At 57.9% G+C, this 57,671-nt stretch carries 35 protein-coding genes (1 of these 35 only partly in view); 19 read left to right on the top strand and 16 right to left on the bottom strand.

Going from position 1 to position 57,671, the window contains the following annotated elements; all coding sequences use genetic code 11:
- From J3U88_RS24935 to J3U88_RS24945, 3 genes are all read left to right on the top strand, one after another.
- Positions 1-547, top strand: the end of a protein-coding gene (locus J3U88_RS24935; RefSeq protein WP_207861719.1) for a M4 family metallopeptidase. The gene continues 1,232 nt to the left of window position 1, outside the view; only the last 547 of its 1,779 coding nucleotides appear in the window; the start codon falls outside the window, past its left edge; it ends in the stop codon at positions 545-547.
- A gap of 1,708 nt (positions 548-2,255) precedes the next feature.
- On the top strand, positions 2,256-2,849 hold the full coding sequence (locus tag J3U88_RS24940; protein ID WP_207861720.1) for a TetR/AcrR family transcriptional regulator: 594 nt from the start codon (positions 2,256-2,258) through the stop codon (positions 2,847-2,849).
- 263 nt (positions 2,850-3,112) lie between these two features.
- Positions 3,113-3,256: a hypothetical protein gene (locus J3U88_RS24945; RefSeq protein WP_207861721.1), complete on the top strand. Its 144-nt coding sequence runs from the start codon at positions 3,113-3,115 to the stop codon at positions 3,254-3,256.
- Positions 3,257-3,363: 107 nt separating this feature from the next.
- On the opposite strand, the gene J3U88_RS24950 is transcribed toward J3U88_RS24945, so the two are convergent.
- The 6 genes from J3U88_RS24950 to serS all read right to left on the bottom strand — a co-directional run bounded on the left by J3U88_RS24950 (position 3,364) and on the right by serS (position 9,065).
- Positions 3,364-3,600 (bottom strand): hypothetical protein, encoded by a 237-nt coding sequence (locus tag J3U88_RS24950; protein ID WP_207861722.1) that lies wholly within the window; start codon positions 3,598-3,600, stop codon positions 3,364-3,366.
- A gap of 59 nt (positions 3,601-3,659) precedes the next feature.
- Positions 3,660-4,127, bottom strand: coding sequence for a GNAT family N-acetyltransferase (locus J3U88_RS24955; RefSeq protein WP_207861723.1), 468 nt, complete (start codon positions 4,125-4,127; stop codon positions 3,660-3,662).
- A gap of 135 nt (positions 4,128-4,262) precedes the next feature.
- Complete coding sequence (locus tag J3U88_RS24960; RefSeq protein WP_207861724.1) at positions 4,263-4,820, bottom strand: HD domain-containing protein; 558 nt, start codon at positions 4,818-4,820, stop codon at positions 4,263-4,265.
- A 211-nt stretch (positions 4,821-5,031) separates the two neighbouring features.
- On the bottom strand, positions 5,032-6,288 hold the full coding sequence (purD, locus tag J3U88_RS24965; RefSeq protein WP_207861725.1) for a phosphoribosylamine--glycine ligase: 1,257 nt from the start codon (positions 6,286-6,288) through the stop codon (positions 5,032-5,034).
- Between the two features lie 149 nt (positions 6,289-6,437).
- Positions 6,438-7,622 carry an acetyl-CoA C-acetyltransferase gene (locus tag J3U88_RS24970; protein ID WP_207861726.1) on the bottom strand — a complete coding sequence of 395 codons (1,185 nt, stop codon included), beginning with the start codon at positions 7,620-7,622 and terminating at the stop codon, positions 6,438-6,440.
- Between the two features lie 168 nt (positions 7,623-7,790).
- A complete protein-coding gene (serS, locus tag J3U88_RS24975; protein ID WP_207861727.1) occupies positions 7,791-9,065 on the bottom strand; it encodes a serine--tRNA ligase in 1,275 nt (424 codons plus the stop codon).
- 239 nt (positions 9,066-9,304) lie between these two features.
- On the opposite strand from serS, the gene proB reads away from it, so the two are divergent.
- From proB to J3U88_RS24995, 4 genes are all read left to right on the top strand, one after another.
- Positions 9,305-10,489, top strand: coding sequence for a glutamate 5-kinase (gene proB / locus J3U88_RS24980; RefSeq protein ID WP_207861728.1), 1,185 nt, complete (start codon positions 9,305-9,307; stop codon positions 10,487-10,489).
- Entirely contained in the window at positions 10,486-11,757 is a 1,272-nt protein-coding gene (locus J3U88_RS24985; RefSeq protein WP_207861729.1) for a glutamate-5-semialdehyde dehydrogenase, read from the top strand. Before proB ends, J3U88_RS24985 begins: the two co-directional genes overlap by 4 nt.
- Positions 11,758-12,067: 310 nt before the next feature.
- Positions 12,068-13,888, top strand: coding sequence for a glycoside hydrolase family 15 protein (locus J3U88_RS24990; protein ID WP_207861730.1), 1,821 nt, complete (start codon positions 12,068-12,070; stop codon positions 13,886-13,888).
- 114 nt (positions 13,889-14,002) lie between these two features.
- Positions 14,003-16,306, top strand: coding sequence for a bifunctional alpha,alpha-trehalose-phosphate synthase (UDP-forming)/trehalose-phosphatase (locus J3U88_RS24995; protein WP_207861731.1), 2,304 nt, complete (start codon positions 14,003-14,005; stop codon positions 16,304-16,306).
- Positions 16,307-16,367: 61 nt separating this feature from the next.
- On the opposite strand, the gene J3U88_RS25000 is transcribed toward J3U88_RS24995, so the two are convergent.
- Together J3U88_RS25000 and J3U88_RS25005 are read right to left on the bottom strand one after the other, a co-directional pair.
- On the bottom strand, positions 16,368-17,600 hold the full coding sequence (locus J3U88_RS25000) for a PQQ-binding-like beta-propeller repeat protein (RefSeq protein WP_243436146.1): 1,233 nt from the start codon (positions 17,598-17,600) through the stop codon (positions 16,368-16,370).
- A gap of 233 nt (positions 17,601-17,833) precedes the next feature.
- Positions 17,834-18,724 (bottom strand): alpha/beta fold hydrolase, encoded by an 891-nt coding sequence (locus J3U88_RS25005; protein WP_207861733.1) that lies wholly within the window; start codon positions 18,722-18,724, stop codon positions 17,834-17,836.
- Between the two features lie 488 nt (positions 18,725-19,212).
- Between J3U88_RS25005 and J3U88_RS25010 the strand changes: the two genes are divergently transcribed.
- Positions 19,213-19,992, top strand: coding sequence for a PP2C family protein-serine/threonine phosphatase (locus J3U88_RS25010; protein WP_207861734.1), 780 nt, complete (start codon positions 19,213-19,215; stop codon positions 19,990-19,992).
- A 2-nt stretch (positions 19,993-19,994) separates the two neighbouring features.
- Here the strand turns inward: J3U88_RS25010 and J3U88_RS25015 are convergent, their stop codons facing one another.
- Together J3U88_RS25015 and J3U88_RS25020 are read right to left on the bottom strand one after the other, a co-directional pair.
- Complete coding sequence (locus J3U88_RS25015) at positions 19,995-20,198, bottom strand: hypothetical protein (RefSeq protein WP_207861735.1); 204 nt, start codon at positions 20,196-20,198, stop codon at positions 19,995-19,997.
- A 15-nt stretch (positions 20,199-20,213) separates the two neighbouring features.
- Entirely contained in the window at positions 20,214-20,519 is a 306-nt protein-coding gene (locus tag J3U88_RS25020; RefSeq protein WP_207861736.1) for a hypothetical protein, read from the bottom strand.
- A 917-nt stretch (positions 20,520-21,436) separates the two neighbouring features.
- Here J3U88_RS25020 and J3U88_RS25025 point away from each other — a divergent pair.
- Positions 21,437-22,393, top strand: coding sequence for a transposase (locus J3U88_RS25025; protein WP_207861737.1), 957 nt, complete (start codon positions 21,437-21,439; stop codon positions 22,391-22,393).
- A 242-nt stretch (positions 22,394-22,635) separates the two neighbouring features.
- Here the strand turns inward: J3U88_RS25025 and J3U88_RS25030 are convergent, their stop codons facing one another.
- From J3U88_RS25030 to J3U88_RS25040, 3 genes are read right to left on the bottom strand one after another with little or no spacing between them, the layout of a single operon-like run.
- Positions 22,636-23,778 carry a sensor histidine kinase gene (locus tag J3U88_RS25030; protein WP_207861738.1) on the bottom strand — a complete coding sequence of 381 codons (1,143 nt, stop codon included), beginning with the start codon at positions 23,776-23,778 and terminating at the stop codon, positions 22,636-22,638.
- Positions 23,765-25,162 (bottom strand): ATP-binding protein, encoded by a 1,398-nt coding sequence (locus tag J3U88_RS25035; RefSeq protein ID WP_207861739.1) that lies wholly within the window; start codon positions 25,160-25,162, stop codon positions 23,765-23,767. The genes J3U88_RS25030 and J3U88_RS25035 overlap by 14 nt, the downstream gene beginning before the upstream one ends.
- A 26-nt stretch (positions 25,163-25,188) precedes the next feature.
- Positions 25,189-25,644, bottom strand: coding sequence for a response regulator (locus tag J3U88_RS25040; RefSeq protein WP_207861740.1), 456 nt, complete (start codon positions 25,642-25,644; stop codon positions 25,189-25,191).
- A gap of 1,229 nt (positions 25,645-26,873) precedes the next feature.
- Between J3U88_RS25040 and J3U88_RS25045 the strand changes: the two genes are divergently transcribed.
- From J3U88_RS25045 to J3U88_RS25080, 8 genes are all read left to right on the top strand, one after another.
- A complete protein-coding gene (locus J3U88_RS25045) occupies positions 26,874-33,365 on the top strand; it encodes an NHL domain-containing protein (protein WP_207861741.1) in 6,492 nt (2,163 codons plus the stop codon).
- 9 nt (positions 33,366-33,374) lie between these two features.
- Complete coding sequence (locus J3U88_RS25050) at positions 33,375-33,899, top strand: hypothetical protein (RefSeq protein WP_207861742.1); 525 nt, start codon at positions 33,375-33,377, stop codon at positions 33,897-33,899.
- Positions 33,896-43,813, top strand: coding sequence for a PKD domain-containing protein (locus J3U88_RS25055; RefSeq protein WP_207861743.1), 9,918 nt, complete (start codon positions 33,896-33,898; stop codon positions 43,811-43,813). The genes J3U88_RS25050 and J3U88_RS25055 overlap by 4 nt, the downstream gene beginning before the upstream one ends.
- Positions 43,814-44,606: 793 nt before the next feature.
- On the top strand, positions 44,607-46,172 hold the full coding sequence (locus tag J3U88_RS25060; protein WP_207861744.1) for a response regulator: 1,566 nt from the start codon (positions 44,607-44,609) through the stop codon (positions 46,170-46,172).
- A 182-nt stretch (positions 46,173-46,354) separates the two neighbouring features.
- Positions 46,355-48,472, top strand: coding sequence for a hypothetical protein (locus tag J3U88_RS25065; protein ID WP_207861745.1), 2,118 nt, complete (start codon positions 46,355-46,357; stop codon positions 48,470-48,472).
- An 82-nt stretch (positions 48,473-48,554) separates the two neighbouring features.
- Positions 48,555-49,424, top strand: coding sequence for a hypothetical protein (locus tag J3U88_RS25070; protein ID WP_207861746.1), 870 nt, complete (start codon positions 48,555-48,557; stop codon positions 49,422-49,424).
- A gap of 191 nt (positions 49,425-49,615) precedes the next feature.
- Positions 49,616-50,380 carry a type III pantothenate kinase gene (locus tag J3U88_RS25075; protein WP_207861747.1) on the top strand — a complete coding sequence of 255 codons (765 nt, stop codon included), beginning with the start codon at positions 49,616-49,618 and terminating at the stop codon, positions 50,378-50,380.
- A gap of 12 nt (positions 50,381-50,392) precedes the next feature.
- Positions 50,393-51,085: a lysophospholipid acyltransferase family protein gene (locus J3U88_RS25080; RefSeq protein WP_207861748.1), complete on the top strand. Its 693-nt coding sequence runs from the start codon at positions 50,393-50,395 to the stop codon at positions 51,083-51,085.
- A 259-nt stretch (positions 51,086-51,344) separates the two neighbouring features.
- On the opposite strand, the gene J3U88_RS25085 is transcribed toward J3U88_RS25080, so the two are convergent.
- Both J3U88_RS25085 and J3U88_RS25090 read right to left on the bottom strand, forming a co-directional pair.
- Entirely contained in the window at positions 51,345-51,839 is a 495-nt protein-coding gene (locus tag J3U88_RS25085; protein WP_207861749.1) for a MarR family winged helix-turn-helix transcriptional regulator, read from the bottom strand.
- A 107-nt stretch (positions 51,840-51,946) separates the two neighbouring features.
- Complete coding sequence (locus tag J3U88_RS25090) at positions 51,947-52,393, bottom strand: helix-turn-helix domain-containing protein (RefSeq protein ID WP_207861750.1); 447 nt, start codon at positions 52,391-52,393, stop codon at positions 51,947-51,949.
- A gap of 341 nt (positions 52,394-52,734) precedes the next feature.
- Here J3U88_RS25090 and J3U88_RS25095 point away from each other — a divergent pair, with 341 nt between their 5' ends.
- Positions 52,735-53,784 carry an RpnC/YadD family protein gene (locus J3U88_RS25095; protein WP_207861751.1) on the top strand — a complete coding sequence of 350 codons (1,050 nt, stop codon included), beginning with the start codon at positions 52,735-52,737 and terminating at the stop codon, positions 53,782-53,784.
- A gap of 44 nt (positions 53,785-53,828) precedes the next feature.
- Positions 53,829-54,128, top strand: a complete 300-nt coding sequence (locus J3U88_RS25100; protein ID WP_207861752.1) for an RpnC/YadD family protein — start codon at positions 53,829-53,831, stop codon at positions 54,126-54,128.
- 45 nt (positions 54,129-54,173) lie between these two features.
- Here J3U88_RS25100 and J3U88_RS25105 read toward each other — a convergent pair whose 3' ends face one another.
- A complete protein-coding gene (locus J3U88_RS25105; protein WP_243436141.1) occupies positions 54,174-57,629 on the bottom strand; it encodes a pyruvate carboxylase in 3,456 nt (1,151 codons plus the stop codon).
- Between the last annotated feature and the right edge of the window lie 42 nt (positions 57,630-57,671).

The raw sequence follows: 57,671 nt of genomic DNA on the forward strand, positions 1-57,671 counted from the left end.
CGCGTTCTACCTGATGTCACAGGGTGGCAGCCACCCGCGCGGTAAAACGTCCACGGTTGTTTCCGCCATCGGCAACGCCCGTGCCCAACAAATCTTCTACCGCGCTCAGGTTCAAGGTTACTTGACCGCCAACGCCACCTTTGCCGACATGCGCGCCGCCAGCATTCGCGCTGCTGAAGACCTCTACGGTTCCTCCATCTCCGCTTCCGTGGCCGACGCCTGGACCGCGGTTGGCGTCGGAACAAGCGACAACGGCGGCGGCGATGACTGCGCCACCGGCACCTTGTCTTCTTCCAACACGGAAGACTTCTACACCATCTCCGGCTCCGGCAGCACTACCGTCAACCTCTCCGGTCCGTCCGGCACCGATTTCGACCTGTACCTGCAACGTTCCACCAACGGTGGCCGCTCATGGCGCAACATCGCTTCCAGCACCAGTTACACTTCTGACGAAAGCGTTACCGCCACGCTGTCTTCTTCTTTCAGCTACCGTATCCGCGTCGCTCGCTACAGCGGCTCCGGCGAGTACACCGTCTGCCTCCAGTAAGCGAGGATTAACAGTTCCTATCCAACATTCCCTCAACGGAAAATAGGAAAACCAAGGTTCGGCAGTCGCCCTCGGGTGGCTGCCGTTTTTTGTGTTTGGGTGGGTGCCCGGATGGCTCACCATGAGCTACCTTGGACCTAACCCGCATTTCTCACAAGGAATTCTGCTACGAAGCCGAAAGCCATGCGATTACGAGGGGGCGGCCTTCCGCGTTACTCGGTCGAGCCGCCTTCGCCGTAGCGCTGCTACGCCGAAAGGTCGGACCCCTGCGCCGTCTCTCGGTCGTATTCTTCGTACTCACAAGGCTTTCTGCTTCTCGCGACGAATCCTTGTGAGAAATGCGGGCTAATTTTCCCCGGCGAATCGCACCATGCTCCGGCTGGAATTGGCACCGTGAACCCCGAAGGTTGTGGGGCCGACGCCTTCAGCGTCTACACGACGTGAACTCCCGGGGACCCAGAACAAACGGTTGTTTCACAACTCTTTGATCAGACCGGAACGCCCTCTTTGGACCATTGCCGACCCGGCGCGCCCCGGAGCGGGCCGCACCACCTCATCCACGGACCATGCTCCGGCTGGAATTGGCACCGTGAACCCCGAAGGTTGTGGGGCCGACGCCTTCAGCGTCTACACAACGCACCCCCCTGGTACCCAGAACAAACGGTTGTTTCACAACTCTTTGATCAGACCGGAACGCCCTCTTTGGACCATTGCCGACCCGGCGCGCCCCGGAGCGGGCCGCACCACCTCATCCACGGACCATGCTTTGAATGAATGCGAGGCTCCGCCTCGCCACCCTGGACGCCCTCTGAAGGAGGGCAATAGGTCAGCCCCGGGTACGACCATTGAAAATGGTCGTACCCTGGGTCTCGGGGGTTCACGAAGCGGAAAACGCTGAAGGCGTTGACACCAGAGGCGCCTGGGGTTCAAGCCCGCGGCGTTTCATGGCGTCAGGGTCGGTTTTGGGGTGGTGTTGGTTTGTTGGGTTTGGTTGGGTGTGGATGGTGTTGATTTGTTGGGTTTGGTTGGGTGTGGATGGTGTTGATTTGTTGGGTTTGGTTGGGTGTGGATGGTGTTGATTTGTTGGGTTTGGTTGGGTGTTGTTTGGCCGGCGCCTTCAGCGGCCTGCACGACGGGAACCCCCGGGGACCCAGAGCAAAGGGTTGTTTTACAACCCTTTGATCTGGGCTGAAATCACCGGCGCCCTCGGCGCCTATGCGCCTTCAGCGCAACCAGTCGAGGTTCACCTCCGGTTCACGATTTAAATTAGTTATGGTCCATGGTTCACGGTGTGCGACCCCGGTGGGGTTCGCCGGATTAAAGCCCCTACAAACATTCCGCCACATCCGCATATCAACCCGGTGGGGTTCGCCGGATCAAAGCCCCGGCAAACATTCCGCCACATTCGCATTTCAACCCGTTGGGGTTCGCCGGATCAAAGCCCCTACAATTATTCCGCCACATCCGCATATCAACCCAGTGGGGTTTGCCGGATCAAAGCCCGGACGAACATACCACCACATCCGTTTATCACCCCAATGGGGGCTCACGAACGGAAAGGCTCCGAAGGAGCCGACACCCTATCCAGGTAATTCCCAGGCGAGGATCGTCAAAAGACGATGGATCAACGCATAAATGTGCGAATAGAACGACCCACGGCCGATCACCGACCTTGACACTATGTCAACCCTTCGGTAACCTTAGCCTCATGCCGAAAACTGACCGCAACACCGCCCACAACATCCTCCAGGCGACCGCCGAACTCCTGATCCAAAGTAATGGCAAAGGCGTGCGCATGGGTGACATCGCCAAGGCCGCCGGGATTTCTCGCCAAGCGGTTTACCTGCATTACAGCTCGCGCACCGAACTACTCGAGGCGACCACCAAGTTCATCGACGAACAACTCGGCCTGCCGGAACGGCTCGCTCCGTCACGCAATGCACCCGACGGCGTTACCCGCCTCGCACGCTACATCGCCATGTGGGGCGAGTACATCCCCGAAATTTATCCCACCGCCAAGGCCTTGCTGCTTGCAATGGACACCGACGAAGCCGCCGCCGACGCCTGGCGCGACCGGATGCAGGACATGCGCGAGGGTTGCGAGGCCGCCATTCGCCACGTCGAAGCCGACGGACGCCTCGCCGCGCCCTGGACCGTCGACACCGCCACCGACATGCTGTGGACCTTACTCTCCGTGCGCAATTGGGAACTGCTTGTGCAGGAGCGCGGCTGGGAGCACGCGGCCTACACCCAACACCTGCAAGATGTCGCCAAAAAAACTTTTGTCGAAACCCTTGGGTAAAACCGCGCGTTCATCCGTTTTCATCACCAACCCAACGACCGACAGAAGCATCTTTCGCTAAGTACGACCACCCCATTTTAAAAAGGCACGTTTTCGGGAAAATCTTTTGATTCGGCAAAGGATTTTGGTCTCCCCGAAACACCCACCCTTGCCCGCACTTCTCCCGCGTTTTGCGCGCCTTTTCAGGTTGTCCGCCCGGCGAGAAGACGGAACACAGCACCCGTTTTTTGGCGGTGGGGCGCCACCCAACCGGCGATGCTTGGTTGGGCTTGCCGCAACGCTACCGCCACGGTTTTTGGTCGGCGCCCATGCAGCGCAGCAACGGATGCACGGTCCAATCAACCTTCATGTCCGGCTACGGCGGCAACATGGTGGTGATGGCGGCCAACGGCATCGAAGGCATGTAACGCGTGCTGGATGAACTGGCCCCGGTCCCCTGTAACTAACCCGCATGTCTCGCAAGGCGTTCTACTACGGGGCAACCCATGCGATGACGAGGGAGCGGCCTTGCGACTTACTCGGTCGAGCCGCCTTCATCACCGTGAACCTCGAGTAGCCGAATCCCGCCCCAGCCGATGAAACCGATTCCAGCTACAAACATCATGACACCGTACCGTGAATTCAAAAACGCGGGAAACGCCAAAATGCCGATCACGAGCACCGCGCCAAACAGGATCATTCCCAGCGCGTGTCGGCGGTATTCCACCGCACCATCCACGCGCAATTCCATCTCGCCGGTACCTTCCGGCATAATCACCTCGGTTTGCTTGCGGCGCCGCCTTTCTTCAACCGGTTTGCGTTCCTCTTCCATCAGAAGCCGCCCTCGGCCGGTGCCGCCTCGTCGGTAAGACCCCAGATTTTCCTCAGGTAAAACCGTTCGTGTTGCGCCGGGAAATTCGGCAGCACCCCAAACACGGTGTAATCCAACTTCTCGTAAAAACCGCGCGCCTGAAAACTAAAGGTATCCACAAAAGCGCCGCGGCAGCCGCGTCTCGCCGCTTCTTTCTCGCCGAGCAACACCAGCTCACGGGCGTAGCCCCGACCGCGCAATTCCGGTTGAACCCATAGCGCCACAATTTCCAACCACTGCCAATAGGTGGCGCCGTAGAAACCACCCACCACCGTGCCCTCGGCGTTCTCGAGCAACAGCGTCAACGCCTGCTGCGCCACCGGCGGTAACCCCTTACGGCCCCAATCCTCGGAAATCCCCGCGTACAGGGGTTGCAACTTCTCGGGTGGAACCACTTCACCCTGAAACAACGTCAAATCATCAAACACATCGCCCTCGATCCCCAATAAAGCAAAACCAACACAAATGTCGCCTAAGCTTATCGCATATTGGGACCAAGCATAAGACCTAAGAAGCGCGATCACGCGCGGTGATTTTAGCCAAGTCTCTAGGCTACAACGACGTTACGCAAAGTCGCCGATGTGTTCTTGGTAAACGGTATCGAAGGCCGCCTCAAGATGGGCATTGGTACCACGCATGCGGTCCACCACGGCTTTGCACCAGTTGAAATACTCGGCGCAACGCGCGTCGCTCCAACCCTTGGGTGCGGCCCGCACAATATCCCGGACATTGCTAATTTTATCGCCGAGTTTGATCAAACGCGCGCCCTGGCTAATATGCGCCGCGTGTTCCAATTGCGCCGCCTTGCGCTCTTTGCGCGACAAACTGGTGTCGTCACTCACCTCATCGACGTAACCACACACCGTTTCGCCGAAAACCCGGGCGACCTCCTCCAGCGAGGTATCGGTATCTTCCACCGTATCGTGCAGCACGGCGCCAACCAAGACGGCCTCGTCACGCACACCGCCCTCAAACCACAAAATGTAGGCCACCTCGACCGGGTGGTTGATGTAGGGCGATGCGGCAGGATCCTTGCGCCGCTGATCGCGGTGTTTTTGCGAAGCAAAATAAACGGCGCGCAACAACGCACCAGACATAACGAAATCAGGCGTATTCCCCATGGTCGTCCCCAGATCAATGCCGTCACTTCAACCCCGTGCGACAGGGCATTTTTTCCCTTACCTTAACTATCGACGCCCCGTGGCGTTTTCATGAAGATTTCAGCGGAAAGGCAGGCGCGACCGACACCCGCGTGGGGTAACAGTCCCAACGTCGGGTCGGCCGCCACGGACCGGCCTAGCAAAAGAATTGGCGTCCTTCGTGCGATCTTTGTTAACGCGAGGCACCGCCGATATCGCGGCGATAATGCTTGCCGGCAAAGTCGATTTTGTCCACAAGCTGATAGGCCCGGGTACGCGCCGATTGCAGGCTTTGGTCCCATGCGGTCAGGCCCAGAACCCGGCCCCCGTTGGTAACCAAGCCGCCGTGACCGTCCCGTTTGGTACCCGCTTGAAAGACGACGCCTTGTTCGTAGGCACCGACGCCGGTAATTTTGTCGCCTTTGCGTGGTGAGCGCGGGTAACCGTCCGCGGCCAACACCACACACACCGCGTGGCCGCCGCGCCATTTTAGGGCCGGTTCCGTGCGCAAGTTGCCGGTCGCGGCTTGGTGCAGGATCGGCAGTAAATCGCTTTCCAAGAGGGGCAGTAACACCTGGGTTTCGGGATCACCGAAACGCACGTTGAATTCCAACACCTTGGGGCCGTTCCAGGTCAACATCAATCCGGCGAACAACACACCGCGAAAGGGTTGACCCTGATCGTTCATGTGCTTCATAACCGGGGCCGCGATTTCTTCCTCGATGCGGGTCATCAGCTCGGGTGTCACCATCGGGCTAGGCGCAAAGGTCCCCATCCCGCCGGTATTGGGACCTTTCCCATCCTCGTAAAGCGTTTTGTGGTCCTGGGCCGTAATCAAGGGCACAATGCGCTCGCCGTCACAAATCAGGTGAACCGAGGCCTCGGTCCCGGTCAAAAACTCCTCAACCACAACCGTGCGACCCGCGTCGCCGAAACGACCGCCTTCCAATGCCTCGCGCAAGGCTTCGCCCGCCTCTTGCTCGGTTTGGCAGATGGTCACACCTTTACCGCCGGCCAAGCCGTCGGCTTTGACCACAATCGGCAGGTTTTGCTCGGCCACATACGCCAGCGCCGGATCGAGTTCGGTAAAGGTCTGATAGGCCGCGGTGGGAATACTGGTCGCATCCATCACCTCTTTGGCAAAGGCCTTACTGCCTTCCAAACGCGCCGCCGCCGCGGAAGGTCCGAAACAGGGCACGCCCACCTCGGCAAGACGGTCGGCAATCCCGTTGACCAAGGGCAACTCGGGGCCCACCACCACCAAATCCAAGCGATGCTCACGCGCGAAATCCACCAGGGCGTCGTCGCCGTCAAGCGCCACGTTTTGGCCCAGTTCGGCGGTACCGGGGTTGCCCGGAACGAAAAATAGGTCGGTCAGCAGCGGGGACTGTTTGATTTTCCAGCCCAACGCGTGTTCACGGCCGCCTGATCCCATAATCAGCACTTTCATAAATCACCCTCAACCCTATCCAAAACACGGAGCGGGACAAAACCCGCGTTGCCAACAAGAACCAAAAAAGGCCTTCCGCCCGCGCCCATCGCGTACCAGGGGCGGTGCCTTGGCAAAGCGATGGGGACCAAGAGGAAGGCCCGCGGTTGTTAAACCAACTCGACACCGATGGCCAAACCGTTGCCGCCGCCCATACACAAGGACGCGACACCGCGTTTGAGGTCGCGCTGTTTGAGCGCGTAAATCAGCGTGGTCAGGATACGCGCGCCCGAGGCACCGATGGGGTGACCCAGGGCAACCGCGCCGCCGTTAACGTTTACCTTCTCGGGATCAACCGAGAGTTCGTCAACCACGGCACAGGCTTGAACCGCGAAAGCTTCATTGAATTCAAAGAGGTCTACGTCGCCGGGCGCCCAGCCCGTTTTCTTGAACAATTTCTGGGTGGCGGGAACCGGGGTCATCATGACCCACTCGGGCGCGAGACCGGAAGTGGTGTAGTCGACAATTTTGGCCAGCGGTTTCAAGCCCAGAGCCTCCGCTTTTTCTGCCGCCATGACGACCAACGCGGCGGCACCGTCGTTGATGCTGGAAGCGTTGCCCGCGGTGACCGTCCCGTCTTTTTTGAAGGCGGGACGCATTTTGGCGAGTTTTTCGTAGGTGGAACTTGCACGGGGTGATTCATCTGTGTCGACCACCACGGGGTCACCCTTGCGCTGGGGCACGGATACCGGCGTGATCTCTTCCTTGAAACGACCGGCTTCCACGGCGGCGACCGCTTTTTGCTGAGAAGCCAAGGCGTATTCGTCCATGCGCTCGCGACTCACGTTGTACTTTTCGCTGACCATTTCGCCGGTAATGCCCATGTGGAAATCGTTGTAAATGTCCCACAAACCGTCGTTAATCATGGAATCGACCACTTGCTGATGGCCCATGCGCATGCCTTGGCGGGCCTTGGGCAAGAGGTACGGCGCGTTGGTCATGCTTTCCATGCCGCCGGCCACGGCGCAATCGTAGTCACCGGCGCGAATCGCCTGCGCGGCCAACATCACGCTTTTCAAACCGGAGCCACAAACCTTGTTAACCGTGAACGCACCGACGGATTCGGGGAGCCCGGCGTGGATGGCAACCTGACGGGCTGGGTTCTGGCCCAAACCGGCGGGCAACACATTGCCCATGATTACCTCGTCAATTTCGGCAACGTCGACACCGGCCCGTTCAACGGCCGCTTTCACGGCGGCGGTTCCCAACTGGACCGCGCTCAAGCTGCTGTAGGCACCTTGGAAATTGGCAATCGGGGTGCGCACGGCACTGACAATGACTACTTCTCGCGTCATGATAACTCCTTGAAATGGTCTCGAGCCAGGCGCGGCACATCGCCGTGCTGCGTCCCCGCGATCCCCTGGCTCCCATGTTTGATGGGAACACCCCCCTCGGGTTGGATGCGGTTCTTCGGACGTTTCCAGCTCTGGTTGCGGTTAAAAGCGGGCACCACGGAGCGATGCCTAAATCGATTGTTTTTGGATCAGGGTTTGGTTCCCCATGTAGGGCTGCAACGCGTCGGGAATCCGAATGGTTCCGTCCGCGTTTTGGTAATTTTCGAGGACCGCCACCAGGGTGCGGCCGATGGCAAGACCACTGCCGTTAATGGTGTGGACCAGGCCTTTGCCGGACGCACCTTTGTAGCGGATCTTGGCGCGACGTGCTTGGAAATCGCCAAAATTACTGCAGCTGGAAATCTCGCGGTAGGCCTGCTGGCCGGGCAACCATACTTCCAGGTCGTAACATTTGGCGGCGGCGAAACTGACGTCCGCCGAGCAAAGCAGCATGACGCGGTAGGGCAATTCGAGACGGCGCAGAATCTCTTCCGCATCGTCGCGTAACTTCTCGTGTTCGGCCTCGCTGTTTTCCGGCAGGACGAACTTCACCATTTCTACTTTGTTGAATTGGTGCTGGCGGATCAAACCGCGCGTATCACGGCCGTAGGAACCGGCCTCGGAACGAAAACAAGGCGTAAACGCCTGGTAGTTCAAAGGTAATTGATTTTCTTTGAGGATTTCGTCGCGGTGAATGTTGGTGACCGGAACCTCGGCGGTCGGGATGAGATGGTAATCGCTGCCTGCGAGGTGGAAGCTGTCCTCTTTCATTTTGGGGAACTGGCCCGTGCCGAACATGCTGTCACCGTTGACAATGAACGGTGGCATCACCTCGAAATAACCCTGCTCTCGGTGGACGTCGCACATAAAGTTAATCAGCGCGCGTTCCAAGCGCGCGGCGTCGCCACGCAGGACACAAAAACGCGCGCCCGCGACCTTGGCGGCCCGTTCAAAATCCATCAAGCCGAGTGCGGTCCCCAGGTCGACGTGGTCCTTGGGTTTAAAATCGAATGTCGTGGGTTCGCCGTGGATCGCTACTTGGACGTTGTCGTCCTCACTGTTGCCGGCGGGCGTGCTCGCGTCGAGCATGTTGGGAATACCGGCCAGCAGTTCGTCCAGATCGCTGTTGCATTGGGACAATTCGCCGTCCCGTTCTTTGATGCGGTCGCCGATTTTGGCAACCTCGGCTTTTATGGGTTCCACGTCTTCACCGGCCTTCATCATTTGGCCGATCTTTTTGGATTGCGTCTTGCGTTCCGACTTCAGGTTGTCGGTCTCTTTAATCAGATCGCGGCGTCGTTGGTCCAGCGCGGCAAACGCGGACAGATCGATTTTTGCGTGGCGCGCCCGCAACATGGCTTCGACGGATTCGAGATCATCGCGCAACAATTTGACATCGAACATGAGGGTTTCCTTTATGAAGGTGCGGCGGTTTCCAAACCGGTTCACCCGAATACCGGGGTGGAAGCGCACCGGATTTCGCATTCGGCACCTAGCATAACGTATCTGTTCATGCGACGGTATCCCCTGTTCGCGGTTTCCCACCGCGCAAACCGGAAGGCAACACCCTGCAAGCGGTTCCTTCCGCGTCGGGACCTGGGTATAATGCGCTCTTTACCGCATTGCAGCACAAGGGGGCCGGCATGGGCGAACACGAACCGAATCACACGGGACCTTATCCGCTGCCGCCCTGGAAACGGGCCGTCATTAAAGTAGGCAGCGCCTTGTTGGCGCCCGAGGGGCAAGGCACGAGCACCCGTTACCTGTTGCCGCTGGCCCGTTTGATCGCGGAAAAGAAACGCGAGGGCAAAGAAATTGTGCTGGTCAGTTCCGGCGCCGTCGCCGCGGGCCGGTCTTTTTATCCCAAAAGTCGACCGGGGGCGCGTTCGCTCGTTGAGAAGCAGGCCTTGGCCGCCATGGGGCAAACGCGGTTGATGCAACTGTGGTCACGCTTTTTCGATTTTCCCTGTGCCCAAATTCTTTTAACCCACGACGATATTCACCACCGCAAGCGTTTTGTGAACGCCAAAAACACCCTGCTTTCGTTGCTGGGCATGGGCGCGCTGCCGATTGTGAACGAAAACGATACGGTCGCGGTCGAGGAACTGAAGGTCGGCGATAACGACAACCTCGCCGCCCATGTCGCGGTGTTAATTGAGGCCGATTTGCTGCTTATTTTCAGCGACATCGACGGCCTGTACGACGCCGATCCCCGCAAAAACCCCGAGGCCGACCTGATTCGCGAAGTTCATCAAGTGGACGGATCGATTCTGTGCCTTGCCGGCGGGAGCGGTAGCAGCGTCGGCACCGGCGGCATGATTACCAAACTCCAAGCCGCGGGCAAAGCCGCCGACCGCGGCATCAACACCGTCATTCTCAACGGCAAACGCGGCCAGGCCATCGATCATTTATTAAATGAAAAGGCCGACGGCACCTTTTTCCACCGCACCGCTCAAGCGCAAGCCGCCAAAAAACATTGGATCAGCCACGCGTTGCAGGTGCAGGGCACGGTTGAAGTCGATGCCGGCGCACGCCGCGCCTTGCTCACCGAGGGCGCCTCGCTGCTGCCTTCCGGGGTGACCGCTTGCAGCGGTTCTTTCCAGCGCGGCGACGCCGTGACAGTCGTCTATGCAGGTGAATCTGGTGAAGAGGTATTGGGCAAAGGCATTGTGCAGTACAATCATGCCGACCTTAACCAAATAAAAGGCGGCCAGAGCAGCGACATTCGCGCGCGCCTCGGTTACGCCTACACGCCGGTGATTATTCACCGCAACGATCTGGTCACCGGAATGCCGGTCGAACCGGTCGCCGAGGAGGAGTCCGAATGAGCACGCAGCAAGCTTTTCAAACCGAGGCATTGACCACCATGGCGCGCGCCTGTCGCAAAGCCGCGCGCGGCCCGGCCCGCGCCACCACCGCGCAAAAGAACCGGATGTTGCGCGACCTCGCCGACCGACTCGAGGCCGAAACCGAAGCGATCTTGGCCGCCAACCAAAGGGACCTCGACGCCGCGCCGGGTTACGGTCTCAGCGCCGCCATGGTCGACCGCCTGCGGCTGGATGCAAAACGTATCAAAAGCATCGCCGACGCCGTTCGCCAGGTGGCGACCTTGCCCGATCCCGTGGGAGCGATCAGCGATTTAAGGCCGCAAGCCAACGGGATCCAAGTGGGTAAAATGCGCATCCCGCTGGGTGTGATTTGTATGATTTACGAATCGCGACCCAACGTCACCATCGACGCCGCGGTTTTGGCGCTCAAGGCCGGCAACGGCATCATCCAGCGGGGCGGCAAGGAAGCCTTTCACTCGAACCACGCGCTGGCGGCGCAAATCGGCCATGCGCTGGAAGCCCACGGATTTGAAGCCGCGGCTGTTTCGCTGGTGCCCACCACCGACCGCGCCGCCATGAACCATCTGCTGACGCTTGAAGAAGAAATCGACCTGGTCATTCCGCGCGGCGGCGAAGGATTGATTCGTTTTGTCAGTCGCACGAGCCGCATCCCCGTCATCAAACACTACAAGGGCGTGTGCCACCTGTACGTCGACGCCGACGCCGACCTGGATCAAGCCGTCGCCTTGCTAATCAATGGCAAAACCCAACGGCCCGGCGTGTGTAACGCGCTCGAGTCCCTGTTGGTCCACGCCGACATCGCCGACGCCTTTTTGCCACGTGCGCTGGAAGCCTTGGCCGAAAAAGGCGTTGAAGTACGCGGCTGCCCGCGCACCCAGGCCTTCAGCGATCAGGTCCTCGCCGCCACAGACGACGATTACCACGCCGAATACCTCGACCTGATCATCGCCGTCAAAGTGGTGGACAGCTACGATGCCGCGCTGGACCACATCGAAACCTACGGTTCCAACCACAGTGAGGTGATTTGTAGCCAGAATCGCAGGACCACGGAACGGTTTTTACGAGACGTGGACGCCTCCGCCGTGCTGGTCAACGCCAGCTCGCGCTTCAACGACGGCGGCCAGTTGGGGCTTGGTTGCGAAATCGGCATATCCACGACAAAGCTCCACGCTTACGGCCCGATGGGGCTGGTTTCGCTGACGACGGAGAAGTTTGTGGTGCTCGGCGACGGCCACACCCGCGACTAACCCACGGCGCCGGGCAAAAAGGCAAGAGCGCCACAAAAGTTTTCATTTTCCGCTACAATAATGGCCGACTCTGCCTTTTTGCCGTACCTTTTTCCGATTCGCCGCGCGGGTGACGGGGTCACAAGATCACCCGCGATTTATCTTTGGCATCGGTGCCCTTCTTCATGGGCTCGGCAACAACGCGGGGCCGCTTACATTTTGTTTCACCACCGTCGAACCGGATCGACCACCGCGACGGCCCCCTCTTGCCTGCTCGTGCATCGCGCGACCGTGACGGTATTTTTGGTGTGACACCCCAAGGACGGACTTTATGGACTACGGCCTGGTGGGCAACTGCCAATACAACGCCTTGATCGACCCTAATGGAAACGTCGCCTGGCTCTGTTGGCCGCGTTTCGATTCCAGCTTCCTCTTCGGTGGTTTGCTGGACAGCAACCACGGCGGACGCTTCCGCATCTCGCCCGGGGACGACAGCCGCGGCGAACAAAGCTACCTGGTGAACACCAACGTGCTGCGCACCGAGTTCACCACGGATCGCGGCCGCTTCGAAATCATCGATTTCGCGCCGCGTTTTGTGCTTTTCGAGCGCTACCACAAACCCACCAAACTCTTTCGGATCGTGCGGCCGCTCAGCGGCGAACCCGTGATTCGCGTGGAAATCGAACCCAAGGGCGACTACGGCCGGGTCACGCCCACGCCCGTTTTCGGCAGCAACCACATTCGCTACAACGGACTCGACCAGGAACTTCGCCTAACCACCAACGCTTCGCTTTCCATGATCGCCGAACAACGGGACATGGTGCTGCGCGAACCGCTTTACTTCGTGCTCAGCTACGGCGAACCCCTGGAAGCCAACCTGGAACACACCTGCAAAGAGTTCCTGGAACGCACCATCCAGTACTGGCAAACCTGGGTCAAACACTGCTACCTGCCGCTGGAGTACCAAGACGCCGTGATCCGCTCCGCGCTCGTGCTCAAAATTCACCAGTTCGAGGATACCGGCGCCATCATCGCCGCCACCACCACCAGCATTCCCGAGGCCCACGGCACGGTGCGTAACTGGGATTACCGCTATTGCTGGATGCGCGACGCCATGTTCTCGCTGCTGGCACTACAACGGCTGACCCAGTTCGAGGAACTGGAAGGTTTTGTCAGCTACCTACGCAACCTCACCGAGGTGAGCCAGGACGGTGAAACACGCCTGCAACCGGTTTACGGGATTAGCGGCGAACACGCTTTGATCGAACACATCCTCGACCATCTCGAAGGTTATCGCGGGCACCAACCGGTGCGCATCGGCAACCAAGCCTACGAACACCTTCAGCACGATGTCTACGGCGAGTTGATCCTCGCTATCAGCCAGTTGTTCCTGGATCGGCGCTTTATCAATCCCGAACAGGGCATGCCGATCACCCTGATCACCCGCCTGCTCAACCACATCGAAACCTACCTGGAAGCCAAGGACGCCGGTCTGTGGGAGTTCCGCGGCATCGCCCAACTGCACACCTTTACCTTATTAATGCACTGGGCGGGCGCCTCGATGGTCCACCAAATCGGCGAAACCCACGATCTACCCGAGCTGAAAACCAAAGCCGAGGCACTTCACCGGCGCGCTTCAGCCTTAATTGAAGACCGCTGTTGGGACGAACAACTCGGCGCCTACACCATCGCCGCCGAGGTCGACGCCCTCGACGCATCCTTATTAATGATGATTAATTTGGGTTACCTCGACCGCGACAACCCGCGCGCCCATCGCCATGTGGACGCCATCGCTCGCCGCCTCGACGCCGGTAACGGCTTGATCCACCGCTACACCATGCAGGACGATTTCGGCGCTACCGAAAACGCGTTTTTGATTTGTTCCTTCTGGCTGGCCGAGGCCTACGCCCGTCTCGGACGTCGCGCGGAAGCCGAAGCCCTGTTCAACACCTTGCTCGCCAACGCGAACCCACTCGGCCTGTACAGCGAGGATCTGGACCCCAAAACGGGCGAACTCTGGGGCAACTTCCCGCAAACCTACTCTCATGTCGGCTTGATCAACGCGGCCTTCGCCCTTGCCCGTCACGACGAAGGCCACGGCTTTTTTAACCCCCGGTACTACCGCACATCAACACAAGCATCTGATCAATAATCGGTAACCCGTGTTTGTTCCGAACATTTCCTCGGCGGCCCCCTCGTCGTGCGGAGCAAACACGGCCCCCCATCAACCCCATGAAATCGTTCGTCCCTCAGGAGTGAACCAGCCATGACTAAGAAAAGACGGATATTAATTATTTCCAATCGCTTGCCCATCACCGTCAAAGAAGAAAACGGCACCTTCGACGTACGTCCCAGCGCGGGCGGTTTGGTCGCGGGCCTGCGCGGTATCCACCAAAACGACAACGACGATACCTGGTGGATCGGCCACGGCGGGGTGTTTGGCGACGACCCCTTCACCCGCCTTCGCCGCGAACTGGAACCGCGCAAATTGGTCCCCGTCCCCATCGACCAAACCACCTACGACGGCTACTACAACGGCATGGCCAACAACGTGATCTGGCCCCAGTTTCACTACTTCCCCTCGATGATGCACTACCAGCCGCGCAACTGGGAGGCCTTCGAACAGGCCAACCGCGCCTTTGCCGATACCGCGCTTGAGGTCGCCAAACCCGGCGACTGGATCTGGGTCCACGATTACCAACTCATGCTGGTTCCGCAAATGTTACGCGAACGCGCGCCCAACCTCCGTATCTCCTACTTCCACCACATCCCCTTCCCCTCCTCGGAAATTTTCCGCACCTTGCCCAACCGCGTCGCCCTCTTACGCGGCCTGCTCGGCGCCGACTTGATCGGCTTTCACACCTACGATTATGTGCGCCACTTTATTTCCAGCGCGGTCCGTTTGCTCGGCAAAGATGTGTACCTCGACGAAATTACCCACGGGGACCGCATGGTCAAAGTCGGTGCCTTCCCGCTCGGCGTCGACTGTGAATCTATCAACGCCGTTTGTGAGGAACTCGACCACTTGGCACCGCCCCAACAACCCTTCCAAGAACTCAACGCTCCCCTGGTCATGCTCGGCATCGACCGGCTCGACTACACCAAGGGCATCCCCGAACGCTTGGAAGCGTTTGGCCGTTTTCTGCGCAAGAACCCCGACTACATCGGCAAAGCCGTACTCGTCCAACTCTGTGTCCCCTCACGCCAGAAAATCCCCAGTTACGGCGAACTCCGTGCCCGCGTAGAACGGCTTGTCGGCCAACTTAACGGTGAGTTCGGCAAGCCTGGCTACACGCCTATCCATTATTTATATCAGTCTTTTAGCCAAAAAGATGTGGTGGCACTTTATCGCAAAGCGCAGATCGCGTTGGTCACCCCCCTCCGCGACGGCTTAAACCTCGTCTGCAAGGAATTTGTCGCCGCGCATACCGACGAGGACGGCGTCGTCATCCTCAGTGAACTGGCCGGCGCCGCCACCGAAATGGGCGAAGCCCTTTCCGTGAACCCCTTCGACGTCGAGGATATGGCCGCCGCCATGCTACGTGCCGCCACCATGGAACCCGCCGAACGCCAAAGTCGCATGCGCGGCCTGCGCAAGCGCATCCTCGAATTTGACAACTACGTTTGGTGCCAAACCTTTTTGGACAGTTGGGCCAACATCACCGAAACCCGCGCGGATAAGTCGGTCAAATTGGAACCTCACGCCTTCGCCGACTTCACCGAACAACTGCGCAAGGCGCGACGCGTCTTTTTGTTTCTCGACAACGACGGCACGCTCACCCCGATCGCGGCCAGGCCGGAACTCGCGATTCCGCCGCGTGAGGTCGTTGAGCTTCTCCGCCAATTCGGGCTGTTCGGAAAAATGCACGTCAATATCGTCACCGGGCGCCCACGGGAATACTGCGAAACCTACTTTGGCGATCTACCCCTCAACCTGATCACCGAACACGGCATTTTCATGCGCTCGCGCGGTGAATTCGAATGGGAATCCCTCATTGATCTTGAGGACTACACCAGCACCCGCACCGAGGTGAAACGCTTGTTCGACATGTTCGTGCGTTTTGTGCCCGGCAGCCACATTGAAGAGAAAATCGCCTGTTTGGTGCTGCACTACCGTCAGGCCGAACCGCTGTTTGCCGAATCCCAGGCCAAGCTGCTTATCGAAACCCTGCATGCCCTGCTCGGCAAAACCACCCTGTCCGTGTTCCCCGGCAAGAAAACGGTTGAAGTGCGCCCCTTGGTTGCTGACAAAGGCCAAGCCGTGGAAATGGTGTTGACCCGCCACGATTTCGACCCTGATCAAGATGTGTTCTTCACCATCGGCGACGACACCACCGACGAGTTCATGTACAAAATCCACCCGAATAACAATTTCTCGATCCACGTCGGAAAACCCAACGTCCACGCCCATTACTACGTGGAGGGCCCGGTCGAAGTCGCCCTGCTCCTGAAACACATTCACGAAACGCTGGCCTCGGATCTAGCCGGCCAATCTGCACCCGAGATCGAAGATCCTGAACCCGCCGACCCGGTCGGGGCGGCCGACTCCGTCGGGGCTACCGACGCTTAAATACCCCACGCAAAAAAGGTCGCAACGCGGTTGCGACCTTTTTTGTTGGGAGCGTCAGGTTTTAATTGGCGCGAACGTCGAAGGCGGCAAGCACTTTGCCGTGGCGTACGTACAAGGTGCCCTTGTTCACAACCGGGTGGGACCAGTGGTGACCGGAACCTTCTTTCATTTCGAAGCGACTCACCACCTCGATTTTGCCCTTGTTGGGTTTGGCCATCACGACCTCGCCTTTTTCCGTGTAACCGATGAGGCGGCCGTCGGCGTAAATCAACGCGCCTTTACCTTGGCGGCGCACCGTCTCCAAAACCTTACCGGTTTTAAGGTCCAGGCTGATCCAGTGTTTGCTGTTGGAAGCACCGTAAATAACGCCGTCGACCAGGACCGTGCCACCGTGGTGGATATCCAGCGTTTTCTCGCGCCAGGCCAGGGAAACGGATTTCCCATCGTCCGCCAGTTTGAAGCAGGAACCGCCTTGACCGTAGCCGTCGGAAACATAAATGTACCCGTCTTGCCAAACCGGGCTCACCGCGTGGATGTTGTAGGTGGCGGGGTAACTTTGCCGGAAGATTAGCGCGCCGTCCTTGGGGTTAACCGCAATCATGGACGCGGCCGTCATCGTGAGGATAAAGCGGTGACCGCCGTCCTCGTAAAGGCGCGGTGAGCAATAGGCGCTGATTTCATCGTTGCCGGGGGTGGTCCACAGCGTTTGGCCGTCCTTGAGGGACAGCGCGGCCATGACCGCTTTTTTCGTGCCCGGCGTACAAATGAGTTGGTCGTCGACCACCAGCAGGGACTCCGCGATGCCGAACTTGGGCAACAGCGATTCGGCTTTTTGGCCTTCACCGAAGCGGGCCAGCACATCCACTTTCCACTTAATTTTGCCGGTTTCGGCATCGGCGGCAACCACCGTGCCGAGGCTGGTCATGAGGTACAGGGAACCTTTGTAATAGGTGGGCGTGGTGCGCGAGCCGGGGTAGCCGGAACCGTGGAATTCATCCCCGTAATCGGTGCGCCAGAGTTGCTTGCCTTTGTTGTCAAAAGCGAATAGGGCGCCGGAATCCCCGAACTTACCGGTGGTGTAAACCTTGCCGCCAACCACGGTCACGCTGGCGTAACCTTGGCCAAGCCCCTCGGCCGTCCACATCCGTTTGGGGCCGGCCTCCGGCCATTGTTTCAACAAGCCGGTTTCGGCCGTAAAAATTCCGTTGCGGTCGGGGCCTCGGAAATCCGTACTGTCGGCGGCGATCACCGCAAAACCTAGGCAGCATACAAGAGCGATCATCGTGGCAAACATTCCTCTCACAGATTCCTCCACTGAGCTGAGGTTGGGAGCCGGCGCCGGTGGTCTGACGGGAGCAGGCGCGAAACAACAGGGTGGTCTAGGGTGACGTTACCCATCCCCGTTGATGGTTAAGGGAAGCAGCGAGCCGGCCCAACCTAAAAAGCGTGTATTCGATAACAATGGGTGCATTATACCGCGGCACGGCCGCATCCCCAAAAAAGCGCGAACCTTAGCAACTCATTCGCTTAACCCACGGCTTTTGTTTCAGCCGAAGGGGAGAAAGCGTCCACCACCGGTGCAACCGCCAGGGTTTCGCCAAGCCATGCCGCCGCCAAAGCCAGAACCTCGTTTTGCTCTGGTTCGTTGTGAAGTTCATGACGCAAGCCAGGCCATAACTTGAGGTGGCAGTTGGGCGCAACCGCCGCGAAAGATTTACTTGCGCTGACCGAGGTAATCGGATCTTGATCACCATGCATCAGTAACACCGGACAAGTCACGCGCGCGGCTTCATGGTTCGCCCACAAACCACCGGCAAGCACCTCGACAAACTTGGCCGTGATCAAGCCGTGCACCCATTCGTCTTTGAGGTAGTCGGCCACCACCTGTTCATCGCGCGACAAACCGGCAGGATCCAATTCGTTGGCGAGGGAGAGGGTCGGCCAAATGCGGTACACCGCTTTGCCTAGGAGCACCTTCCAAGTCGGGGGTTCAAAAGCCGGTTCGAAAAGCGGCCCCGACAACACCAAAGCCTCCGGTTCTTTTTGCAAGAGGCCGCGCAGGAGCACGTTGAGCACCATGTTGCCACCCATGCTGTGTCCGTAAAGCACCACGGGGAGATCGCCGACTGACTTTGCCGCCTCGGCCACCACCGCATTGATTTGGGTGGCGACGGCGGGATAGCCGTAAAAATGGCCGCGTCGTCCCACGGAGGCACCGTGACCGAGCAGGTCCAGCGCGGCCACCGCATAACCGGCGCGGTTAAAAAAGCCGGCCACATGCTGGTAACGCCCGCAGTGTTCCCCTAACCCGTGTACCAAACACACCAGCCCGCGGGGGGGCGTTTGACTGGGCCAAAACCGCATCAGCGTGCGGCTGTTTTCCCCATTGGGTTTGAGCATTTTTTCGAAATAAAGCACGGCTTACCTCCGAAAGGAAGGGACGGCGAAAATTGTATGAATCGGGAACAGCCTCCATCATAGCCCACCCTGTATCTTGCACCAACGGTCAGTTGCCGCGAAAAAACATACATCGATCATCAGGCGCGGAAGTCGATCAGCGCCATATCAACCCACCTGGGCGCGGTATACAGCCTCTTGGTTGGGGTGAAGCGGGTCGGTGAGAAATGCGAAAAGGCGGTGTTTTTGGACAACCACAAGCTAGAGAAAATAGTGTATGGTTCATAGTCAGGTGGTTCTGATCGCGTTGTGCCGCGTCACGTTGCCGACTCTGCCCGTCGGTTGGCATTACAGGCGCCGTGCCCCGAGGGTTTCGGCCCCAACACCTTTCCCGTGGCGAAACGAGGCAGCGAGGGCGCGCCGAATGGGCCGCAGAGAAGCGCCGAAACACCAAGGGTTTCCCGGAATGGGCCCCATCTTCAGCGAAGAGAAAAGGATCTCACGCACTTATGCAATTAACAGCATTCGGAAGAACGGACCAGGGCCGTGAACGGCAGTACAACCAGGACCGCATCTTGTGCCTTGATGAAATTCAGGCCTACGTGGTGGCGGACGGCATGGGCGGTGCCAAGGGCGGCGAAATCGCCAGTACCACCGCCTGTCAGGTCATTGATTTTTGTTTGCACCAGGCCCATAAGGATACCGGTTGGTTTTGGCCGCCGTTCTGGTCGCGCGTGACCTACGACGAGGCACTGAGTCTCGAAGCCAACATCATTAATTACAGCATCGATCAGGCACATTATCAGATTCAGCACTATGCCCAAAACAATGAGGGCTACGAAAACATGGGTACCACCGTCGTGATGGCGCTGTTCCACGGCGATTGTTGTTACATGGCCCATGTGGGCGATTCCCGTGCTTATGTGTTGCGTGACGGCGCCTTGAATTGTTTGACCTGGGACCACACCTGGGTACACGCCAAAATTTGGTCGGGCGAAATTACCGAGCAGGAAGCGCGCGAGCACCCCATGCGCAATTTGTTGTGGCAATCCTTAGGCGGCCAATCGATCCAGGTGGAGCACGGCCACCAACAATTGTTGCCGGGCGACATCTTTTTGTTGTGCTCGGACGGCGTTACGGAAATGCTGACCGACCAGGAAGTACGCAACCTAATCCTGGGCTCTAGCCGCAACCCGGAGAAGGCGAGCCGCATGTTGGTCGACGCCGCCAACGCCAAGGGCGGACGCGACAACATCGCCGCGCTCATCATCCGCGTGGACGGGCTCTAGGGTTAAGGTCGGGTCGGTTGGTAAGCAAGCACTTGTTCGACAACGGCTTGAGCGGCGAGCAGCGGATCGGCATAAAAAATGAGTTCGGACACCTCAGGATGCAACACTTTGGCTTCCAGTTGTTGTATCCAGCCATCTAGCTTCGCTTCGGTCCCGGCTGCATGCATCATGTTTTGCACCATAACAACACGCTGTTCTCTATCCATGGAGCCTCATCCGCTTCATCGCAATCGCCAATAGATGTCGTTGTTTTCATAAAACGCGGGAAGAAAAATCCCGATTTTCCGACCAGTCGCATCAACGATGCACCAATTCTCGTGATTAAGCCGTTCATCGGACACTGAAATATCTTCATGAGCGTCATCTTCATCGGTAAACCGGAGTAAAAACAACTGTAATTCAGTTGTATCCGGTTCAAAGGTTACTTCCCCAAAAAACCAAGGAGGATCGTCAACGCCTGGCTTTATCACACCGACAGCGTCCCCCCGATATAAAAGCTTGAGCAAATCCTCTTTTTCGTAAACCATCCAGCCCCCAACCTACGCCCGTAAGTGCAAAAGGGTCCCCCTCCCGGGAACACGCCTCCCCCTGGGGACAGGCATCCCTAAACAACTGATATCATTAGCTTTCACTTTCACCACTTTTTTCTGAAACCATCATACCTAAGAGGTTATACGCCTCCGCCTCCCTATCGGAACACGCCCAATACTCTCCCCCTGGGGACAGGCATCCCTAAACAACTGATATCATTAGTTTTCACTTTCACCACTTTTTTCTGAAACCATCATACCTAAGAGGCTATACGCCTCCGCCTCCCCCTGGGGACAGGAACCCCTAAACAGCTTATATTATTTACTTTAACTATCATACCTTTTACCTGACACCATCATACCCAAAAGGCTATACGCCGCCGCCTCCCCCTGGGGACAGGCATCCCTAAACAAACAACTGATACCTAAGAGGCTATACGCCTCCGCCTCCCTATCGGAACACGCCCAATACTCTCCCAGATAACAGCCCGCTAAACACCGATTTTCCCCGCCTTCTTACCAAAGCCTAGCGATTAAAAAACCGCCATAAACAAAAAAATACTCACACTCCCCTACGTGCTGCTAGAATCACACTTGCCAAACCTCGCATGGAGAAAAATGAAAAAAAACTCTACGCGAAGAAGACGAAATACGCACCCAAGACACGGGTTCATCTGGGGAAATTCGATAAAGGGATTTGTTCAGAGCACCCGACCCAAGTTAGTTCAAGAACCTAGTAACCGGTTTCTGGGCAATTCCAACCTGCGCACATGTGATCTGACAGTCCCCACCTGTCAGATCGAAGAGGTCTCAATCGTTGGTAGGGATTTTTTTAGCCCAAAAACGGGTAGCAACTCAAGGTTTGGTAAACAAAACGGCATTTCGGTTGGTTTTCCAATCGGGGGAGGCACGGCATGAGTCGACGCCCCCGAATCAAACTGGAAAAACCCATCGCTTATTACCATGTGATGAACCGAACCGCGCAACAAGAATTCTATTTCGAAGGTGATCATGTTCCAGGTTTCAAGCAAGTTATGCTGGACATCTTCCAGAAGACGGCCTCCGTTTTTTACGTAAACATTCTCGCTTGGGTGATCATGGATAACCATTACCATCTTTGCCTTGAGGTGAAGAAGCCGCCAATGGATCCCGAAGACCTCAGAATTCGATTTGAACGTCTCCAGGAAATCAACGTGGACAAAAGGCGATGGCAACCGGAGCTGGCACACGCCTACTATAAGCGCTTTACCGATCTATCCGAATTCATGAAATCCATTAATCTTCGAACCGCAATTGCGTTTAACCATGCCAGAAATACAAAAGGTCATCTATGGGGGGCCAGATACAACAGCAAAATCATTGAGGATGAAACCGGCCTGTTGAAGGTCATGTGCTACATCGAGCACAACCCGGTAAAAGCAGGCTTAAGCAGAAATTCGTCGTCTTACCCATGGTGCTCTGCCGGCCACCTCAAACTGCAGCTTGCTCGGAAAAAGACGATTGATTTCCCGGCAATAGATTTCCTCAAAACCGTCCCCCGAAAACGCCGCGCCCGAACCTACGTTCAGTTGGTGGACGAACTCGCGGTGCGTCTTTACGGCACCTCATCAAATGCTAAACCAGAAGATGACTCAGAGGAATTCCCCCTCACCGAGGCCGAGCTCGAAAAATGGAGGGAGGAGTTCGCGTCCAGAGCACCTGAGGATTGGTCGAACCAGGCATTTGGGTCAGAAGCCTTTCAGCAGCAAATTGCCCTGAAAGAACAAGCCAAGAAACAGAAGGCAACCAAGGTCCGCCAAGAAGCGGTTAAACGAAGGCGTGGCGATCCTCAAGACCGCCCAACAGAAGCCTACAAAAGAAATCTTAAATAATTTAATATCAACTGCTTAAAAAATAAGAGCTTCTTATTTTAGAGCCCAAAGTGCGTCTACTCCAAGCTTTTTAGCCAAGTTGGCCTTTGTAAATAGCCGAAACCCATACGCTTCCACGATAATGAGCGATGTCTAAGGCCAACCGTGTCACACCATCGCTACCCACACATTACTGCATCAACATTTTTAGGGCATACAGCTTTTAATTACAGTTGCTTAAGCTTGCCTGTCCCCTTCCAGATTTACTTCCAGGGAGTTCCGTCACTTGCCTGCTGAAGCGGGAGCGCCACGTAAAAGGTGGTGCCTTCGCCGGGGTTGGATTCGAACCATATACGGCCTCGGTGGAGGCGCACTAACTGGTCGGCAATGGTGAGGCCGGCACCGCTGCCGTCCGCCACCCGGGACTTCTTTTTGTAGCCGCGAAATAGCTCGAAGATTTGGTCGCTGATTTCGTCGGCGACGCCGTCGCCGTTGTCGCGCACGAAAATGACACAATGCGCCCCTTCCTGTCGCGCGCCGACCTCGACATAGGGATCAGGGTTGGGGTTATGGTCGATGGCGTTGCTAACCAGCCGATGAATGACCTCGGCCAACTTTTCCTCATCGGCGCAGACCTGCGGCAACGGCATCACCACCCGAATTTCGGTACCACTCGATTTGATTTGCGGCGCCAACTCTTGCATCACCCCAATTACCAACGGCATCAAATCCAACTCGCGGCACGCCAATGGCGCGGAGGCTAAGCGGGTTAACCGATGCAGATCGGCCAGCATGCGGTCCATACGCGAACTAAGCCGCCGAATGGAACTCAGGTAATCGCGGTTTTCTTTGCTGATCCAGGAGCCCAAATCCTCTTCTAGGAAGGTGGTGTAGTTGTGGAGGGCGCGCAGAGGCTCGCGCAAATCGTGGGCGGTAATGCGCGCAAAGGTTTCCCAGTAATGCTTCAAACGCTTGCGCCAATGGAGCCCGCGTTGTTTGGTTTGGCGCCGCTGCCAGGCCAGTTCGAGGGTGGTGCGAAAACGGGTCGGCGACAGGTCGTCCATCACCAAATAATCCAACACCGAGCCACCTACCAAGGCGGCCATGTCGTTTTCCTGTGCACGCCGACCGAGCAACAACACGGGAAGATCGGCCTCGTCAGCTAATTCGATGGACATCGGTTGGCCTGGGCCCGTGTCCCGAAAGACGCAAAGCAGCAAGCCGTCGTCATGATCACCCGGCACAAAACCCTTGCCCTCACCGGGATCCGGGAAGAGGACGGGCGGAACGAGGCCTTCCTCGTGCCAACCCTCCAGCCGTGCCCACCAGTCAGCGGCCTCGTCGCGCTCGCCCAGCAAGATAAATGAGGGCGTGGTCAACGGGGAAAAACTGCTACTTGCCGTCATGCGACAACTTCCTACCAGACCGGAACGTGAGGGTGAAGGCGGTACCACGACCGACCCCCTCGCTGGTCGCGCGAATATCGCCGCCCATCTCTTTCATGGCCAGGGCACAGTAGGGCAAGCCGAAACCGTGTCCCTCTTTTTTGGTGGAGTACCCATAGGCAAACAGATTGGTGAGTTGCTCCGGTTCAATACCGCAGCCGGTGTCGCGAATTTCCAAACAAATACGGTCGTGGTTCTCATCGGAGGTACGCAGAATAAGGTGGCGGTGGCGGTCCGGCGGGTTGGCGGCCATGGCTTCAATCGCGTTTTTGACAAGGTTGATGAGAATTTGCAGGATCTTGGCGCGGTTGGCAAAGACGGGACGCGTGGCAAAATGTTGGGTAAACACTTGTATTTGGTAGGTTTCAATCAGTTCTTCGTTCAAGCTGACGACTTTATCCACGGTACTGCCCAAATCCAGTGGATTCGACTTCAACGCATCTTTGGCACGGGTCTGCTGCTGTTCGATAATGTCGCGCATCATCAGCAGCCGCTCGTTGAGGAGGTCCAATTCGCCGTTGAGTCGCTCCTGCTCTTTCTGCAGGTGTTCCCCCGAACTAAGCAAGTACTTGGGAAGCAACTTGCCCTTGGGATGGTCGACAATAAAACGGTCGAAGTCTTCGAGATGATCGCGGATTAAACCATGTGCCAACAGCATGTTGCGTAGTTGAGAGCCCTCCAACACGGAGCGCATCTGGAAGATGGAGGTGCCCATGTTGGTGAGCACGTTGCCGAGGTTGTGAATGACGGAGGCGGAGAATTCTGCCATTTTGCGGAAGTGTTTTTCACTTTCGAGCAAGGTTTGCTGCACCTGCCGGCGTTCACCAACCTCTCGCTCAAGCTCCAACTTGGAAGCTCGCAAATCAGCGTTTCGGGCCTCCAGTTCGGCATGGGACCGCTCCAAAGCACCACGGCTGTTTTCCAGCTCGGCTACTAAGTTGTGTTTCTCCATGGCATTTAAGACGGTGCGTTTCAAGGCGTTAGCAGTGATGTGATCCTTGACCAAATAATCCATAGCCCCGAGCTTAAGCGCCTGCACGGCAATGGATTCACTCCCCATCCCGGTTAGCATCACCACGGGTAACGGCAACCGGGCCCGTTCGCCAAGCAAACTTTGCAATACGGCCAAACCATCTTGATCGGGGAGGCTGTAGTCGAGCAGCACACAATCGGGCGACCACTGTTCAATTTCGGCCAACCCCTCGGCGGCGGTTTCCGCCTCACGCCATGCGATCCCCTCACCAAAATGCCGCTTGAGGTAACGGCGGTAAATTTGGCGATCCTCGGCGAGATCCTCAATCATGAGGATGCGCCGCATTTGCGTGTCGGGGGCTACGTCATTCATGCAGGGAGTTCCGCCTCGGGAGGGAGTCACATTTGCGGAAGAGCAACACAGTCAAACCAAAAACGGCCTAAGGTGCGCAAAGTCGAAACGAATTCGTTAAAGTCCATGTTCTTTTTGATGAAGGAGTTGGCCCCTCTAGCATAGCAGGCCTGAACGTCTCGTTCATCAATCGATGTGGTGAGGATAATTACGGGTAAAACCCGCGTAGCAGGATCGGCCTTAAGCCAAGCCAAAAGATCGTGCCCCTTCTCTCCCGGCAAATTAAGGTCGAGCAACAGGAGCAAAGGTGGTTGATCGTAGGCCTCATCGTCAAAAGGCGGGCGACGCTGTAAAAAAGCACGCAACTCGGTACCATCGACACAATGGTAAAGAGGACTGTTCACGCCGGCACGCCGCAAGGCACGACGGGTGATCATAAAATCGTCGGGACTGTCTTCAACGATTAGAATGGGTGCGGTATCACGGGGTTCAGCGGCTCCCATGCCACCTCCTTAGGAAGGTTACGGTGCGGGCTTCCCGAAAAAGCAAGCCATACGAAGGAAGCAACCCACAACCAAACTAACGGAACAACGGTGTAAACGCAATCAAAGCAATCAAAGTAAACCAACAGATTTCAGGGGACTTAACTTGGTGAATTGCTCGCAGCGATGCGACTTTCCCGCGGAGTAGGGCCGGTACCGGCGCGAAAGCGCAAATGACAAAACAACCGCAACCCCCCGAAAAATTACAACCAACGAATCTTTCGCGCTACACCAACAACAGCTTACCGCAGTTATTTATAAACCGTGAGACAAAACACAAAAAATTCGACGGGTTTGGCATTCATTACACGGCAAGCTCCCCCACCGATTTGATGGAGGCAATTTTGGGCCACAAGCGGAAAACAAGGCGCGAAAAGGCACAATCCGATAACCCCGGCACAGCACCGGCTAGGAGCAGATGCTGTGCCAGTGTCTCCCTGCCCACGGCAGGCCAAAGTTTTTTTACCAGAAGAATATCTTTTATTAACCAACTTAGTTTAGCTAATTAACGTCAGATACACATTTTCTATTATTTTTGGTGAAAATCACAACCGCAGGACAGCCTCCCGAATCCAGAGCGCACCTTATATCCACTGTTTCAAATGAATTATGACATCCTTCAGACTACCTGGAGCCGGTTTAAGAGGAATCCCTATTGGCAAGATTTGGTTCAGATGGTAGAGTTTGCCCGCTTCGAGACGTTTTTTAGCTCTACACGAGGTTCTACTTTCATGCCCTTAGCTTATTTTGCTAGCTTGCACCTATTCTTTTCATCAATCAAAACCCCTTATCAATACACTTTCTCGACCTGATCAGCTTTTATTAACCTGATTTCCACCGAATCTTTGCCCCTACAGGGTCATTACCACCACCCAGCCCAGCTTCTTACGATGGATGCCACCCGGCAGAAACCCATACAGGTAGAGCGGGCCTTCCGAGGCATGGTTCTCCACACCCCACAACAAACATCGAATCCATCGGCCCACGCCGGGGAATCGGCGTTCGGGGACAACCCCGTTCGGCCTCGCCGCGACGATCCACGCTTGGTGAGATACCGGCGAGGCACCGCTTCGACCCGCATCGCCGCCATCGCGGTTGCTTGCCCGCGTTGGCAACGGCGCGTCCAGTAATCCTGGCCGCCAACCACCCACCACGGACCTTAAAACCCAACTAAAGGAAGGTTTTTGTTCATGAACGCTCTTCTTCGTATCTATCTCATAGCTTTAATGTTATCCGCTCTACCGATCACAGCGCAGCCCGGAGACGCCAACGGCGACGGCCGGCGTGATTTGCAGGATGTGGCGCTGCTGAATGATGTCATTCAGGGCCGCACAACCGCTTCCGGCGAGGCCGACTGCAACGGTGACGGCAGCGTGACGGTCGCGGACATTGTCTGCGTGATCAACGCGATCAAACAGGCGGGCGGCACGCACCCCATTGACCCGGCGACCCTGGCCACCCCCAACGACCCTACGGTTGTGACGCCTTTTGCCGCATCGGTGAGCTTCCTATTCGCGGGTCCTAATGCGGTTCAGACGGGTGTCGCCGAGGGGGCCTTGGATGCCCAATACATGTCGGTGATGCGCGGCGTGGTTCGCGATGCCGCGGGTTCGCCGTTACCCGGGGTGACAGTTCGGGTGCAAGGCGCCGACGAATTCGGCACGACCCGGACCCGCGCGGACGGGATCTTCGATTTGGTGGTGAACGCGGGCGACCTTCAGTCGCTGCGCTTTGAAAAGCCGGGCTACATTCCGGTATTCCGCAAGATAGATCCGCGAGCCAACGATTTCGCGTGGTTGGAAGACGTGTTGATGACACCGTTTGACAGCGCGGTCACACGGGTAGACCTGACAAGCGACCAAGCGCAGATCGCACGGGGCAGCGTGGTGGAAGACAGCGACGGTCGCCGACAAGCCACCCTGTTCTTCGCGCCCGGCACCAAAGCCGAAATGGTGTTGCCTGATGGAAGCACCCGTGCGCTGAGCAGTTTGTCGGTGCGGGCCACGGAATACACGGTGGGGCCGGACGGGCCCAAAGCGATGCCGGCCAACTTGCCTCCGGCGAGTGCCTACACCTACTGCGTTGAGTTGAGTGTCGATGAAGCGGTGCAACAGGATGCGCAAACGGTGCGTTTCGACCGCGAGGTCGCTTTTTATGTGGACAACTTCCTCAATTTACCAACGGGGATTTTGGTGCCGGTTGGCTATTTCGACCGCGAGCGCCAAGCCTGGATCGCGATGGACAACGGCCGCATTATCGAGGTGCTGGCGCCGGATGCCGCAACCGGGCTCGCCCGTTTGGATGTGGACGGTAGCGGTCAAGCCGCCGACAGCGCCGCCTTGGAAGCGCTGAACATCACCGAAACTGAGTTACGTGAACTGGCCACGCTATATCCAATGGGCGCCACCTTGTGGCGGGCGATGACGGACCACTTCACCCCGATGGACCTGAACTACGGTCAGTTGTTGCCGCCGGAAGCGGAGGCACCGGAAGAACCGGAAGAGGAAGAGGAGGAAGAAGAGGATCCGTGTGAAAAAAGCGGCTCCATTATCGACGTCCACAACCAAAGCCTGGGTGAGGTTCTGGGGATTTCGGGCACGCCTTATTCGCTGTACTACAAAAGCACGCGGGTACCGGGACACCGCCTTTCGCGTCAACTGGACCTGCGCCTGACGGGCGCCACACTACCGGCGGCGGTAAAACGGGTGCTGCTCGAAGTTCATGTAGCCGGTCAGAAATACGAACGCAGCTTCACGGCGCAAACCAACCTGCGCCACCGTTTCATTTGGGACGGGTCAGACGGCTACGGCCGAGCGGTTCAAGGTAAAGCAACGGCCACGGTAAAAATTGGTTACGTCTACGACAGCCTGCTGCAGTTGCCGGCGGAAACCCCGCGTTCCTTCGGCTTGTTCGGCAACGGCAACCCTGTTTCGGCCAACGCGGGCCGCAACGAAATCACGCTCTGGCAGGAGCAAATCCGCTACGTGGGCACCTGGGACGCACGCGCCTTGGGTTTGGGCGGCTGGTCGGTCAACGAGCACCACGTCTACGATCCCACCTCACGCACGCTGTACATGGGCGACGGCACGATTCGCACGGCGGCAAGTGTCGGCCGGGTGATTGAAACGGTGGCGGGTAACGGCGTCAGTGGGTTCAGCGGCGACGGCGGTCGCGCGACGGACGCCCAACTGGCGAACCCACAAGACGTGGAAGCGGACAACCGCGGCAACCTGTACGTCACGGACATGGAAAACAACCGCGTCCGCAAAATCAGCCCGGACGGGCGCATTTCCACACTGGCGGGTTTCGGCGAAGCACCGGGCAACTCGGGCACGAAGGATCTGCCAGGGGCACAGGTGCAGTTGAACCTGCCTTGGACCACAAAGTGGGATGAGCGCGGCGGTTTGTTCATTGCAGACACCCACAACAACCTGGTTCGCAAATATAAAGACGGCATGGTCGGCTGGGTTGCCGGCCTGAACAGCGAAAAGGGTTCGGGCATGCGCGCGCTCAGCGCCGAAAGCCTGACCTTCTCAACCCAAGCCAAACTGAACCGCCCGGCGGGTTTCGCGGTCGACAGCGAAGGCAACCTGTTCTTTGCGGACAAGTTCAACCACCAGGTCTACCGTGTAGACCGCGAGGGTGTGATCACGGTGGCGGCGGGAAATCCCGACCCGGACGGTGACGGTGTCAACGAGGGAGGTTACGGCGGCGACAACGGTCCGGCCTTACAAGCTCGTCTGAACCTACCGACCTGTGTCGAGGTCGACCGTCAGGGTAATTTGTACATCGCGGACCTGGCCAACAACCGCATCCGTAAGGTGGATCGCACGGGTCGGATTACCACCATCGCGGGTACCGGTGTGCGCGGTTTTGCAGGTGACAACGGTCCCGCGGTAGACGCCCAACTGGCAGGCCCCGTTGTGGTGCGCGTTGGGCGTAGTGGTGCCGTCTACTTCGCGGACGCCTGGAACGAAAAGATCCGCAAAATCACGCCGGACGGCATCATCACCACCATCGGCGGTTACACGGGTGGATCGGTCGACGGTTCGGAAGGTTCAGCGGCCACGAGTTCACGCCTCGGCACCATCAACGGCTTCGGTTTGGACGAACACGAAAACGTTTACGTGGCCTGCTCCGCGCAAAACCGCATCCGTAAAATTGCGGCGCCGGAACCCAGATTCCAAGCAGACGAAATCATCGTGCCCGATCTGGACGGCGAAAGCTACTTCGTCTTTGATCTCTCCGGTCGCCACCTGCGCACCCACGACGCGATGACGGACGCGGCGATGTTTCGCTTCAGCTACGGCCCCGGCGGCACCTTGAGCGCGATCACCGACATCGACAACCAAGTGACCCGATTCGATTACGAAAGCCACGCGGACGGTATTGTCATCACCGGTCCCTACGGCCAGCAAACCACGCTGCTGTTGAACAGCGACGGCTTTTTGGGCGATTTCCAAAATCCCGCCGGCAACAGGGCGAGGATGACCTACTACGCGGACAGCCGCTTCGGCCTGCTCAACACCTTCACGGATTACAACCGCAACACCTGGACCTTCACCTATGACGACCAAGGCCGGCTCACCCGCGACACGGATCCCGAGGGCGGCTTTCAAGCGCTGGCCCGCGTGGAACGCGCCAACGGTTACACGGTGACGGTCACCACCGCGGAAGGTTTGGTGACCGATTACCACATGGCGATCCAAAAGGACGGCACGACCCGACGCTGGGTCGACGGCATGGACTGCGATTGTCCCCAGGTAGAGGTGACCAGCACGCCGGACGGCACGACCACGATTCGCCAACGGGAAGGCACGGTCATCACCAAAACCTCGCGTTCCAGCGCGCGCTGGGGTCGCTTGGTCACGGTGCCCTACCAAACCCGCGTCACCACCCCGGCCGGGCGCCAACTGACGGCGCGCATCGAGGAAACGGTGACCTTCGACGATCCGGTTCAGCGCAACGCGCTAAAAACCCACGTCTACAACGTGGACGTCAACGGCAAGAAAAACACGGTCACCTATGACCACGACGCCCGCACACTCACCAGCGTGAACGCCAAGAACTTGGCGACGCAAACCTTCTTCAACAACGCCAACGCCATTTCCCGCGTAGAACGACCCGGTCAGGCCTCGATTGACTACGAATACCGTCCCGACGGGCAGATCGCCAAGATCACGCGAGGCACACGCGTCATTGAATTCGACTATGACGACCATGGTTATGTGGACCAAATCACGGATCCCTTGAACCGGGTCACCCTTTACCGCAACGACATTTTGGGTCGTGTCCAGGAAACTACCCTGGCCGACAGCAAGCTGGTTTCCTTCGGTTACGACGACAACGGCAACGTCACCCGTATCGACCCCCCCGGCAGCGACGCCTTCGTCTATGGTTACGACAAACGCAACCTGCGCGATTCGGTATCCTCACCGGACCAAGAAGGGGCGGTCACCCACCAATTCGACAAAGACCTCAACCCCACCCATCTGGTTTACCCGGACCACCGCATCCTCAACACGGTTTACGACGACTACGGTCGCCTCGACCGGATCGAGGCGGACGGCTTCGTGACCACGGCCCACTACCACGGTACCACGGGTCAATTGGAACGCATCAGCAACAGCCACGGCCCGGAAGTGGCACTGGGTTACGACGGACACCTGCCCAAGAGTGTGAGCTGGACGGGTGAAATCGCCGGTTCGGTCGCGGTTACCTACACCAACGATTTCGAAATCGAAGGCATTCAGGTCAACGATACGCCCGAGGTTCGCGGCGTGTACAACAACGTGGGCGAACTCACCCAAATCGGTGCGATGACCCTGACCTACGCGGACGACACCGGCTTCATCGACGGCACCACCTTGGGTCAGGTAAGCACCGAGTTCGGCTTTAACAGCTACGGTGAACCCAACGTTTACGGGGTCCAGGTCGGCGCGCAAACACCGCTCCATTTCGACGTGACCTACGATGCTCTGGGCCGCATTGACAGGGTCACGGAAACCCGGGACGGGATCGCCCATGTCGACCGTTACGTCTACGATCCCCGTGGACAGTTAACCCAAGTCCTGCGCGACGAGGTCCTGATTGAAAGCTATGGCTACGACGATTTCGGCAACCGCACGGATGAACTAAACGCGGCGGACATCGCGGCCTACGACACGCGCGGCCGCCTGACCGCGCACGGCGACTGGGACTACAGCTTCGGTCCCAACGGCGATCTGAAAAGCAAGAAAAACCGCGTGACCAACGACGAGGTCAGCTACAGCTACGACCTGCTTGGTAACCTGCGCGACGCAACCCTCGCCGACGGCACCCGCATCGACTACGTCATCGACGCCACCAACCGTCGCGTCGGTAAAAAGGTCGACGGCACCCTGGTTCAGGGCTTCCTCTATCAGGACAACCTCAACCCGGTCGCTGAACTCAACGGCGCGGGTGAGATCGTCAGCCGGTTTGTCTACAGCATCAAAGGCAACGTGCCCGATTTCATGATCCGCGACGGTAAAACCTACCGCATCATCTCGGACTTCCGCGGCAGCCCCCGCCTGGTCCTCGACACGGCGGACGGTACGGTCGTCCAGGAACTCCGCTACGACGCCTGGGGCCGCATCCTAGCCGACTCCAATCCTGGCTTTCAACCCTTTGGGTTTGCAGGGGGTATCGTCGATCACCACACGGGGCTGGTTCGCTTCGGGGCACGTGATTACGATCCCGCGGTCGGCCGTTGGACGGACGTGGATCCGCTCGGCAGCGACGGCGGCCTCAATCGCTACCGCTACGCCAACAACGATCCGGTAAACTTCGTCGACCCCGACGGCAACCTCCCGTTCCTGGTCATTCTGGCGATCAAAGCCGCCGGCGAAGCCATCATGGACGTGCTCAACCAAATGATGGAGAACGGCGGAAGCTGGGAGTGCATCGACTGGAACCAGGTCGCGATCTCCGCGGGCTTGGGCGCCCTGGGTCCCGGCCTCTCCAAACTCGCTAAGATGAAGTGGTTCAAGGACCTCTTCAAAAAAGCGCAAAAAGGCTGTTTCGTCGCCGGCACCTTGGTGGCAACGGCAAACGGGCTGGTTCCCATCGAGGACGTTCAGGTCGACGACCAGGTTTGGAGCTACGTGGAGCGCTCCGGCGCGGTGGAGCTGCGCCCGGTGTTGTCACTGAGCCGACGCGCGGCGGACCGCCTGGTTGATCTCACCATCGACGGCGAGCTCATTCAGGCGACGGAAGAGCACCCGTTTTATGTGGTCGGGCACGGCTGGAAAGGCGCGATTCATCTGCACATCGGCGACCGCATCCTGACCCAAACGGGCGCGATCGCGGCGGTCGAAGCCAAATGGGTACGCCTCACCAAAACCACGGTTTACAACTTCTCGGTGGACGAGAACCACAACTACTTCGTTTCCCCCGACCGCGTTTTGGTCCACAACAACAACGGCGACTGCAATCGGAAATTCAAAAAGTCCAAAAAAGGGAGCGGCAAAGAGAAAGCCAGCGACGCGCCCTCTTTTGTGAAAAACCACCCGGAAGGCCGCCCCTACGAGGGCGAATCGGGCGACCAGTTCGCGAAACGCATGATGGACGCTCAATTCGGCGAGGGCGGCTGGTCCCGTAAAGGGGCACAGGGCAAACAGTTTAGTCAAATCAAGAAATACGGCAGCCGTGGATTCGAATAGGAGGAAGCCATGACCCAAAAGAACCAAGCAGACCTGCAAATCTGGCGATTGGCCTACTTGGCGCCGGCCCCGGACGGGGACCTGCCCAAGTGGTACCTGCTCGTCAACGAGGGACCCAAGGAACAGATCCTCACGGTTGAAGGACGCATTCTGGTGTTTGCCGAACCCGGCGATGCGGCCGCTCTCATTGATCGCTACGGCGCCGACCTGCCGGCGGACGAGCGCGATCTGGAAGAACCCTTCTTCCGCTGCCACGTGGCTCAAAGCCTCTACCTGCTCACCGCCGGCGAGGAAGACGAGGAACGGCTGATCATCGACACCGCAAACCTGCTGCTCGATTTGATCGCGGTCACGGGCCGTCCCGTTCCGGACCACCACCGCAACCGTTTGAAGGCCTTGGCCGACTACTTCACCTTCGCGTCCGATCCGGCCGGTTTCTTTGCCGAATCCGGCGTGACCCGCGACGAGATGGTGGAGAGCCTGCTGTGGGCGACCGGACGGGTCGTGCTGCACCTGACCGAGGTGAAGCCGTGAAGCCAACGCCAAACGTAAACGACAACCCCGACAGCTACGATTTCAGGAGAATTTTGGTGAAATCCCATTTCCGAATGTGGGGCATGTCCCTCATCTTTTTGCTCTTATCAGCGGCCGTTACGGCCGGTACGCCGCACGAAGCAGTGGGCGAGAAAACCCGCTTGGTGCGCATGGGCGACATGTGGGTGCGCGTTCGCACCACCCCGCCCAGGACCGGCAAACGCGCCGGCAAAGGTGCCGACGACATCATCATCACGCCCTGGGCCAACGGCATTCTGTACTATCGCTTTGCCGACGACGTCACCGGCGTTCAGGCCGAAATCTTTGACGAGGCGGTCCAAGCCTGGGATGCACTCGACAACCTGCAAGTGGTACGCAATGGTGCGAACGATCCGCGCCCAACCAACTACGTCGAGGTCCGCAACAGCCTGAACGGCAACAACTCGGTGCTGGGCATGGCCGGTGGGAAGCAGATTCTCAACTTGCAGCATTGGGACCCCTCGGTCATCCTCCACGAGGTGGGCCACGCGCTCGGCCTGCTCCACGAGCAGCAGCGCGGCGACCGAGACACCTTCGTCACGGTCACCATGAGCAACGTCAAACCGGACAAACGCGACAACTTCACCCGCATCGACGGCGTGACCCAATACGGCGCTTACGACTTCGCCTCGATCATGCACTACCATGCCCACGCCTTCTCTAAGAACGGCCTGCCGGTCATGGCGCCAACCCCCGACTACGCCGACCAGGCCGATGTCATGGGTCGCCTGAACAACCTGTCGGCCCAGGACATCGCCGAAATCGAGCAGCGTTACCAAGGCTTGGCCGCGCCGATCACCATCGCCGACGCCAACCTACGCGCGGTGCTGACGGCGTTGGTCGACTATGACGAAAACGACGTGATTACGGTCTCCGAGGCCGGTTCATTAACCGGCATTCTCAACCTCAAGGACCGAAACATTGCCGATGTTACCGGCATTGAGGCGTTTACCTCGGTCGCGGGTTTGGATCTGCAAGGCAACCAACTGAGCAGTTTACCCGACCTGTCCGCGATGACCCGACTCGGCTACCTCAACCTCAACGGCAACCAGTTCACCGAGATTCCCACCCCGGCCCCCACGCTGCCGTTGGACGTGCTCTTTATTCAGAGCAACCCCCTCGGCGCCGACGCCTGCGCACAGGTCGACGCCTTGCGACAACGCGGTCTCAAGGTACTGGACACCAACCCGCTTGCCGACGGCGGCAGCTTGGATTGCGGCAACGCGGCACCCGCGTTGCGGGACATCCTGGTCCCCGACAACCTGGTAGCGGGCGTGGCCGGCTCCTACCGCCTCGACCTCAGCGACACGGACAACGACCGTTTGTTCGTTCACTGGGATTTCGGCGACAACGGAAAACCCGTGAGTGGGCATCAGGTCCACCACGCTTACGCCGCGGCCGGGACCTACACGATTCGCGTGCGCGTCGCCGACCGCTTCGGCGGCCTGAGCGAATTGACACGCGACGTGGTGGTTGCCACCGAACTCAACCAACCCTACGTGGTAGTCGGCAAGGCACTTGGCCGTCCCAACGACTTGGTTTCGCTACCCTTGTTTTTTGGCCACATGGAAAGCGCGGTCGCGCTGCAATGCGATTTGGTTTACGACGCGGGCCGGCTTTCCGGCGAACAGGTTTTGGCCGAAACCGGCCTTGCCCCGCACGAATTCCATTTGGGTTTCCCCCAGCCAGGCCGGGCACGTTTGACGATCTTTGACGTGGCGGACAACGACGCACTGCAACAGGGCCGTTTGGTACATGTCCCGTTGCGGGTCAGCGCGGACGCCGCAATCGGTTTTGTCGCGGTTCGCCTGGAAAACGTGTTCGTCGTTTCGGCGCAGGCCGCCCACGTCGCCGTCGGCGATTTGGTGCAGGGCGTGGTTCAGGTGATTCGCCCCGAGAACCAGGCACCACGCATTTTTGACTACAACCTCAACCTGCCCACCTCGTATCGGGCTTACGAATCCGATATCGCTGCTTACGACCTGGACGGCGATAATTTTCTTTTTGAAATCGTCGACGGGCCCATCCTCGGCACGGCGGAGATCGATCCATTGACCGGCGCCATGCGGTACACACCCAACCCCGGTTCCTCCGGCAACGATCAGTTCACTTTTCGCGTGTTTGACGGGCTCGTTTATTCTCGGACGGCAACCTATGACATCGCGCTAGAGCGCGGCAGCGCGCCGCCGGTGATCGAGCGCCTCAACATCCCGGACCAAGGTTATGTCGGGGTGCCGCTCCCCTTCTCCGCCGATTTTCACGATCCCGACGGGGACGACCTGCACATTCTCTGGAATTTCGGTGAAGGCGCGGGCGGCGGCAACGACGCGGCACCGACGGCAACCTACACGGAAGCAGGGATCTACACGGTTTCACTGGAACTCTCGGACGGCACCACCCAGGTTCGCCGGGAAACGCAGATCGAAATTCTCCCCAACAGCGCGCCGGACTTTGTTTCGGTGGGTATTCCGGTACAAGGCCTGCTCTTTAACGAGGTAACCTTTTCCTCCTCGGTAGCCGACGCCGACGGCGATCCGGTCACGGTCACCTGGACCTTGGACGACGGCGTGGTCCTAGAGGGCGAGGTGGTTTCCCACGCCTATCAAACGGCGGGCACACGCGGCATCCAGGTAACCGTGCGCGACGACAAAGGCGCGGAGAACACCCGCACCGGCACAATCAGCATTACCAGCGTGTTGCCGCCCGAGATCTACAGCATCCACGTACCGCCCACCGGCAGCGTCGATGTTCCGGTAACCTTCTGGGTCGGCGCGGGCGACTACAACCACAACATCAACCAAATGCGCTGGACCTTCGGCGACGGCACCGGTGCCTCCGGCTACCGCGTTACCCATAGCTACACGAGCGCCGGAACCTATCCCATCACCTTGCGCGTGATTGATTCGGGCAACTTGGAAACCCGCTACGACGGCGAAATCGTTATTGGCGACAACGCGGCCCCGGTGATCCACTTCGTCAACGGCCCCGACAGCTTGGCCCTGAACAGCACGGGCACATTCGCGGTCGTGGCCGAGGATCCCGACGGCGAACCACTCACCCTGAGTTGGGACATGGGCGACGGCACCAACCGGGTTGGCGAACGCATCAGCCACGCCTACACCGGCGCGGGTGAACGCACCATCACGGTGACCGCGGCCGATCCTCGCGGCGTCACCACCCAAGCAAGCAAAACGGTGATCGTCGGCGACAACAACGCCCCGGAGATTCAGGATGTGCAACTTGCCGCCCTGCGTTCCCAGCATCACCTTTTCGATTTCGCGGTGACGGCAAGCGACGCCGATGGCGACACGCTCAGCTACCACTGGGATTTCGGCAACGGCGAATCCGCGTCAACCCCATCCGGCAGCATCCTGGCCCGCGACCTGGGAATCTTCCACGTCGTGGTCACGGTCACCGACAGCCGCGGCGCCGCGAGTACCCATGCGCAATGGTTGGAAATCGTCGACAACGACAGCCCGACCTACGCGTGGACGGCGGTTCCCAACAAAGCGATTGCCGGTTTGGAAACCCACTTCCTAGCTCAGGCGAAGGACAACGAAGGTGACGCGATCACCTACCTGTGGACCATGGCGGGACAAACCCGCGAAGGTCGCGCGGTCTCCTTCACCTTCCCCGAGGACGGTTCGCAAACGGTCACCCTGCGCTTGCAAGACGACCGCGGCGCGGCCGTTGCGCGCAACTTTTCGGTGACGGTCGGTGCCGAGGCGGCCCCGGCCCTGCGCGACCTGACCCTGCCCGCCACGGCCATCCTCAACCGTCCGGTCGACTTCGCGGTTGACGCCGTCGATCCCGACGGCGGCGCGCTCAGCTACGGCTGGACCCTGGGTTCCACCGAGGCCGGCGATCAAGCCGCGTTCCAACACACTTTCACGGCGTTCGGCGCGGTCAATGTCACCCTGGTGGTTAGCGACAACGCCGGCAACGAAACACGCGTCAACGCCTACGGCGCCTTCGACGCACACTACGAACCGGTCATCGACCGTTTCGTGGTCCCCGAACAGGTGAAAGTCGGCGAAGCCTTCTCGGTTTCGAGTAACGCCGACGATCCCGAAAACGACACCCTGACCTACACCTGGGACTTCGGCGACGGTTCACCAGAGGTTCGTCAACAATCCCCATCCCATACCTTTACGGAAACAGGTCAATACCTGGTGACCCTGACCGTCACCGACAACCGCGGCGCACGGGTGCTGCGCGTGCAGCAGGTAACGGTCTACGACAACCTACCCCCGCAAATCACGACCCTCACGGTTCCCGGCGAAGGTCGGGTCGATGTGGCGCTGACGATGGCGGCAACGATCCAAGACATCGAAGACGACGCCTTCACCACGTCCTGGGATTTCGGTGACGGCACCGCCGCGGTCGGCGGTAACCCGGTCGAGCACGCCTATGCCGCACCCGGAGTCTACACGGTCACCCTGACCGTGACCGACGCCCGCGGCGCGGTCAACCAACAAAGCGCGGACGTGGAAATCTTCGCGTATCCCGTCATCGAGAACGTGGACGTGCCCCTCATCGTGACCCGCGATCAGCTCGTCCCTATGTCCGTTGACGCCTACAATCCCAGCGGCGGCGCGCTGACCTACGTCTGGAACTTCGGCGACGGCGCCGAACCCGTCAACGGCGGCAACAGCGTCAGCCACACCTTTACCGAACTCGGTCTGCGCCTGCCGGTGCGGGTGACGGTTTCCAACGGGGTTCGCGAAAGCTCCGCCACGGTGTACGTGGCCGTGCTGGGGCCGGACGCCGAGGCGATTGCCTTCGCGGACGCCGGTTTCAAAGCCGCCATGGTCGCCCAATTCGACGGCAACAACGACGGCGAAATCAGCTACGCGGAAGCCGCGGCGGTCCACGGCGACGTGATTGTGAGTTCTATCTCCGGCAGCGACATCAGCCTCGGCGGCCTGGAAGCCTTTATTCACATCACCGGGTTCAGGGCCCGTTACAGCAGGGTTCGCACGGTGCCCCATTTGAGTCACTTGGTTCATTTGACGGACATCGACCTGCGCAGCAACAACGTGCGCACCATGGGCACCCTGCCGGTCAACCTCACCCACCTGAACGTGGAACGCAACGACCTTTACAGCCTCCCGCTTCTCCCCACCACGCTGACCTGGTTGGATTGCAGCAACAACAACATCCGCGCCGGCTTTGGTCGTGGCCGCATTCCCGCGAGCCTCAACTACTTGGACTGTTCCAACAACTCCGACAGTCGCAGCAGTACCCGATTCAACCTCATGTTGAGAGAGGCGACGGGGTTGCGCACCTTGATCGCGAAAACCAACCACATCGACAACCGTTACTTCGAGCTGCCCGACGGCTTGGAGAACTTGACCATCACCCACACGGCCACCATCGAAACCGTCTCAGGCCTGCCGGACAGCATCATCAACCTGGACTTGGGTTACAACCCCGAGATCACGTCGATTGATCGCCTGCCCGCCAACCTGGAAGTATTCGATTTCGGCGGTCACAACATTCACTTTTCCGGTTACAAATTGGCCTCCATCGGCGACCTGAGCCACGTCACCAAGTTGCGCGAGCTGGTGCTTCCCAACATGGACCTGACCACCTTGAACGGGATCAGCGGTATGGCCTCGTTGGTCCGGCTGGATGTCGGCGGCAACGACATCGCCGGCACGATTGAGGACTTGGACGGGCTTAGCGCCTTGACCCAGATCGATCTCGGCGGCAACGCGATCACGGCGCTGGGCAGGCTCCCCGACGGCCTCGAAAGCCTCGATGTGAATCACAACCAGTTGGCGGATCTCCCCGACCTCGCCGGCTTAACCGCGCTGCGGACGCTGCGGGTCGGCGGTAACCAACTCAGCCACATCGCGGATCTGGCGAACCTAGTCCAACTCACCTACCTCGACCTTTCCGCCAACCAATTCGCCACCCTGCCAGAGCTGCCTCGGGCCGGAACCTTGGTCACGCTGAACGTTCAGGGCAACCAATTGACGGAGCTCCCCGAACTGACCGGCTTGGAGCGCTTGACCAGCGTGAACGCCGCGGAAAACCAGTTGGCGATCCTGCCTGACTTGGCGCTGTTGACCGGGTTAACTACCTTGGACGTACACGACAACCAACTCAGCGCGGTTCCCGATTTCAGTGGGTTTGCCAACCTGCGCACCCTCAATTTCAGCGGTAACCTCTTGGGTCTGGACGACTGTCCGGCAATCGCCGCCGCACGCGGGGTAGTGCAAAACAACATGACCGTCAATCCGCTGAAGGACGGTAGCGATCTCGACTGTCCCAACACGGCACCACGGATCCTTAGCCTGAATGTACCGGCCACCGGCAGCTACGACACACGGGTGACGATGTCGGCAACGGTTGAGGACGACGAGTTCGACCGGGTCACCCTGTACTGGGACTTCGGCAACGCGCAAAGCGGTCAGGCTTACAGCTACGAAACGGTCGACGTCACCTACGCGACAACGGGGACCTACCAGGTCTCGGTCCGCGCGGTTGACGCGCGCGGCTTGGAAACCCTGGCCCACACCCAAATTGTGATTGGCAGCCAGGCGCCGCGGGTGACCCGCTACGGCATTCCATCGCAGGTCTTTGCCGATACCAACACACCCTTCTCGATTGAAGGCGAAGATCCCGAGGGCGATCCGATTACCTTCTCCTGGGATTTCGGCGACGGATCGGCGCCCGTAATCGGCGCCAACGTCAACCATCGCTACACGGAGACGGGAACCTTCACGGTTACGGTTACCCTGGACGACGGCAACGGCGGCATCGCCACCTTCACCCGCGAGGTAGAAGTGCTGGCGCAAAACCGCTACCCGGACATCCAAAATGTGTCGTTCCCGTCCAGCGCGGTGGTCAATACCTCGGTCACCTTCACCGCTGAAGCAACCGATCCCGATGGGGACGCGATCACCTTCACCTGGGCGTTTGGCGACGGTGCGACGGCAACGGGCGCCGAGGTCAACCACACCTATGACGCAATCGGCGACTACAGCGTGCGTTTGGTCGTACGCGATCGTTGGGGTTATGGACGCAGCACGGGCGGTACCATCCGTATCTCGGCCGCCAATGCCAACCCCGCGTTCGGCGCGGTGAGCGTTCCCACCACGGCTTTGGTCGGTGAAAGCCTGGCCATGAGCGCGGTGGTCAGTGATCCCGACGGCGACCCGCTCACGGTGACCTGGACGCTGGGCGACGGCAACCAGCGTCAGGGAACGGCTGTCCAGCACAGTTACAGTGCCGCGGGTGCCTACATCGTAACCATCCAAGTCAGCGACGGTCGCGGTGGTAGCGCCACAACGGTTCGCAACGTCAACGTGACCGAACCCGACAACCGCCAACCCGAAATCACCGCGCTCACCGTGCCCGCGACCGGCAACCCGGGTGAAGCGGTATCCTTCTCGGTGTCCGCCTCGGATCCCGACGGCGATCCCCTCACCTATAGCTGGAACTTCGGCGACGGTAGCGCGACCGCGGCCTCGGCCTCGGTCAGCCACACCTTCGCGGCGGCGGGCGACTACACCGTAAATGTCACGGTTGCGGACGACCGCGGCGCCCAGGTCGTTTCCGGCGGCGTCATTCGCATTCAATCCGACATTCAAATCACCGACCTGACCGTTCCCATCTCGGTCAACGGCTTAACCGCCGCGGCGGACGGGGCGCTGTACTTCCGCCTCCAAGCCGAGGAAAACCTGAGCCGCTTGGTGTTGCAACTCGCGGGCGGCAACGGCAACGCCGACCTCTACCTTCTAGAAGGAGAAACACCGACACCGGCTAACTTCGATTTCGTTTCGGACGACGTCGCCAACAGCGAATCCATCGAGGTCCCCTCACCGGCGGGCAAGACGTGGTACCTGTTGGTCCATGCCGCCGAGGCCTTCAGCGACGCGGTATTAACGGTAAGCGGCGATCTCGAAAACCGCGCCCCACACATCACCGAGCTGGCGTTGCCCAACGGCGGAAGCGTCGGCCAATCTCTTAGCTTCAGCGTCACGGCCGCCGATCCCGATGGGGACGACTTGCAGGTGACCTGGAGCTTCGGCGACGGTTCTCAAGCAAACGGCGCTCAGGTTACCCACACCTATGCGACGGCCGGCACCTACGACGTTCAGGTGAATGTGCTTGACGGTCGCGGCGGCCAGGTCGGTGGAAATGGGCAAGTTATCGTTCAGGCCGCACAAGGGAACCAGCCACCGCAAATCAGCGGGGTTGATTATCCGGGCAGCGCGGAGAACGGCGATCCGGTCACCTTCACCGTGACCGCGACCGACCCGAACGGCGATCCGCTGACCTACGCCTGGAACTTCGGCGACGGTTCAAGCGCCGAGGGCCGTTCCGTGACCCACACCTATGCGACGGGGGGCGTTTACAGCGTCGAAGTCCGCGTGAGTGACGGTCGCGGCGGTACCGGCATCGCAACCCTGCAAATCCAAATCACCGAGGTGCCGCTGCTCGGCATTGGCGACAGCATCGCCGATCTTTCCGGCGGCGCGGGTGCCTACTTGCTCCACAAAATCGTGGCCGGGCCGCGTGTCACCGAACTGGCGGTCGCCACTTCCGGCGGCAGCGGCGACATGGCGTTGTTTGTTCGCGCCGGCGCGCGACCGGAGGGAAGTAACTACGACTTTGTTTCGTGGCAAACCGGCAACAATGAGCAGGTGGACATCACCGACCCAGCTGGAAAAACCTGGTATGTAGTGGTTTACGGGGTGGCTTCCTTCAGCAACGTGACCCTGCAGGTGAGCGGTCGTGAGGAAACGGGCGGCAACCGAGCACCCAACCTCGGCAGCTTGAGTCTGCCCGAGCGCGCAAGCGTCGGCGAGACCCTGACCTTCTCCGTTCAGGCGAGCGATCCCGACGGTGATCCGCTCAGTGTCGTCTGGACCACCGGCGATGGAACCACCCTGGAAGGCGTGCAGGTAAATCACGCGTTCGCCCAGCCCGGCACCTACACGGTGACGGCAACGGTCAGTGACGGCCGCGGCGGGAGCGACAGTGCCACGGGCTCCGTGACCGTTACCGGCGGCGGTAGTGAAAACGGCGCGCCGTCGATCACCAACGGCAGCGTTCCCACCCAAGCCATTGTCGGCGTGGCCGCGGATTTCCAACTTGAGGTTTCCGATCCCGACGGCGATCCCTTAACGGTCACCTGGGCCTTCGGCGACGGCGGCGGCGCGACCGGTGCATCCGTCTCACATAGCTTCAGCAGCGCGGGCACCTTCAACTGGACGGTGACCGTCAGCGACGGTCGCGGTGGTGAAGTCGGCGCGAATGGAAGCGTGACGGTTGTGAATGGAAGCGCGGGCAACCGCGCCCCTCAAGTAACCGGCATGACCTTTAGCGCCCAAACCGAAACCGATGTGGCAACCCAATTTAGCGCAACGGCGACGGACCCCGACGGCGACGCTATGACCTACACCTGGATCTTCGGCGACGGCGGCACGGCGCAGGGCCAAACGGTCGACCATACGTTCAGCGAAGGCGGCACGGTATCGGTTGAAGTGCGGGTTAGCGACGGCCGCGGCGGCACGGGAACAGGCCGCTCGACCATCCAAGTCGAGGCGCTGCCGCAAATCGCGGTGGGCCAAACACAACCGGGCCTCAACGCGGCTCAAAATGCGATGCTGTTCTACAAGTTGGTCGTGCCGGAAGGAAATGATTCGGTAACGGTCACCTTGGGTGAAGGGAGCGGCGACGCTGATCTTTACATCCGCGAAGGTGCCAAACCAACGGGTTCCGCGTTCGATTTCCGAAGCTGGAACACGGGTAACAATGAATCGATTCGCATCGATTCAGCGGGCGGCAAGACGTGGTACCTCATGATTCACGCCTACGAAGCCGTCACCGGATTAACCCTATCGGCTCAACCAAACTAACCATTCAGCTCGTTAGGCGCATGCCACCCCCGCGATGCTTCTCGTTAAGCGTCGCGGGTAAAACCTAAGAAGCGCGATAACTCGCGGCGACTTTAGCGAAACCTCTGGGCAGCAACGGTCTATAAAATGCTCACCGTACCTAACCGGTGCGCCTCCGCTTTCCCCAAACCATTTCGCTCCAGATCTTTAGCCAAAATCACGCACTCTTATCGCGCTTCTATTAGGTAAAACACGGTAAACGCCGACGGCCGGCGCGGGCCTTTTCACAAAGGTGCGCGCCGGTCTTTTTTTACGTGCCCGGACCGGTCGTCAAACCCGCGGGCATCGTCGCGATGATGCTTCCGACGCCGATTTGCCGCGACGAACCGGTTTCGCTCCGAAAAATTAGTGTACAATTTTTCCGAAATATCCGGTTTTCGTGTTTTATGGGAACCTTTTTTTGGGAAAAGCTAAGCGAAGGCAGGCTCTTGACCGATACGCTTTAAGAGCCGCCCCCGAACCGTCACCGCTACCCCTATGCCAATGCCGAGCCCCCTTGTTCTGTCGCTTGTTTGATAGAACAAAACCCTTGAACAATAGAACGAAACCCACGAACCTAAGAAGCGCGATAAATCGCGGTGGTTTTAGCTAAACCTCTGGGCTGCAACGGGCAGTGAACATGCTCACTGCAGCCGGCGGGTGCAGTCGTTCGCGACCCCGGTCCGCTTTTCCCAAGCCCTTTCGCTCCAGTTTTTAGCCAAACCCCCTCGCTTCAGCGCCTCTCTAGGTTGAATCCTATCCAGGTAGGTTGCTTTTGAAACCCTTAACGCTTGACATTTTGTTACTGGAAAGCGAAAAACCTTTCGCCAACCTGCTGACCGCGATGTTGGAAGCCAATCCCAGGCTCCAATGCCGACTGACCACGGCACCCGACCACCAAACTTTTTATGCGGCCTTCATGAAAGAACCCTTTTCATTGGGTTTCGTAACCGTAAGCCAAGGCGATACAACGGATTGCTTGGCCTTGATCAAGGCGGCCACGCAAGCAGAAAACGCCCCGCCGATGGTGGTAATTGCGGATGAAGAAAACGATAAATTCGATCAGGACGTGATGGCCGCGGGTGCAGCGGACGCATTGTTGCGCAGGGACCTCACGGCGGTACTGTTGGACCGTACCATCCGCCACGCCCTGGAACGCCGCCATCAAAACGAGGCGATACTGGCGGCAAAAACCATCGCGGAAAACGCCACCCGGGTGAAAAGCGATTTTCTGGCAACGATGAGCCACGAGGTACGCACCCCCCTGAACGGCATTTTGGGCATTTTGGGCTTGCTAAAAGATACCGATTTGGATGACAACCAAAACGAACTGCTCGCTGCCGCGCTCCAGTGTTCGGAAGCCCTGCTTGCCCTAATGGAAGATATTCTCGACTTTTCCGATCTCAACAGCGGCAACCTCTCCCTGCAAAAGGAACCCTTCACCATCGAAAAAGTGCTGGCGGATCTTACCCAATGGATACAACCCCTAGCCCATAAAAAAGGGTTACGGCTAGGGATTCACAACCGGCTTCCCGAGGGTCAGTCGTTGATGGGCGACAGCCGCCGCCTCACCCAGGTATTGCTTCATCTGTTAAACAATGCGGTCAAATTCACGGAACAAGGCGCCATTGACCTAACCATCCGCGGCTCGGGTCCCGAGGGCATTCCCGGCGAAGTATTTTTTGAAGTGCGGGACACCGGCATCGGCATCAGCCAGGCGCAAATGAAGTCCTTGTTCAAGCCCTTCTCCCAACTAGACGCGTCCACCTCACGGCACCATACCGGCACGGGGCTCGGACTAAAAATCGCGCAACTGTTGGTGCGGGTTATGGGCGGGGTGCTTCAAGTGGACAGTACACCGGGCCAAGGAACCCGATTCTTCTTCACGGCCGGCTTCGATACCAGGGTACCGGAACCCCAACCGACGCCTCAGCCCCAAGCCCCACCGGCCGCCTCCGACAGCATTCGCGTGTTATTGGTTGAAGACAATCCGGTCAATCAAAAAGTCACCGTCAAACTGCTAAAAAATATCCAGGTCCAATGTGATGTGGCCGCCAACGGTGCCGAGGGCGTAACAGCGTACCAACAAAATCATTACGATTTGGTCCTTATGGACTGTCAAATGCCGGTGATGGACGGTTACGAGGCCGCCCGCAAAATTCGCGATCTCGAAAAAGAATCCAACCGCCGTATTCCGATCATCGCGGTAACCGCCAACGCGGTCGACGGGAACCGCGAACGCTGTCTGGACGCCGGCATGGATGACTATTTATCGAAACCGGTCCGCAAAGATACCTTTTATGCGAAGCTCCAACAGTACCTGCCACTTCGCGTTGGTTAGCCGCTCCCTTCCACCATCTTTCGTGCTTTAATAGAGCATTCACATGTTGCGAACCCACTTTTTCCATAACCAGCGACCCCGCGCCGGCGTGCCCCACGGCACCGCCTATGGTTCTTTCCATAACCGTGCCTTGAGGTCCAGGAACGCGTTCGCACGATTTCTGTGCTTGTAAAGAGGAACCGATGAAGAAACATCCGCACCCCAAGGTTCGCTCCCATCATGAGTTGTCCCATGTTATGCAAACCATGATCGCCGGCACCCAAAAAGCCAACCTATTTATCGAAGGCAAAAAAATCAGAGGGTCCCTGCTGGAGTTTAACGAAACCTGTCTCTTTTTCCAGTTCCCGAAACTGTTCCAATTGAAATTTCGCAACATCGCGGCGACCCACATCAAAGTGAGCTTCTTTGTTGAGGGGAAAATTTACTACAGCCTTTCGAAAGTGCTCGGTTTCGGGAAATTCGCCGGTGAGGAGGCGATTCGCCTGAAATTTCCCGGCTACCTCTCGATTGACGACGAATACGGCTTGGCCGACGTCTATACCGAATCCAAGATTCCGCTGGTGTTTACCAGCTTCGACGACGGGCAAAAACGCAAAGGATCGATGGTGAATTTCGGCAAAAAGGGCATCGATTTCGTGGCCGCGGACGGGGGCGAGGCCGTTCACAAAAGCCTTTCGGTGGGTACCGAGGTCGCGTTCCATTTTGAGCTAAGGCCCAACCAAGAAACGGTTTGTAAAGCGAAGGTGCTTTACATTCACGAGGATGAAGGCATTGCCGGGGCGGGATTCCTGGATTTCCCCAAGGATGAGGCTGAGGAAAAATCGGTATCGGAGTGGATTCTGCAATGCCGCCGCCTGCAAAAGTTAAACGCCAACCATTTCGTTCTGCCCGGCAGTCGTGAAGCCAAAAAGATCGAGAAGCTGGCGGCTCGGGCCGCGGGCAACACCGAGGAAGAGGACGAAAAAATGCCGAAAGAGGACAACCGACCGGTGTTGTTCCCGGGCGATCCCAAGGTATTGATCGTTTCCGATAATTTTGATCGCGTGGTGAAGCTGGGGCGCGCGCTCAAAAAAGATTTCGGTATCTTGAAAAACAACGGCGAACTCAACGACGTGGTTAATGTCTGCAAATTTCTCAAGCCGAGCATGCTGTTAATTGACGAGCAGTACCGCGTCGGCCACGGCTTTGAGCTGTGTAGCCGCTTTAGCAAAAGCCCCCGCGCTGATTTGCCGGTTATCATGGTGGGAACAGAGAAAGACCGCGAAGAAAAAGAGAACCGCGCCATGCGCGAGGGCGCCGCGGGTTTTTTGGTGATCGACCCGCTTAACAATGAACAATTCCTCCAGCGGGTACGCGAAAACTTTGAACTGTTTGTCGGCCCACTTAATGCGGCCAAGGCCAAGGCCAAACCCAAGGAAAAGCCCAAGAAAAAAACCATCGAGGTTCACGACTTCGAACCGGTTCGCAATCAAGGCCCCAAACCGATTCTGATTTGCACGCCGGATGAAGATTTGCTTGAACGCTGTGCCATCACGCTGGAAGCCAAACACGGCATTTTGCGAACGCGCGGCATTCCCAAAAAAATCCAGGCCATTGTTTCGGAACACAAACCGGCCCTGATTCTTTTGCACGAGCAACTCGACCACCGCGACGGGTTCGAAACCTGCGACCAGCTCATGAAGGCGGGTATCACCGAAACACCGATGCTCATTATCGGCAGCGGCAAAGACCTGCGCGTCAAACAAAACAAGGCGCTGCAATGCGGCGCGGTCGATTACCTGGTCACCGATCCCTACGACGGGATCCTGGTTCAGCAAAAAGTTACCGAAACCCTGGCCCTTTTCTGCGCCGAGGAAAACCCGCCGGTTGAGAGCCACCAACCCGACCTAACCCAAGATTACCCGGACACCAAGTGGCGCGAGGGCCAAAGTTACGTGCTCTTCGGCAGCGAGAACCGGCCCTTGCTGGAAAAAATCGGTCATGCGCTCGGTGACCACACCGGAATCTTGTTTAGCAAAGGCCCGCTGGGCAACATTGAGATGCTGGCGCAACTGTACGACACCACCCTAATCGTGTTGGACGAAAAGATGGGATCGGTCACCGGCTTTGATATCGCCAAACGCCTGACCAGCGGCCCACTGGAGGAAATACCCGTGGTGATCATGGGGAAAAGCAACGATTTGAAGAAAATGAAAAACTTGGCGGTCCGTGAAGGCGCGCTTGAGTACCTGCCCTACGAACCTTTTGTAAAAGATCTGTTCCTTGGCCAGATTCGTGATGTGTTGTCGATGTTTCGGTAGCCCGCATTTCTCGCAAGGATTCGCCGCGAGAAGCTGAAAGCCTTGTGAGAATTGTGGGCTAGGCCCGCGGAGGATTCCATTCATGGCTCACCCGGTGTTTCGCTCCTTTTTGTTGCACTGTCTGTTCGTTCCTTTTTTCCCACTCCTTGCCCAATCACCCACCTACACGCTCGATATCGAAGCTTGGCGTGGCGAAAGCGCGCTGGAATACAGCGCGGAGGCGATCACTGCCGCGGCCTCCGCCGCGAGCGATACGCTGCACCAGCCGGGCGTGCCGGAATACCGCGAAAACTTGGTCGCGCTTCGTGCCGGACTGGGTATGCAAAACAAGCTGTGGTTCGCGCGTTTCGATATCGGCCAAACCCCGACCTACGGGGAACGCGTTCAAACGGTTACCGAAACCTTAGCCACCGAACGCGATTATGAAATGCAGCGCCAGGATTTGGGTCTCACGCTCGGCTTTCGCTGGAAAACCTTTGGCTTTTTTGCCGGTTACCAGCACACCGAATTCGAGGAAAAGATCCGAGAATTGCAGTACCAGCTCACCGTCGGAACCGAGGTGTTTGACCTGGCCTTGCCAGGCGATTCAAGCTCGGATTGGCACTACCGGGGTGGTCTGATCGGCTTGAACCACCACGAGAAATTGGAGAACGCCCCGCTTATCGTGTATGCCGCTCTTTCGGGTGTATGGCTCCAAGGCGACGCCCGTTACGACACGGCCCTCACCAACACGGACGACCCCACCGCGCCGCGGCGGACACAGGGTCCCACCGCCCGCCGCGATACCGAGCTAAGCGGCATCAGCGCCGAGGTCGCCTTGCACTGGCAGCTCAACCGGCGCTGGACCTTTAAAATCGGTTACCGCCACCAGGATTGGGATGAGCGCAACAATTTGGTGCTGCCCCAAGTCCGCAACGGTGACGGAACCCTGGGTTTCGCCATCCATTTTTAGCGCATTCCTCGCGGTTTCCCTGAGAAAAAAGCGAAACGCAAGCAGCGCTAGCGTTGAGAAACACGGATCTCCAACTTGGGGGCCCTGGTAAAGATGAACCGCAAGATTTACCCCAAAAGTGGTTTTTGCTTGGTATGCCGCGCGCTTGGATGGATAATGACGGGTTTAACGAAGTTCCGTGAGGTGAAGGCTTGCTGCTCGCCATTGATGTAGGAAATACCAATACCGTGATCGGCCTGTTTAAAGGTGCCGAATTGGTCCATTCTTGGCGCTTGACCACCGCGCCCCAACAAACAGTCGATGAGTACGGTATTTTGTTCCGCAACTTATTCGAACCCGCCGGCTTTCAGGCCAATCAGGTTTCTTGGGCAATCATTTCCTGTGTGGTGCCCCCGTTGCAGGAAACCCTACGCGCGATGTGCGATTCTTACTTCAACATTAAGGCACTCGTGGTGGGACCGGGTATCAAAACCGGGATAGCCCTTCAAGTCGATCATCCTCAAGAAGTGGGGGCGGACCGGATTGTCAATGCTATCGCCGCGTTCAACACCTACGGCGGTCCCGCGATTGTGGTCGATTTTGGAACCGCAACAACCTTTGATCCCATTAACAAAAGCGGCGCTTTTTTGGGCGGCGCCATCGCACCCGGCGTCAACATTTCCGCCGAAGCCCTTTACAAAGCCGCCGCCAAGTTGCCCCGGGTGGAAATTCAGCGTCCGCGCCGTGTCATCGGCAAAAACACGGTTGAAAACATTCAGTCGGGCCTGTTTTTCGGGTACACCGGTTTGGTCGACGGCATTCTCTCCGCGATGAAATCGGAAATGGACGGCGATCCCGTGGTTATTGCCACCGGTGGCTTGGGCGAAACCTTTCAGCGGATCAGCCCCCTAATCCAACATTACGATCCCAACCTGACCCTCAAGGGTCTGCAGCTCATCCACAACAAAAACAGCTAGAAGGGATCTTTTTTGTCCGAAGTTGCATCCAACCAACCTATCCCCGATACCTTGAAAACCAGAGCGCTGGGCGTGGCCATCGCTTGGGTGATGCGGTTCATCACCGGCACCTCGCGCTTCCATTTCCACGATGCGGAGCACCTCACCCAATTTTTCGGTCAGGATCGTTCGCTGATCCTCGCCTCGTGGCATAACCGCAACCTGCTGGCGGCACAGGCTTATTTGGCCCTCCGGCCCAAAGGCCGCGTCATCCGGCCCTTGGTCAGCAACTCGCGCGACGGCGGCATGGCGGCCCGCGCCATGCGCAGTTTCGGGATTGAATGTGTGCGCGGCTCTTCAAGCCGGGGCGGCTTCGCGGCGTTAAAGAACATGATGCGTCTGCTGAAGCAGGGCCAGGACGTGGCCATCACCCCCGACGGTCCGCGCGGCCCGGTTTATACCGTCCAAGGCGGCGTGGCAACCACTGCTAAAATGACCGGCGCACCGATCATCCCCATGGTCTGGCAGGCCAAGCGCCGCAAGGAACTCAACAATTGGGATCGGTTCATCGTGCCTTTTCCGTTTAACAGCATCCACGTGGCTTTTGGCGAACCCATGATCGTGCCACGCGATTGCCCGGCGGTGGAAATCGAAGCCCTCTCGGAGAAACTTCGGGTCCAAATGGTCGCCCTCACTGAGAAAGTGGACCAACTCGCTCAGAGCTAACCCGCATTTCTCACAAGGATTCGTCGCGAGAAGCTGGAAACCTTGTGAGTACGAAGGTTGCGACCGAGAGACGGCACAAGCGTAGCAGCGCTACGGTGAAGGCGGCTCGACCGAGTAAGGCGGAAGGCCGCCCCCTCGTAATCGCATGGGTTGCCCCGTAGCAGAATTCCTTGTGAGTCATGCGGGCTAACCCGGCAATTGGCCGGACGCCTCTTTGTGAGGGCTGTGGTTGGTGATGGTCATTTGCCGATGAGAAGGGTTAACGCCCTTCGCAGTCGTCCTTGTAAGCAGGCGGGAGCTCGTTGTCGGCCGGTTGCTCCTCGTCGAGGAATCCTCGATGCAAGGCGTCAACGACCTTAAGGCAAATCTCCAAATCGGCCGCGTCGATGCCCGCGGCAACCGCAGCCAGGTTTGCCGCCTCGCGAGCACGAATCGCCTCAAAGGCGGTGCGACCCGATTCGGTAAGCGCCAACAAGACAGAGCGGCGATGGGCCGGATTGGCGCGTTTTTCCAGCGTACCCGCGGCCAGATTGTCGTTGACCATGCGTTGCACGTACTGACGACCGGTTCCCATGATGTCGGCGATTTTGGGGACCGAAACGGGACCGGCCTCATAAACGATTTCCAAAATGGCGCGCATGCCGACGGAAATGGGGGTATCGGCCAGGTTCTTTTCAACGGCGCGGCCTAAATTACGGTAAAGCGGTCGGATAAAACGGATTAAGTCATAGAGACGGGCGGGATCGGCGGACATGGTCTTCATCCTCGTTGGGGTCTATCCGCCCATTGTAGCGTACAAGCCGAACCACGCGAATGGGAGGCTCCAGCGCGCGCGGAAGGAGCCTCGTTTCAAGTCGCGGATTAGGCTGCCGGGGTAAAGGCTTGGTTGAGTTTTTGGAGTAGGTCAAGCGCCTTATCAATGTCTGGGCGCGTCACCTGGCGGATAACGGGTTCGAGATTGGCGTTTTCTTCCTCGCGAATTTTCGCGAACAGGGCGCGGCCCTGGTCGGTCAATTCATAGCTCTCAGAATCATCTGAGCTAACGCAAATCAAGCCGCGTTCGACCATCGGCGGCAAGGCTTTGCCGCGACAGCCGTCGCCAATACCGAAGGTTTGCTGAAGGCTTTGGGCGTTAACGCGGCCAAACAGGGTCATGCCTTCCAGCACAGCCCGTTGCGTCACGGTTAAGTCGTGTGAAACCAAATTCTCGGCCACAGCCTGACCGAGCCGACGGTAAAGCGGATTGATCATTTGAATGACCTGGTACAGAGCTTCTGCGTGCGAAGGACGAATCGTGGATTGGTTCATGGGGACCTCCTTAATTTCGACACCCAAGGTGTCAATGCGCCAATAATAACACCTAAGGTGTCATTCTCAACCCTTAAATCGCGTTGGCAAAGCCGGGGCTCGAAAATGCAGGGAAGCTCGATCAAGTAAATATGCAACTACTAGTTAATTAACCCTGTTCACGCATTTATGACCCACTTGTAATTTACGCATAAGAAGTATCTTCATTTTTGATGTTTGGATTGTTTCGAAAGGGTTTAAGTTGGGGCCAACCCGTCACAGGCAACAAAAATCGAGCGGACATCGCGGTCCGCTTACCGGGTACCGATTGCAGATGATCAACCTTAATCACGGAGGTCAAAGTGGGCGAATACGATGGTCCTTGGAAACACATATGCGATACATTTTTTCCCGAATTACTCGAACTCTTTCAACCCAAACTCTATCGGGACATTGATTGGGAGAAACCCTACCAGTCTCTCGATAAAGAACTTCCGAAATTACGGGCAGGCCACCTTACAGGTGGCCGCACCGCGGATAAACTCATGAAGGTTCACCTAAAAGACGGCGAGGAGAACCTCCTGTTCATGCACCTTGAGTTTCAGCACCAAAAAGACGAACGGCTTCCCTACCGCATGTACGTCTACAACTACCGAATTTTCGACAAATACCAAAAGCCGGTGATTAGCATGGCAATCCTGGGAGATCTGGAAAAAGGATGGGCACCCGATACTTACTTGTTTAAAAAAGGCGCCTTCTGCTTGAAGATGACTTATCCGGTCATTAAATTATTGGACTATCGAGCGCAGTCGGGCAAACTCGAGAATTCCAACAGTCCTTTGGCCATTGTGGCGGACGCTCATCTCACGAGCATGGAAACCCGCAACCAAACGGGACGGCGTTTCGAGCAAAAAATGGCGATTACCCGGCGTATGTACCGCAAAGGATTTAGCCGCCGCGATATCATCCACCTGTTCACCTTTATTGACTGGGTTTTGCAGCTTCCCGACGAATTGGAGCAACAATTTCAGGAAAATCTCGAAGCATTGGAAGGAGAAACCAACATGCGCTATATCACCAGCATTGAACGCAGAGCCCTCGAAAAAGGTGAATCCATCGGCTTTCAGCGCGGCATTGAGCAAGGCATTGAGCAAGGTATTGAGCAAGGTATTGAGCAAGGTATTGAGCAAGGTATTGAGCAAGGTATTGAGCAAGGCATTGAGCAAGGCATTGAACTGAGCCGCCTCGTCCTCGCTCAATCGCTTACGACCATCTTGCTGCAACGGTTTGACACCCTTTCCGATACCATCCGCCAACGCATCCACACTGCCGAACTCCAAACTTTGCAGGATTGGATTCAACGCGCCCCGCTTTGTGCAAACATCGATACCTTGTTAGGCGAGCCGACCTAGGCCGACCCGGAAAGAACCAGGGCCGATTGGAAGGAGAAACCAACATGCGCTATATCACCAGCATTGAACGCAGAGCTCTCGAAAAAGGCGAATCCATCGGCTTTCAACGTGGCATTGAGCAAGGCATTGAGCAAGGCATTGAGCAAGGCATTGAGCAAGGCATTGAACTGAGTCGCCTCGTCCTCGCTCAATCGCTTACGACCATCTTGCTGCAACGGTTTGACACCCTTTCCGATACCATCCGCCAACGCATCCACACCGCCGAACTCCAAACTTTGCAGGATTGGATTCAACGCGCCCCGCTTTGTGCAAGCATCGATACCTTGTTAGGCGAGCCGACCTAAGAAAAACCGCGCCCGGTGGTTGACCACCGGGCAGCGCCTGGGTTTCTATTCGATTTCAGCAACCAAATCGCCGGGATCAACTTGCTCACCCGCGCCCAGCGGTAAGTTCACAATCACACCCGACTTCGGCGCCACGATCAGGTTCAGCATCTTCATGGCCTCGGTTACCATCAACTTTTGGCCTTCTTTCACCTTCTCGCCTTTTTTCACCTTCAGCTCGGTGATCTTGCCGCTCATCGGGGCCGCCACATGGTTCGGCTGGTCGGGATCGGCTTTTAGCTTGGTTTTCCGCGTCACACCCGTGGACTTGTCGAAGACCATCACGTTGCGTGCGCGACCGTTGAGCTCGAAGAAGAGTTCGCGCCGGCCGTTTTCATGGGGCTCCCCAAAGGCTAACAGCTTCACAATCAGTGTTTTACCTGGCTCAATCTCAATGGCTTTTTCTTCGTCAAGTCCAAGACCGTAGAAGAAGGTCGGCGTATCCAACACCGACAAATCCCCGTACTCGTTCACAAAGGTGACAAAGTCCACGAAGACCTGGGGGTACAACGCATAGGTCACCAACTCTTCATCACTGAAGGTGCGCCCAAATCGCTTTTCCAACTTGGCGGCCGCCGCTTCAAAATCAAAATCTTCCAGTAACTGGCCAGGCCGCACCGTGATCGCCGATTCGTCTTTAATCACGGCTTTCTGCAAATCGGCGGGGAAACCACCGTCCGGCTGCCCCATCATGCCTTTCATCAAATTGACAAATGACTGAGGAAACGCCAAATCCTTGCCGCGTTGGATCACCAGTTCCGGGGTCAAATCGTTTTGAACCATAAACAACGCCATGTCGCCCACGGCCTTCGAGGAAGGGGTCACCTTAATCACCTGACCCAACATATCGTTGACCACGCGGTACATGTCTTTGATTTCATTCCAGCGATGCCCCAATCCCAGCGAAATCGCCTGAGGCCGCAAGTTGGAATACTGGCCGCCGGGGATTTCGTGGCGATACACCTCCGCGGTGCCCGCTTTGAGGCCACACTCAAAGGGCGCGTAAGCGACACGCGCCGTTTCCCAATAATCCGCCAATTGCTGCAAGTCACGGTTAGCCAGGCCGGTGTCGCGCGGGCCACCGTCCATCGCCGTGACCAGGGCGTTTAATGAAGGTTGCGAGGTCATCCCCGACATGGACGACAAAGCGGCGTCGACAATGTCCACCCCGGCCTCGGCCGCGCGCAGCAAGGTAGCCACCCCGTTACCGCTGGTATCGTGGGTGTGCAAATGCACCGGAATTTGCAACGCGTTTTTCAGTGCATCCACCAAAATGGTTGCCGCCCTGGGCTTCAACAAACCGGCCATGTCTTTAATCGCCAAAATGTGGCAACCACATGCCTCAAGCTCTTTGGCCCGTTTGATGTAATAGTCCAAGTTGAATTTCACGCGTCGGTTATCGGAAATGTCGCCGGTATAACAAACCGCCGCCTCGGCGATTTTCCCCGTCGCGGCCACGGCTTCAATCGAGGGTTTCATACTCTCGACCCAATTCAAACAATCGAAGATGCGGAACACATCCACGCCCTGCGCGGCCGAGTGTTGAATGAACTTATGCACCACGTTATCGGGATAGTTGGTGTAACCCACCGCATTACCGGAACGAATCAACATCTGCAACAGGTGACCGGGCATCAAACGACGCAAACGGCGCAGGCGTTCCCAGGGCGATTCGTGCAAAAAGCGCATGCTCACATCAAAAGTGGCGCCGCCCCACATTTCGAAGGAAAAGGCCTTATTCATCAAGTGAGTGGTCGCATGGGCGATGTTAAACATATCGTTGCCCCGTACCCGAGTGGCGAGCAGTGACTGGTGGGCATCCCGCATGGTGGTGTCGGTAATAAACAATTGTTTTTGTTCAAGTAACCATTTCGATAAGCCTTCGGCACCCTTTTCAGCGAACACCGCATAGGCTGGACTCACCGCCGCGGTCTCCTTCGGCACGGTGGGAATGATCGGGGTCTCGATGCGCGCGGGGATATCACTGACCTGAATGCCCTCGGCCCCGTTCACGCGCAGATCACCCAGGTAACGCAAGAGTTTGTTGGCGCGGTTTCGTTTTGGTTTGAACTGCATCAATTCGGGATGGTCGTCAATGAAACCCGTGTCCAGATCGCCCTTGCGGAAGCGCTCGTGATCGACCATATTCTCGAGAAAGGGCAAGTTGGTTTTGACGCCGCGGATGCGGAACTCGCGAATCGCGCGCAAGGCTTTGGTCACGGCCAAATCGTAATCCAAGGACCAGGTACAGAGTTTGGTCAGCAGCGAATCGTAGTGCGGTGTGATGACGGCACCCTCAAAACCATTTCCAGAATCAAGACGAATCCCAAAACCTTCGCCGGCGCGGAACGCGGTTAGTTTCCCGGTATCGGGCGCGAACTGATTGGCCGGGTCCTCGGACGTTATGCGAAGTTGGATCGCATAACCACTTTTCTTGACCTTGCTTTGGCTGGGGATGCGGATGGTGTCGTGCTCGAGCGGGTAACCCTCGGCGATGCGAATTTGGGTCTGGACAATGTCGCGACCGGTGATGATCTCGGTGATGGTGTGCTCCACCTGCACGCGGGGGTTCACTTCAATAAAGTAATGGTTGCCGTCTTGATCCACCAAAAACTCAACGGTTCCGGCATTCACATAATTAACCTCTGCACAAATCGACAGTGCATCCCGATACAATTTATCTTTAACACCTGGCTTTATACTCCGGGAGGGCGCGATTTCAATGACCTTTTGGTGGCGGCGTTGAATGGAACAATCGCGTTCGAACAGGTGAACCATGTTGCCGTAACGGTCGGCGATCACCTGAATCTCGATGTGTTTGGGTCGTTCCAGGTATTTTTCGATAAAAACTTTGGGTGAACCAAACGCCTTTTGGGCCTCGGAGCGGGAACGGGCGACGGCATCCAACAACTGTTCGCGATTATGCACGATGGTCATGCCGCGACCACCACCGCCGTGAGCCGCTTTAATGATGAGCGGGAAGCCGTGTTTTTTGGCGAACAGCAGCGCGTCTTGATCGTTTTTAACCGCTTTCTTGGTACCGGGAATCACGGGTACCTTGGCGCGTTCGGCAATGGCCCGCGCCGAAACTTTATCGCCCAAGGCGTCCAACACTTCCGGGGGCGGTCCAATGAAGGTAATACCCGCCTCGGCACAGGCACGCGCCATGTCGGCGTTTTCGGACAAAAACCCGTAGCCGGGGTGAATGGCGTCGACACCTTTTTCCTTGGCCAAGGCCACAATGCCGGGAATGTCCAGGTAGGCGCCAACCGGCGACAATCCTTTGCCGATCAAGTAGGCTTCATCGGCCTTGTAACGGTGCAAACTGAGGCGATCTTCTTCGCTGTAAATGGCGACGGTCTGAATACCCAGCTCGGTACAAGCACGGAAAATACGAATGGCGATCTCAGAACGATTGGCGACAAGAATCTTTTTAAACTGGCTGATTTGGTGTTCAGACATGGCATACCCCGCAATTGAGATGAACGATCAGAAATGAGCAAC

It is taken from the genome of Acanthopleuribacter pedis, assembly GCF_017377855.1.
Taxonomy (GTDB): Bacteria; Acidobacteriota; Holophagae; order Acanthopleuribacterales; family Acanthopleuribacteraceae; genus Acanthopleuribacter; species Acanthopleuribacter pedis.

What these genes read in the sequence shown, in the direction of transcription:
- J3U88_RS25045 (WP_207861741.1), top strand. Translation starts at nt 26,874, where the DNA reads ATGAACGCTCTTCTTCGTATCTATCTCATAGCTTTAATGTTATCCGCT.
- purD (WP_207861725.1), bottom strand. Translation starts at nt 6,288, where the DNA reads ATGAAAGTGCTGATTATGGGATCAGGCGGCCGTGAACACGCGTTGGGC.
- J3U88_RS25015 (WP_207861735.1), bottom strand. Translation starts at nt 20,198, where the DNA reads ATGGATAGAGAACAGCGTGTTGTTATGGTGCAAAACATGATGCATGCA.
- J3U88_RS24960 (WP_207861724.1), bottom strand. Translation starts at nt 4,820, where the DNA reads ATGGGGAATACGCCTGATTTCGTTATGTCTGGTGCGTTGTTGCGCGCC.
- J3U88_RS25000 (WP_243436146.1), bottom strand. Translation starts at nt 17,600, where the DNA reads ATGTTTGCCACGATGATCGCTCTTGTATGCTGCCTAGGTTTTGCGGTG.
- J3U88_RS24950 (WP_207861722.1), bottom strand. Translation starts at nt 3,600, where the DNA reads ATGCCGGAAGGTACCGGCGAGATGGAATTGCGCGTGGATGGTGCGGTG.
- J3U88_RS24985 (WP_207861729.1), top strand. Translation starts at nt 10,486, where the DNA reads ATGAGCACGCAGCAAGCTTTTCAAACCGAGGCATTGACCACCATGGCG.
- J3U88_RS24940 (WP_207861720.1), top strand. Translation starts at nt 2,256, where the DNA reads ATGCCGAAAACTGACCGCAACACCGCCCACAACATCCTCCAGGCGACC.
- J3U88_RS25070 (WP_207861746.1), top strand. Translation starts at nt 48,555, where the DNA reads ATGGCTCACCCGGTGTTTCGCTCCTTTTTGTTGCACTGTCTGTTCGTT.
- J3U88_RS25040 (WP_207861740.1), bottom strand. Translation starts at nt 25,644, where the DNA reads ATGGGAGCCGCTGAACCCCGTGATACCGCACCCATTCTAATCGTTGAA.
- J3U88_RS25035 (WP_207861739.1), bottom strand. Translation starts at nt 25,162, where the DNA reads ATGAATGACGTAGCCCCCGACACGCAAATGCGGCGCATCCTCATGATT.
- J3U88_RS24995 (WP_207861731.1), top strand. Translation starts at nt 14,003, where the DNA reads ATGACTAAGAAAAGACGGATATTAATTATTTCCAATCGCTTGCCCATC.
- proB (WP_207861728.1), top strand. Translation starts at nt 9,305, where the DNA reads ATGGGCGAACACGAACCGAATCACACGGGACCTTATCCGCTGCCGCCC.
- J3U88_RS25020 (WP_207861736.1), bottom strand. Translation starts at nt 20,519, where the DNA reads ATGGTTTACGAAAAAGAGGATTTGCTCAAGCTTTTATATCGGGGGGAC.
- J3U88_RS25010 (WP_207861734.1), top strand. Translation starts at nt 19,213, where the DNA reads ATGCAATTAACAGCATTCGGAAGAACGGACCAGGGCCGTGAACGGCAG.
- J3U88_RS25100 (WP_207861752.1), top strand. Translation starts at nt 53,829, where the DNA reads ATGCGCTATATCACCAGCATTGAACGCAGAGCTCTCGAAAAAGGCGAA.
- J3U88_RS25090 (WP_207861750.1), bottom strand. Translation starts at nt 52,393, where the DNA reads ATGAACCAATCCACGATTCGTCCTTCGCACGCAGAAGCTCTGTACCAG.
- J3U88_RS25050 (WP_207861742.1), top strand. Translation starts at nt 33,375, where the DNA reads ATGACCCAAAAGAACCAAGCAGACCTGCAAATCTGGCGATTGGCCTAC.
- J3U88_RS25105 (WP_243436141.1), bottom strand. Translation starts at nt 57,629, where the DNA reads ATGTCTGAACACCAAATCAGCCAGTTTAAAAAGATTCTTGTCGCCAAT.
- J3U88_RS25085 (WP_207861749.1), bottom strand. Translation starts at nt 51,839, where the DNA reads ATGTCCGCCGATCCCGCCCGTCTCTATGACTTAATCCGTTTTATCCGA.
- serS (WP_207861727.1), bottom strand. Translation starts at nt 9,065, where the DNA reads ATGTTCGATGTCAAATTGTTGCGCGATGATCTCGAATCCGTCGAAGCC.
- J3U88_RS24970 (WP_207861726.1), bottom strand. Translation starts at nt 7,622, where the DNA reads ATGACGCGAGAAGTAGTCATTGTCAGTGCCGTGCGCACCCCGATTGCC.
- J3U88_RS25025 (WP_207861737.1), top strand. Translation starts at nt 21,437, where the DNA reads ATGAGTCGACGCCCCCGAATCAAACTGGAAAAACCCATCGCTTATTAC.
- J3U88_RS25065 (WP_207861745.1), top strand. Translation starts at nt 46,355, where the DNA reads ATGAAGAAACATCCGCACCCCAAGGTTCGCTCCCATCATGAGTTGTCC.
- J3U88_RS25030 (WP_207861738.1), bottom strand. Translation starts at nt 23,778, where the DNA reads ATGACGGCAAGTAGCAGTTTTTCCCCGTTGACCACGCCCTCATTTATC.
- J3U88_RS24990 (WP_207861730.1), top strand. Translation starts at nt 12,068, where the DNA reads ATGGACTACGGCCTGGTGGGCAACTGCCAATACAACGCCTTGATCGAC.